52 protein-coding genes and 1 riboswitch (2 of these 53 cut by a window edge) are annotated in these 57671 nt (G+C 37.1%); of the genes, 40 read left to right on the forward strand and 12 right to left on the reverse strand.

The genetic code is table 11. The annotated features are described in order from the left end of the window. The 14 genes from U8D43_RS08870 to U8D43_RS08935 form a co-directional block, all read left to right on the forward strand. Positions 1-376, forward strand: the end of a protein-coding gene (locus U8D43_RS08870; protein WP_335870832.1) for an acyl-CoA dehydrogenase family protein. 770 nt of this gene lie to the left of the window's left edge; only the last 376 of its 1146 coding nucleotides appear in the window; its start codon lies beyond the left edge, outside the window; its stop codon occupies positions 374-376. A gap of 17 nt (positions 377-393) precedes the next feature. Beyond that, positions 394-831, forward strand: coding sequence for an FAS1-like dehydratase domain-containing protein (locus tag U8D43_RS08875; protein WP_335870833.1), 438 nt, complete (start codon positions 394-396; stop codon positions 829-831). Between the two features lie 11 nt (positions 832-842). Continuing rightward, entirely contained in the window at positions 843-1229 is a 387-nt protein-coding gene (locus U8D43_RS08880) for a MaoC/PaaZ C-terminal domain-containing protein (RefSeq protein ID WP_335870834.1), read from the forward strand. Further along, positions 1226-2029 (forward strand): SDR family NAD(P)-dependent oxidoreductase, encoded by an 804-nt coding sequence (locus tag U8D43_RS08885; protein ID WP_335870835.1) that lies wholly within the window; start codon positions 1226-1228, stop codon positions 2027-2029. The genes U8D43_RS08880 and U8D43_RS08885 overlap by 4 nt, the downstream gene beginning before the upstream one ends. Then, entirely contained in the window at positions 2029-3111 is a 1083-nt protein-coding gene (locus U8D43_RS08890) for a CaiB/BaiF CoA transferase family protein (RefSeq protein ID WP_335870890.1), read from the forward strand. The genes U8D43_RS08885 and U8D43_RS08890 overlap by 1 nt, the downstream gene beginning before the upstream one ends. After that, the gene (locus tag U8D43_RS08895) at positions 3108-4721 is read left to right on the forward strand and encodes a long-chain fatty acid--CoA ligase (protein WP_335870836.1); all 1614 of its coding nucleotides are present in this window, start codon (positions 3108-3110) and stop codon (positions 4719-4721) included. The genes U8D43_RS08890 and U8D43_RS08895 overlap by 4 nt, the downstream gene beginning before the upstream one ends. A 14-nt stretch (positions 4722-4735) precedes the next feature. Continuing rightward, on the forward strand, positions 4736-6298 hold the full coding sequence (locus tag U8D43_RS08900) for a fatty acid--CoA ligase (protein ID WP_335870837.1): 1563 nt from the start codon (positions 4736-4738) through the stop codon (positions 6296-6298). Between the two features lie 249 nt (positions 6299-6547). Beyond that, positions 6548-6734: riboswitch (cobalamin riboswitch) on the forward strand. 318 nt (positions 6735-7052) lie between these two features. Continuing rightward, complete coding sequence (locus tag U8D43_RS08905) at positions 7053-8015, forward strand: ABC transporter substrate-binding protein (protein ID WP_335870838.1); 963 nt, start codon at positions 7053-7055, stop codon at positions 8013-8015. Further along, a complete protein-coding gene (locus U8D43_RS08910) occupies positions 7978-9042 on the forward strand; it encodes a FecCD family ABC transporter permease (RefSeq protein WP_335870839.1) in 1065 nt (354 codons plus the stop codon). The genes U8D43_RS08905 and U8D43_RS08910 overlap by 38 nt, the downstream gene beginning before the upstream one ends. Beyond that, entirely contained in the window at positions 9039-10514 is a 1476-nt protein-coding gene (locus tag U8D43_RS08915) for an adenosylcobinamide amidohydrolase (RefSeq protein ID WP_335870840.1), read from the forward strand. Before U8D43_RS08910 ends, U8D43_RS08915 begins: the two co-directional genes overlap by 4 nt. Beyond that, a complete protein-coding gene (locus U8D43_RS08920) occupies positions 10511-11092 on the forward strand; it encodes a cob(I)yrinic acid a,c-diamide adenosyltransferase (RefSeq protein WP_335870841.1) in 582 nt (193 codons plus the stop codon). Before U8D43_RS08915 ends, U8D43_RS08920 begins: the two co-directional genes overlap by 4 nt. A gap of 980 nt (positions 11093-12072) precedes the next feature. Then, positions 12073-12945, forward strand: coding sequence for a CvfB family protein (locus U8D43_RS08925; protein ID WP_335870842.1), 873 nt, complete (start codon positions 12073-12075; stop codon positions 12943-12945). Positions 12946-13275: 330 nt separating this feature from the next. Next, a complete protein-coding gene (locus U8D43_RS08930; RefSeq protein WP_335870843.1) occupies positions 13276-13707 on the forward strand; it encodes a GNAT family N-acetyltransferase in 432 nt (143 codons plus the stop codon). Between the two features lie 15 nt (positions 13708-13722). After that, a complete protein-coding gene (locus U8D43_RS08935) occupies positions 13723-14022 on the forward strand; it encodes a MarC family protein (protein WP_335870844.1) in 300 nt (99 codons plus the stop codon). Positions 14023-14437: 415 nt separating this feature from the next. Here U8D43_RS08935 and U8D43_RS08940 read toward each other — a convergent pair whose 3' ends face one another. Genes U8D43_RS08940 through U8D43_RS08950 form a run of 3 tightly spaced genes read right to left on the reverse strand, consistent with a single transcriptional unit; the run spans position 14438 to position 16770 of the window. Next, positions 14438-14938, reverse strand: coding sequence for a BsuPI-related putative proteinase inhibitor (locus U8D43_RS08940; RefSeq protein WP_335870845.1), 501 nt, complete (start codon positions 14936-14938; stop codon positions 14438-14440). Between the two features lie 51 nt (positions 14939-14989). Further along, positions 14990-15484, reverse strand: a complete 495-nt coding sequence (locus U8D43_RS08945; protein ID WP_335870846.1) for a glycosyl-4,4'-diaponeurosporenoate acyltransferase CrtO family protein — start codon at positions 15482-15484, stop codon at positions 14990-14992. Next, a complete protein-coding gene (locus U8D43_RS08950; protein WP_335870847.1) occupies positions 15481-16770 on the reverse strand; it encodes a glycosyltransferase family 2 protein in 1290 nt (429 codons plus the stop codon). The genes U8D43_RS08945 and U8D43_RS08950 overlap by 4 nt, the downstream gene beginning before the upstream one ends. 742 nt (positions 16771-17512) lie before the next feature. Here U8D43_RS08950 and U8D43_RS08955 point away from each other — a divergent pair. Both U8D43_RS08955 and U8D43_RS08960 read left to right on the forward strand, forming a co-directional pair. After that, the gene (locus tag U8D43_RS08955) at positions 17513-19024 is read left to right on the forward strand and encodes a phytoene desaturase family protein (protein ID WP_335870848.1); all 1512 of its coding nucleotides are present in this window, start codon (positions 17513-17515) and stop codon (positions 19022-19024) included. A gap of 273 nt (positions 19025-19297) precedes the next feature. Further along, positions 19298-19933 carry a hypothetical protein gene (locus U8D43_RS08960; protein WP_335870849.1) on the forward strand — a complete coding sequence of 212 codons (636 nt, stop codon included), beginning with the start codon at positions 19298-19300 and terminating at the stop codon, positions 19931-19933. 280 nt (positions 19934-20213) lie between these two features. On the opposite strand, the gene msrA is transcribed toward U8D43_RS08960, so the two are convergent. Beyond that, positions 20214-20744 carry a peptide-methionine (S)-S-oxide reductase MsrA gene (gene msrA, locus U8D43_RS08965; protein ID WP_335870891.1) on the reverse strand — a complete coding sequence of 177 codons (531 nt, stop codon included), beginning with the start codon at positions 20742-20744 and terminating at the stop codon, positions 20214-20216. Positions 20745-21677: 933 nt separating this feature from the next. On the opposite strand from msrA, the gene U8D43_RS08970 reads away from it, so the two are divergent. Both U8D43_RS08970 and U8D43_RS08975 read left to right on the forward strand, forming a co-directional pair. Beyond that, entirely contained in the window at positions 21678-22547 is an 870-nt protein-coding gene (locus U8D43_RS08970) for a DUF1206 domain-containing protein (protein WP_335870850.1), read from the forward strand. A gap of 523 nt (positions 22548-23070) precedes the next feature. Continuing rightward, positions 23071-23355 (forward strand): Type 1 glutamine amidotransferase-like domain-containing protein, encoded by a 285-nt coding sequence (locus tag U8D43_RS08975; protein WP_335870851.1) that lies wholly within the window; start codon positions 23071-23073, stop codon positions 23353-23355. A 322-nt stretch (positions 23356-23677) separates the two neighbouring features. Here U8D43_RS08975 and U8D43_RS08980 read toward each other — a convergent pair whose 3' ends face one another. After that, positions 23678-23962, reverse strand: a complete 285-nt coding sequence (locus U8D43_RS08980) for a hypothetical protein (protein WP_335870852.1) — start codon at positions 23960-23962, stop codon at positions 23678-23680. Positions 23963-24074: 112 nt separating this feature from the next. On the opposite strand from U8D43_RS08980, the gene U8D43_RS08985 reads away from it, so the two are divergent. Next, positions 24075-24275, forward strand: coding sequence for a hypothetical protein (locus U8D43_RS08985; protein ID WP_335870853.1), 201 nt, complete (start codon positions 24075-24077; stop codon positions 24273-24275). Between the two features lie 405 nt (positions 24276-24680). Here U8D43_RS08985 and U8D43_RS08990 read toward each other — a convergent pair whose 3' ends face one another. Next, on the reverse strand, positions 24681-24812 hold the full coding sequence (locus U8D43_RS08990; RefSeq protein WP_335870854.1) for a hypothetical protein: 132 nt from the start codon (positions 24810-24812) through the stop codon (positions 24681-24683). A 598-nt stretch (positions 24813-25410) separates the two neighbouring features. Here U8D43_RS08990 and U8D43_RS08995 point away from each other — a divergent pair. Further along, a complete protein-coding gene (locus U8D43_RS08995; RefSeq protein WP_335870855.1) occupies positions 25411-27159 on the forward strand; it encodes an ABC transporter ATP-binding protein in 1749 nt (582 codons plus the stop codon). 133 nt (positions 27160-27292) lie between these two features. Here the strand turns inward: U8D43_RS08995 and U8D43_RS09000 are convergent, their stop codons facing one another. Continuing rightward, positions 27293-28087 carry an alpha/beta fold hydrolase gene (locus tag U8D43_RS09000; RefSeq protein WP_335870856.1) on the reverse strand — a complete coding sequence of 265 codons (795 nt, stop codon included), beginning with the start codon at positions 28085-28087 and terminating at the stop codon, positions 27293-27295. Between the two features lie 174 nt (positions 28088-28261). Here U8D43_RS09000 and U8D43_RS09005 point away from each other — a divergent pair, with 174 nt between their 5' ends. The 15 genes from U8D43_RS09005 (at position 28262) to U8D43_RS09075 (ending at position 48371) form a co-directional block, all read left to right on the forward strand. Next, positions 28262-28702: a DUF3939 domain-containing protein gene (locus U8D43_RS09005; RefSeq protein ID WP_335870857.1), complete on the forward strand. Its 441-nt coding sequence runs from the start codon at positions 28262-28264 to the stop codon at positions 28700-28702. 661 nt (positions 28703-29363) lie between these two features. Then, complete coding sequence (locus U8D43_RS09010; RefSeq protein WP_335870858.1) at positions 29364-30254, forward strand: nitrilase-related carbon-nitrogen hydrolase; 891 nt, start codon at positions 29364-29366, stop codon at positions 30252-30254. A 270-nt stretch (positions 30255-30524) separates the two neighbouring features. After that, positions 30525-31880: an NAD(P)-dependent oxidoreductase gene (locus tag U8D43_RS09015; protein ID WP_335870859.1), complete on the forward strand. Its 1356-nt coding sequence runs from the start codon at positions 30525-30527 to the stop codon at positions 31878-31880. Positions 31881-31905: 25 nt separating this feature from the next. After that, on the forward strand, positions 31906-33192 hold the full coding sequence (gene preA / locus U8D43_RS09020) for an NAD-dependent dihydropyrimidine dehydrogenase subunit PreA (RefSeq protein WP_335870860.1): 1287 nt from the start codon (positions 31906-31908) through the stop codon (positions 33190-33192). A gap of 48 nt (positions 33193-33240) precedes the next feature. Continuing rightward, entirely contained in the window at positions 33241-34656 is a 1416-nt protein-coding gene (gene hydA / locus U8D43_RS09025) for a dihydropyrimidinase (protein ID WP_335870861.1), read from the forward strand. A 399-nt stretch (positions 34657-35055) separates the two neighbouring features. Then, on the forward strand, positions 35056-36528 hold the full coding sequence (locus U8D43_RS09030) for an NCS1 family transporter (protein WP_335870862.1): 1473 nt from the start codon (positions 35056-35058) through the stop codon (positions 36526-36528). Positions 36529-36542: 14 nt separating this feature from the next. Then, positions 36543-36743, forward strand: a complete 201-nt coding sequence (locus U8D43_RS09035; RefSeq protein WP_335870863.1) for a hypothetical protein — start codon at positions 36543-36545, stop codon at positions 36741-36743. Between the two features lie 20 nt (positions 36744-36763). Continuing rightward, positions 36764-36940 (forward strand): hypothetical protein, encoded by a 177-nt coding sequence (locus tag U8D43_RS09040; RefSeq protein ID WP_335870864.1) that lies wholly within the window; start codon positions 36764-36766, stop codon positions 36938-36940. A 75-nt stretch (positions 36941-37015) separates the two neighbouring features. Next, entirely contained in the window at positions 37016-38629 is a 1614-nt protein-coding gene (locus U8D43_RS09045) for a PucR family transcriptional regulator (protein WP_335870865.1), read from the forward strand. A 618-nt stretch (positions 38630-39247) separates the two neighbouring features. Further along, positions 39248-40714, forward strand: coding sequence for a CoA-acylating methylmalonate-semialdehyde dehydrogenase (locus U8D43_RS09050; protein ID WP_335870866.1), 1467 nt, complete (start codon positions 39248-39250; stop codon positions 40712-40714). Between the two features lie 406 nt (positions 40715-41120). Further along, positions 41121-42476, forward strand: coding sequence for an aspartate aminotransferase family protein (locus U8D43_RS09055; protein WP_335870867.1), 1356 nt, complete (start codon positions 41121-41123; stop codon positions 42474-42476). A 988-nt stretch (positions 42477-43464) separates the two neighbouring features. Then, entirely contained in the window at positions 43465-44349 is an 885-nt protein-coding gene (locus U8D43_RS09060; RefSeq protein ID WP_335870868.1) for an alpha/beta fold hydrolase, read from the forward strand. Positions 44350-44404: 55 nt separating this feature from the next. Beyond that, on the forward strand, positions 44405-46126 hold the full coding sequence (locus tag U8D43_RS09065; RefSeq protein WP_335870869.1) for an ABC transporter ATP-binding protein: 1722 nt from the start codon (positions 44405-44407) through the stop codon (positions 46124-46126). After that, on the forward strand, positions 46119-47894 hold the full coding sequence (locus tag U8D43_RS09070; RefSeq protein ID WP_335870870.1) for an ABC transporter ATP-binding protein: 1776 nt from the start codon (positions 46119-46121) through the stop codon (positions 47892-47894). Before U8D43_RS09065 ends, U8D43_RS09070 begins: the two co-directional genes overlap by 8 nt. Before the next feature lie 12 nt (positions 47895-47906). After that, positions 47907-48371, forward strand: coding sequence for a GNAT family N-acetyltransferase (locus U8D43_RS09075; RefSeq protein ID WP_335870871.1), 465 nt, complete (start codon positions 47907-47909; stop codon positions 48369-48371). A gap of 313 nt (positions 48372-48684) precedes the next feature. Here the strand turns inward: U8D43_RS09075 and U8D43_RS09080 are convergent, their stop codons facing one another. From U8D43_RS09080 to U8D43_RS09100, 5 genes are all read right to left on the reverse strand, one after another. Beyond that, positions 48685-49218: a hypothetical protein gene (locus U8D43_RS09080; protein WP_335870872.1), complete on the reverse strand. Its 534-nt coding sequence runs from the start codon at positions 49216-49218 to the stop codon at positions 48685-48687. Between the two features lie 418 nt (positions 49219-49636). Continuing rightward, complete coding sequence (locus U8D43_RS09085) at positions 49637-49768, reverse strand: hypothetical protein (protein WP_335870873.1); 132 nt, start codon at positions 49766-49768, stop codon at positions 49637-49639. Positions 49769-50122: 354 nt separating this feature from the next. Beyond that, positions 50123-50476 carry a hypothetical protein gene (locus U8D43_RS09090; RefSeq protein WP_335870874.1) on the reverse strand — a complete coding sequence of 118 codons (354 nt, stop codon included), beginning with the start codon at positions 50474-50476 and terminating at the stop codon, positions 50123-50125. A 329-nt stretch (positions 50477-50805) separates the two neighbouring features. Continuing rightward, the gene (locus U8D43_RS09095; protein ID WP_335870875.1) at positions 50806-51138 is read right to left on the reverse strand and encodes a hypothetical protein; all 333 of its coding nucleotides are present in this window, start codon (positions 51136-51138) and stop codon (positions 50806-50808) included. 10 nt (positions 51139-51148) lie between these two features. Next, on the reverse strand, positions 51149-51400 hold the full coding sequence (locus U8D43_RS09100; protein WP_335870876.1) for a hypothetical protein: 252 nt from the start codon (positions 51398-51400) through the stop codon (positions 51149-51151). A gap of 399 nt (positions 51401-51799) precedes the next feature. Here U8D43_RS09100 and U8D43_RS09105 point away from each other — a divergent pair, with 399 nt between their 5' ends. The 5 genes from U8D43_RS09105 to U8D43_RS09125 form a co-directional block, all read left to right on the forward strand. Further along, positions 51800-52072, forward strand: coding sequence for a hypothetical protein (locus U8D43_RS09105; RefSeq protein ID WP_335870877.1), 273 nt, complete (start codon positions 51800-51802; stop codon positions 52070-52072). 1162 nt (positions 52073-53234) lie between these two features. Continuing rightward, the gene (locus tag U8D43_RS09110; protein ID WP_335870878.1) at positions 53235-54563 is read left to right on the forward strand and encodes a cytochrome P450; all 1329 of its coding nucleotides are present in this window, start codon (positions 53235-53237) and stop codon (positions 54561-54563) included. A 450-nt stretch (positions 54564-55013) separates the two neighbouring features. Beyond that, positions 55014-55628, forward strand: a complete 615-nt coding sequence (locus U8D43_RS09115) for a stage II sporulation protein M (RefSeq protein ID WP_335870879.1) — start codon at positions 55014-55016, stop codon at positions 55626-55628. Positions 55629-55873: 245 nt separating this feature from the next. Continuing rightward, positions 55874-56776: a DUF1002 domain-containing protein gene (locus U8D43_RS09120; protein WP_335870880.1), complete on the forward strand. Its 903-nt coding sequence runs from the start codon at positions 55874-55876 to the stop codon at positions 56774-56776. Between the two features lie 507 nt (positions 56777-57283). After that, on the forward strand, positions 57284-57671 hold the beginning of the coding sequence (locus U8D43_RS09125) for an MFS transporter (RefSeq protein ID WP_335870881.1). It continues 971 nt past the right edge of the window; only the first 388 of its 1359 coding nucleotides appear in the window; its start codon is at positions 57284-57286; its stop codon lies beyond the right edge, outside the window.

Genomic DNA, 57671 nt, shown 5'->3' on the forward strand with positions numbered 1-57671 from the left:
GGATATGTTCGAGATGACCATGAATTATATAAAAGAACGCGAAGCATTTGGGCAAAGTATTTCGAAATTTCAACACATCCAATTTGAAATGGTGGAAATGAAAACAGAAATTGAAATAGGACGGACCTTTTTAGATTCCCTTATTGCGGAGCATATTGCTGGGGAAGATATTGTGACGAAAGTCTCAATGGCCAAATACTGGCTCACGGATATGGCCAAAAAAGTGTCACAACGTTGCCTGCAGCTTCACGGAGGCTATGGGTATATGGAAGAATACAAGATTTCTAGACGATTCCGTGATATTCCTGTTTCGGCAATTTACGCAGGAACAAATGAAATTATGAAAACGATTATTGCCAAAAATATTGGGCTATAGACTGGAGGTGATATAAAGTGGCTACTGTGAAAAATAAAGTAGGAATCGTGACGAAGCCGTTTAGGTTTACTATTGAGCGGGGGAAAATTCTTGAATTTGTGCACGCAATAGGTGATCGGAATCCTCTCTATACAGATGTTGATCTTGCAAAAGAAAAAGGGTACCGTGACATCCCGGTACCTCCAACCTTTTCTACCGTAATTGATATGTGGGGTGGCTTAAGCTTTGAAGCACTGATTTCGCTCCTTGAAGTGAATCCCCTACGAGTATTGCACGGAGAACAAAGCTATGAATATCATTCGACCATTTGTGCGGGAGATTCAATAACTGCAGTTATGGAAGTGATTGACCAAAGAGCAAAGAGTGGTATGAAACTTTTTACTCTACAAACCAACTATTTCAACGACGAGGAAGAAATAGTACTAGTCGCCACATCGGTCGTAATTGAACGTTAGGAGGAAACAAAATGTCGGCATTAGCACCATTGAAAAAAAAAGCAGTGACCCATAGTCAAATTGTTCGCTACGCGGGAGCTTCAGGTGACTTCAATCCGATTCATACGGTGAATCCAGTGGCAAAGCAAGCAGGATTGCCCGATGTAATTGCACACGGAATGCTGGTGATGGGAATAGCAGGTGAGGCACTAACTTTTTGGTTTTCTCCTCAGCAACTCCGAAAATTTTCGGTTCGATTTCAAAAGATGACCTTTCCAGGTGAAGAATTAACTGTTGAGGGATACATTCAAGAAGAAACGGAATCAATCCGAATAGGGGAAGTCAATGTCTTAAATGAAAAAGATGAAATAAAATTGTCCGGTACGTTTCATGTATTAAAGGAGGAAATAAAAAGATGAATAATCAAGTTGCCATCATAACAGGTTCAGGCAGAGGAGTTGGCCGAGCCGTCGCATTAAAAATGGCCGAAGCAGGAGTGAAAATAGTGGTATCCGATAAGGATGAGGCACCGACCGAAGCCGTGGTGAAGGAAATTAAAGAATTGGGTGGTTCGGCGGTAGGGTTTGCCGGTGATGTAACAGAAGCTGGTTTTTCAGAGTCGATTATGGAAAAAGCCGCTACAGAGTATGGTGGGATTGATATTCTCGTTAATAATGCTGGCTATACATGGGATAGCTTGATTCATAAAATGTCCGATGAACAATTTCAAGCTATGCTTGACATCCATCTCATTGCTCCGTTTAAGTTAACTAGGGCTGTTGCTCCCTATATGAGAGAAGCGGCTAAAAAGGAGATTGCAAACGGTGAAGTCAACTACCGGAAAATTGTGAATGTATCATCGGTTGCTGGTGTGATGGGAAATGTAGGTCAAGCCAATTACTCAGCAGCCAAAGCAGGTCTGATTGGTTTAACGAAAACAGTGGCAAGAGAATGGGGTCCTTTTAATGTGAATTGCAATGCTGTTGCATTTGGATTGATCGATACTCGCTTAACACAATCGAAAGAAAAGGGAGAAACGGTGAATGGGGTCGCGGTTGGTATCCCAGAGAAAGTGAAAAAAATGTTTGAACAGTCTATCCCGCAACAACGAGCTGGAACAGCAGAGGAAGCCGCTGCTGGTATCTATTATTTGGCATCTCCTTTATCTAATTATACGAATGGACAAGTGTTACATATCAATGGGGGCTGGTATACGTGATGTTAGAAGGCATCCGGGTACTTGATTTTACCAACTATTTACCTGGCCCTTACGCGACTTTACGGCTTGCTGATTTAGGTGCAGAAATTATCAAAATTGAGCCACCAAACGGAGATCCAGCTCAACATCTCGCCGGAGGTCTTGTTTATCAAGCCAATAATCGGAATAAACAATCTATTAGGATGGATTTAAAAAAGTCGGCTAATATTCTCGCCCTTTATGAATTACTTTCCTCCGTAGATGTGATTATTGAAAGCTTTAGACCAGGAGTGATGAAACGACTACGCTTGGATTATGAAAATGTTAAGAAAATAAAAAGCGACATCATTTATTGTTCGTTATCTGGCTTTGGACAGAAAGGAAAATGGGCTGAATTAGGCAGCCATGATTTGAACTATCAAGCCTTATCTGGTCTCTTATCTCAACATAAAGACAGGGAAGGTAGACCTATACATCCAACGTTTACAACGGTTGATTTTGCAGGTGGGTTAGCAACAAGCGAAAAAGTGTTGGCCGCTCTACTTCAGCGAGAGCGAACAGGAAAAGGAAGCTATTTAGATGTGGCTTTAAACGACACTTTGATCACCATGCTCACAGCCCATGCATCCTATCAAACGATACAAAACAACGGTTATGGCCCACCCTATTTAGACGGGAGTGTTCTTTGCTATCACATATACCCAACGAAAGATCAACGGTTCGTGTCTCTTGCGGCCCTAGAACCTCATTTTTGGGCGAATTTTTGTGAGGCCGTCGGAAAACAAGATTGGAAGTCAATTGCCTTTGCCGAGGCGCAAAATGACAATGAACCCTACAAAGAAATCAAAGCCCATTTTTTAACAAAGACGATGGATGAATGGAGCGACATAGGCGAAAAGTATGATTGCTGTTTGTTTCCTGTATTAGAAATCGAAGAGGTATTGAAGAATCCGTACGGAAAATCTCGTGGTTTAGTCAAATACACTAATGATAAAGTAACCATCTTTACTTCAGGTACTACACCGAGAACATCTGCTCCTACTCCAGGTGAGCATACGGCTAGTCTAGTAGGAATAAAAAAAGTGGAGCGTGATGAAGAATGATGAATACTCCTTTAACATTAACGAGTTTATTGAATCGAGCAGAAAATTATTTTTCACATAAGGAAATGGTTTCAAGAACCCTCAGTGGTATCCACCGCTTTACGTATCGAGAATATGCAAAGCGTACAAGACGATTAGCAAGTGCACTGACAAAGCTTGGGATGAGAGAAGGCGACAAAGTAGCTACCTTTGCCTGGAATCATCATCGTCATTTGGAAGCGTATTTCGGTGTCCCGTGTACCGGAGCCGTTCTTCATATGGTGAATATTCGCTTATCACCTGAACATATTGCCTATGTGATTAATCACGCTGAAGATAAAATATTATTAATAGATGAGGATTTAGTTCCTCTTATCGAACAAGTTCAACATGAGTTGAAAACGGTTGAAAAGTATATCATTATGACGGACAATGACACCCTTCCTCAGACAACATTACCATCCGTCTACTCCTATGAAGAGTTATTAAAAGAAGCAGACGAAGATTTTCCACTTAGGGAAGATTTGGATGAGAACACACCCGCTGGTATGTGCTACACCTCGGCTACAACTGGTAATCCAAAGGGAGTCGTTTATACCCATAGAGGCATCGTTCTTCACGCTATGGCCACAGGCTTAGCAGATACGATTGCCTTGTCTGAGCGAGATGTATGTATGCCGATTGTACCCATGTTTCATGCAAATGCATGGGGGTTACCATTTGCTGCAGTCTGGTTTGGCACGAGTCTAGTGTTGCCAGGTCCAAATATGACTCCTGATGTGATAGCCTCTTTAATTCAAGATGCGGGAGTGACAATTACGGCTGGCGTGCCAACGATTTGGCTTGCTTTTGTGAATTTGTTAGAAAAAGAAAATTACGACATTAGTAGTTTACGAGCGGTCGTATGCGGTGGATCTGCCGCTCCGAAAAATATTATCAGGGCCTTTGAAGAAAAGTACCACATTCCGTTTATCCAAGGTTATGGCATGACTGAAACAAGTCCGATCGTCTCCCTTTCAACATTAACGAGTAATATGGATACCCTTTCTATGGAAGAACGTGTAAATACAAGAGCACTGCAGGGCATGGTGATACCTGGTCTAGATGTGAAAATTATTAATGAAAATGGTGAGGTTCCTTGGGACGGAAAAACGATGGGAGAACTTATCGTTCGTGGTCCATGGGTGGCACATGAATATTACCGGGATGAACGGAGCAAAGAAACTTTTAAAGACGGTTGGCTATATACCGGTGATATCGCGACGAGAAGCAAGGACGGTTATATCAAAATTACTGATCGAACGAAGGATTTGATCAAAAGTGGCGGAGAATGGATATCGTCGGTTGATTTGGAAAATGCCCTAATGACTCATGACGCCGTATTTGAAGCAGCGGTGATTGCTGTACCACATAAAAAATGGCAAGAGCGACCACTGGCATGTGTTGTGCTGCAAGAGGGGTACGAAGAGTCGATCAAAGACGAACTCTTATCCTACCTCTCTACTCAATTTGCAAAATGGTGGTTACCCGATGATATTATTTTTCTAAATGAGATTCCGAAAACCTCAGTTGGGAAGTTTTTGAAGCGTGCTCTACGAGACCAATTAAGCCAAGAACTTATTTCAGAATAAAAGGAGGAGATTGAATGTACGCAACAACCGGCTCTATATTTGATCAGACAGTTAGTAAATTCCGAAATAAAGAGGCAATCATAGAAGAAAAAACAGGTACACGGTGGACGTATGGACAATGGCAACAGGAAGTTCACCGAGCAGCCAACGCGCTAAAGGCTGCAGGAGTGAAAAAGGGGGACCGGGTTTCCACTTTTCTATTTAATACGTTAGAACTTGCAACGATTTTCTTTGCTTGTGGCAAAGTAGGAGCGGTCTTAAATCCCATAAATTTCCGCTTGAAAGCACAGGAAGTTAAGTACATTCTTCAAGATTGCCAGCCGAAGGTAGTTTTATTTGAAGAAGCTCTTTCTGGTCCTATTGAAAGCCTTGCTGATGATTTCTCTTCTATTATTTTTTGGTATACAGGCGATAAAAAGCCTGAGTTCGCTAAAAATTATGATACAACAGTTAATGCCTGTACAGCTGAGTGGGATGAATGTGAGGTCAACGAAAATGATCCCTATGCCATTATGTATACGAGTGGAACAACGGGGCGACCGAAAGGAGTCTTCCATCGCCACCGAGATATGGCTGAACAAAGTTTAATCTGTAATGCGGTCTTAGGTATTTCCTCAAATGATATCGGTTTGGTCACTGCGCCAATGTTTCATTGTGCGGAACTACATTGTTGCTTCTTACCGCGTGTTCAAGCAGGGGCGAAAAACGTCATTCTGCATCAATTCCATCCAGAACGTGTGCTGGGTGTGATTAATTCAGAACAAATTACTACCTTCTTTGCCGCTCCGACGATGTGGAATATGCTACTTCAATATGATTTAGATCAATTCAATACCTCATCATTAAGAATCGGTCTTTACGGAGCAGCACCAATGCCTCCAGTACTTGTGAAAGCCATTGATGAAAAGTTAGGCATAGGGTTAATCCAAGCATATGGTCAAACGGAAATGGGACCCGCGGTTACTTTCTTGCTTCAAGATGAACAACTTACGAAAACAGGTTCTGCCGGACGGGCGGCGTATAATCATGAAATTCGCGTCGTGAAACCGAATGAGGGTGGGCCGTCTGAGCCTGATGATCTCTGTGCACCAGGAGAAGTGGGCGAAATCATTATTCGTGGTTCTTGCACCATGATGGGTTATTTCAATCGGGATGATGCTACTGAAAAAGCGTTATATAAAGGGTGGTATCATTCGAGTGATTTAGGCTACATGGATGAAGAAGGGTTTTTATATGTTGCCGATCGAGTGGACGATATGATCATCTCAGGGGGAGAGAATGTTTATCCGCGAGAAGTAGAAGATGCGCTTCATGCCCATGAAGAGGTGTTAGATGTTGCTGTACTCGGGAAACCACATGAGAAGTGGGGAGAACAAGTCACAGCCATCATCGTAGCTAAGAACGAAGCACTTACAAACGCTGATCTTGATGCATACTTGAAAAATGGTGATCTGTTAGCAGATTATAAACGCCCAAGAGAGTATGTATTTGTCGATGAATTGCCTCGAAATGCGAGTGGGAAAATTCAAAAATTCTTGATTCGAGAAACGTTCATTGAAAAAGAGCAACAGGTTTAATCGGAATGTAGCCGAAGTGGACTATATTTCCTGAATGTAGTGCAGCCATAAAGATTGTATGTATTCTCACACTCTGCATGGTTATTAAATTAATATGAAGGATTCGGAGTAACTAATAACAGTAAGTGAAACAGGTACCTTTTTAAGGTGCCTGTTTTATTTGATTACTTTAAAGTGAGAATAATTCAAAATATTTAGTCCCAATCTGAGAAAAAACTAGTGTATAATGACTAATGGCGGAAACAAAAACTAAATACGTTGGGATTAGGTGATAATACGGTTATTATCATAATAGGGAAGTTGGTGAAAAGCCAACGCGGTCCCGCCACTGTAAATGGGAGTGAGTTGTAATATCCACTGTGTAGATTCTTGCACGGGAAGGTACAGCAAACGATGACCATGAAGCCAGGAGACCTGCCTAATTCTCTGCACCCAAAAAACCTACGAGGATAGGATGGTGTATTAAGGCCGTGTTGTCAAAAAAAATGATAGCGTTTGCCTTTTTACACACACCGCATCTTCTATTGGGAAGATGTTTTTTTGGCTCTTTTCGTAAAGTTTGTTGCTCCTATCACAAAGAAAGAACAGGTAGTAAGGTTTTTTCGAGTTATTTCTTCCCAGTAATGTAGAAATCTAAAATTTCTCGCTAGGAAAGGAGCATGAAGTCATACATTTCAAGGGGTTTATCCCTATTCGAAAAGCCACACTCTTTGCGGAAATAGCCTTTTTATTTTAGACAATAGGGGGAGTAAAAATGAAAAGAATTTATATGATAAGTTTATTTTTAATTTTATCACTAGGGTTAAGTGGATGTGGCGATGCTGAAACCAAGCCGAAAGAGACTACATCCGAAACAAAATTAGTAACTACAACTTTTCCAGTTACCTTAACTGATAGTGCTGGACAAGAAGTAACCATTGAGGAGAGACCAACGAAAATTGTGTCCTTAATTCCGAGTAATACAGAAATATTATTTGAACTCGGATTATCTGAGGAAGTGATTGCGGTGACGGATTTTGATAACTACCCTGAAGAAGTGTTTGAGCTTGAAAAAATCGGGGGAATGGAATTTAATGTCGAGAAAATCATCTCTTTAAATCCAGATCTTGTTTTAGCACATGAATCAAGCTATTCGATGGCACAAGCAGGACTCAAGCAAATTCAAGATGCAGGGGTAGCAGTTGTTGTTGTTGATCAGGCTGATAGTTTTGAAGATCTGTATGCTTCGGTTAAGCTTATCGGTCAAGCTACTGGTCAAGTTGAGGAAGCAAATCAAGAAGTTGAAGAGATGAAATCAGCGCTTTTGACGATTAAAGAAAAAGCGGATTCTATATCAGAAGATAAGAAAAAGACGGTCTTTTTTGAAATATCTCCTGCACCAGAAATTTATACTGCTGGACAAAATACCTTTCTTCATGAAATATTAGAGTTGATTTCAGCTAAGAATGCAGTTGGAGAGCAAGAAGGCTGGCCACAAATGACAGAGGAAGCCATCGTTGCATTAAATCCAGATGTCATTATTACCACTTATGGCTATTATTCAGAGGATCCAATTGGTCAAGTATTAGCCAGAGAAGGATGGATTGGGGTAACTGCAGTGGAGAAAGAAGAGATTTTTGATATCCATTCAGATCTAGTTACACGTCCAGGTCCTAGATTAATACAAGGAGTAGAGGGAGTTGCCAAAGCGGTTTATCCAGAGGTATTTACGAACTAATTCATTCTTAACGTATAGTTTTGCGGTTGTATTTTTAATTGTTTCTATCCTATTAGGTGTTTCTATTGGTACTGTTTCGGTTCCGTTCACAGTCATACTTCAATTAGTTTTGATGAAAGTAGCACCGTTCCTTTCTTTTCAAATAGAGGAACAGTTTTTGTATATTGTGTCTGCTATACGCTTACCTCGTGTAGTATTAGCTGGACTTGTAGGGGCGTCTCTTGCTATTGCAGGAGCCGCTTTTCAAGGGCTATTACGAAATCCCTTGGCGGACCCCTATACATTAGGGGTTTCTTCGGGTGCCTCGGTAGGTGCGGTTGTGACGCTCTTTTTTCATCTATCACTGCCAATTTTGGGACTATTCACCTTACCATTTATGAGTATTTTTGCATCCTCACTGACGATTTTTTTCGTGTTATTTTTTACTAAGAAAATTGACATTAGTATGAAAGTAGAGACGATTATTTTAACAGGAATCATCGTGAGTTCCTTTTTAGGTGCTTTACTTTCCTTGATGATTGCGCTGACAAATGATGAACTTCGACAAATTATTGGCTGGTTATTAGGAAGCGTGGCAATGAGAGGGTGGCAATATGTGTGGATTCTACTTCCCTTCTTTTTATTCGGAAGTATCCTTCTTTGGATTCAAGCAAATGAGCTGGACGTTCTAAGTTTTGGGGAAGAAAAAGCTCAATATTTAGGAGTGAATGTTCACCGAAAGAAATTAATGATTTTACTTGGTGGTTCTATTTTAACTGGAGCCGCAGTTTCCGTATCAGGCACAATCGGCTTTGTTGGATTGGTTATTCCTCATTTTGTTCGTCAGATTTGGGGTCCAAGACATCGTCAATTGCTCATTTTGTCGATGCTATTCGGTGGAGGATTTCTTATTTTGGCAGATGTCGTGTCAAGAACCATTATTTCTCCAACGGAACTACCAATTGGAGTGATTACGGCCATCATTGGTGCACCGGTGTTTGGTCTTGTTTTAATGAAACAAAAACATGAAAGTAGTGGTTCATCATGATAGAAGTGCGTAATGTTAGTGGTGGATATGCTTCGGAAAATGTGATAAAAAAAGTCTCGTTTTCGGTTAATAAGGGAGAGTTATATGGAATATTAGGACCAAATGGAAGTGGGAAGACGACACTATTAAAAATGATAACCGGCTTACTCCCCATCCAATCGGGTTCTATTCTTATTTCAGGAAAAGATCTTCAGGACTATTCAGCAAAAGAACTAGCAAAAACGACAGCGGTTTTGCCTCAAATGACAACGGTCTCTTTATCCTATAGTGTCAAAGAGACGGTCTCTTTAGGGAGGTATGCGCATCAACGTGGTTTGTTTACGTCTTGGAGTGATAGAGACGAGAGGATCGTTCAAACAGTGTTGGGTTTGACGGGAATTAAACACTATGAAAAAGCGCGTTTGGAAGAGCTTTCTGGTGGTGAAAAGCAACGCGTTTTTTTAGCACAAGCACTAGCTCAAGAACCGGAAATTTTGTTATTGGATGAACCAACGAATCATTTGGATTTATCTTTTCAAAAAGACCTTCTAGATACCTTAAGGGCATGGACTGTTGAACGAGATTTAACCATCGTATCAATTTTTCACGATTTGAATTTAGCTAGTTTATACTGCGATCAACTCCTTCTACTTGATAAAGGAGAAATTCGGCAAGTTGACTCTCCTAATAATGTCATAACGGAGAGAACGATTTTTGATGTATACAAAACTAATATTGAAAAGACGATACATCCTCATGTAGCGAAACCACAAGTGTTGATTTCACCAAGTGTGCGTCAGCAAGAAAGTGTGGTTGTCCTTCACTCTGAAATGATTTCGGTGCAGAACAAGTATATCCTTTTGCAAAGCCCCATACCGCTAAAGGTTCTCTCTTCTGCTGTCATAGGAGCCGGGATGGGTTGGTATAAAACGTTTATGAATCGAAAGGTCTCTCTCGATTATGAGCATGATGAACCAATTGACGAGATGAAACAGTATATAATGAAAGAAGGATTTATCGTTGAAGAAACGGTAGGGATGATGACTGCGGTGGAAATGAGTTCGGTTTCGATAAAAGAGTATGTTGAGCATGGTTTTTCACTCCTTATTGTTGTGACAGCGGGAATTGGCCATGCTCGAGATGCGTCTAATTCCGATGTAATTGATTCCGCTGCACCTGGGACGATAAATACGATGATTTTCATTAATGGCTCTTTATCGCAAGAAGCGTTTTTGCAGAGTATTATGACCGCAACCGAGGCAAAGTCGAAAGCATTTTTTGATTTAAGCATTAAAGACAAGCGGACATCTACTCTTGCGACAGGTACACCGACAGATAGCATTTTAGTAGCTGCCACACAACAAGGAAAATTTTCAGCTTATGCTGGAAGTGCTACTGAATTAGGAAGTATGATTGGAAGAAAGGTTTATGAATGCACTATTGAAGCGATTCAAAAAAATACTGCTTTTAATACCAAAGGAGGAGACAAATGAAACTCTATACAAAAGGTGGAGACAAAGGGAAAACAAGTGTCATCGGCGGACGTGTTTACAAGGATGATTTACGAGTGGAAGCCTATGGAACCGTGGATGAAATCAATTCTTTTGTCGGACAAGCACGTGCACAACTTAAAGAAAAGGCAGTTCGTGATATACAAAAAGATCTAGAAAAGATTCAACATGAATTATTTGACCTTGGCGGAGAATTGGCTACACTTAACACCAATCGCCCAACCGTATTCAGCGAAAATCAACTGAACTACCTAGAATCTAGAATTGATGAGTACACCGATGAATGCCCGCCACTCCAACGATTTGTCCTTCCCGGTGGAAATGAAGCGTCAGCAAGCTTACATATCGCTCGGACTGTGACTCGTCGAGGAGAAAGACTTGTCGTTCAATTGTCTAAATTGGATGCATCCACCTCACCGCTTGCATTGCAGTATTTAAATCGTTTATCGGATTTTTTCTTTGCCGCAGCAAGAGTAGTTAATTTTCGTACAGGTGTTAAGGATGTGGAGTATATCCGAAGTAAAGATGTATTTAACTCGACAGATTCTGATAGCGAGTGATAGCTGAATTATAATCATTAAAGGCTTTTTGTATACATTGTGGCTATTTCATCGTATTTTTGATTAAATCTTCCATTTCACTGTTGAATTCCATTAAAAACAGACGTGTCTAGCTGCAGTGGCTAGGGACTCGGGCATTTGTCAGCCCACTGCGTGAAGCAGGCTTTACTTCGTGTTCTGCCAGATGCCTGCCGTCCCTGGGCAGCCACTTTCGCTTTTCGTAAATAAGCCCGAAACAAAGCTTTATCATAGGTGATCAACTGATTCGAAAAGCCACAAACTTTGCGAAAACAGCTTGATTAAAAGTGAATGAAGATCAAATGAGAACATTTAACAATATGTAATTAAAGAGGGTTTAGAAAATTCTAATTCTGGATATATTAATGTTCATAAAGTTGAAGTCGGATGAGTACGATTAAAAATCTAGTGAAGATTTCACTAGATTTTTTTTTGAAAAGACTGTTTTGTAAGGTTTGGAGCATTTCGTATACTTAGTTGCTCTTGGCACAAAGAATTATAGGCAGTATGGCTTTTTTATTGAATTCCTACTTCTCATCTAGAAATAAAGAATTTTTCATTAGGAAAGGTGCACGATTTCATACAAGCCAATGGTATTTTTAATATTCGAAAAGCCAAAATCATTGCGAAAAGAGCCATACGAATGAGCATTTGACCAAGTAAGAAAGTAGGAAATTAAAGAATTTTTTCTTGTCTAGATTAAAGTGAATTGCACTTATTATAGAAGGAATGCACCTATACAAACTGCGTAAAACATGATATGTTAAAATGCGGTGAAAATGAATGAATGTATTCAATTAGGACTAACTCATATTCCTTGATTAATCGTGAAGGTGCAATTGTGATCGAATGACGAGGGAGATGAAGCTAGTCGGAAGATGAATGGTTCAAGAGATTGTTAACGGGTGAAGATGAACCCTAGACTGATGGAAATTTCACTATTTTGAGAGGACGTGTTACATATGTACGATTTTCAAGCAGGAACGGTAGAGATGTTTGTGGTTGATCGTGAAGCTCCGTTTGGCTTTTTCTTAACCGATACAGATTATGATGGAGACGGAATTCTGCTACATCACAGAGAGGTTGTAGGAGATGTTCATATTGGAGATGATGTGGAAGTCTTTTTATATCAAGATAAACAAGGTAGACTAACTGCCACTATGAAAATCCCTGAGATTGTACAAGGGACTTACGGATGGGTGGAGGTTGTCGACGTGCACCCTGAGTTAGGTGTGTTTGTATCACTTGGGTTGCCAAAAGATGTACTCATTTCAGCAGATGATCTGCCGAGGTTCGTGGAAATATGGCCTGCAAAAGGTGATCGATTATATATTACGTTAGAAACAGATGGGAATGGTCGCTTGTACGGAAAATTAGCGACTGAAAATATTATTGAAGAAATCGCGACAAAAGCAGAAGGAAAACTATACAATAAGCAACTGAAGGGCAGAGTCTATCGATTGTTAAGAGTTGGTACGTATGTTCTGTCAGAAGAGGGTTATCGCTGTTTTGTTCACGAATCCCAACGTATCACTGAACCACGATTAGGAGAATTGGTGGAAGGACGCGTAGTGGATGTAAAAGAAAATGGAACGATTAATCTTTCTTTCTTGCCATTCAAACAAGACCAGATGAGCGCGGACGCGGAGAAAATTTATGAGTATATGGAAACAAGAGGCGGCGCTATGCCATATTGGGATAAAACTCAGCCTGATATCATCCTAGAGAAGTTTAACATGAGTAAAGGGGCCTTTAAACGGGGATTAAGCAACCTCATGAAAGATGGACGTGTCTATCAAGAAGATGGATGGACGTATTATTCAGAACGGAAATAAGTCTTATCCCATCTTACTTAGGTGGTTTGATACGGAATAATTAACAAAGAGAGCTATTCTTAACCAAGAATAGCTCTTTTTGTCTAAGGCTTTTATCGCAACCTTTGTGATATAGAAAAAAATGGATGACAATCTTGTGTTTTATCTTTAATTGATTTGAAAAAGAATGTTACGAAATATACAGTCAATTCTCCTACCTGTCGACTTACTCCCTTTTGCGAAATGTGATAATTTTCGCGAAAAATAGCCAAACCTAAAAATATTCACACTATTAATAAAGAATTTCTTGTAGAATATTTGGAGCATGAAAATGGAAAGAGAGGTAATTAAATGCAAACAAATCACGTTTTAAAACTGAATAAGGTAGAAGAAATGCTTCCATTTCTCCCACTTCTTCAAGAGTTACGACCGGCCATTAATGAAAATCGTTTCTATACAATGACAAAAGAATTAATTGATCAAGGATATTGTATGATGGTGCTATTGGCTAATCAAGAACCCGTCGCCCTAGCAGGAGTCGTGATCTTAACTAATTATTATGACGGGAAACATGTATATGTGTATGATTTGGTGACTTCTTTATATTATCGATCGAAAGGATACGGTGAAGAGCTATTATGTTCCGTTGAAAGTTGGGGGAAGCAGCGCGGCTGTGAAAATATTGTATTATCTACAGGGATTCAACGAAGAGATGCCCACCGATTTTACCAAGAGAAAGGAAAATACATGAAAGCAAGCTACGTGTTTCGAAAACCACTTTAAGGATAGGGAAAAACTATGAGTATATCTTTTGAACTTATGCTTTTCTATTTTACGTCGTTTTTTACCAACGCCATTGTTCTAATGGAAGAAACTTCTTCATTTAGTCAACAAGTCGTTTTGATTGGGGCGATCGGGCTGGTAAGTTTACTTGTGTATCTTATTTTGAGAAATTCAAGCAAACTGTATCGGTTTTTAGGCGAAACTGGAAATAACGTTTTGATGAGGTTAATGGGGTTAATTGTTATGGTTATTGCCATCGAATTTATGGTGAACGGGATTAAGCCAATTATTCGTGATATATTGATGCTTAACTGATAAGAGTGAAGAATCACAAGGATGGTGAGAGATATTAGATAGTAAGACTCAATAGAAGTCTCCTTGTAGTTTATATTTAACTGGCTGTTTTCGCAAAGGTTGTGGCTTTTCGTATCAATTTATTATCTATGATATAGCTTTATTTCGGGCATCATTTACGAAAAGCGGAAGTGGCTGCCCTGCGGCGTCAGGCAAATGAAGAACTCGGAAGTGATGCCTGCATCGCTGGAGGGTTTTTCATTTGACCCCGAGCCGCAAGCCACTGAAGCTGGATCCATCTATTTTTAATGAAAATCAACAGTGAAATGGAGGATTTAGTCAAAAATCAGATGAAATAGTCACAATGTATACGAAAAGAGCCATAGAAAAAGAACAACCATCATGCCACAATATCTGCGTGATGGATGTTCGGTGATTATTTAACTGTAAAAGAAACTTTTTGTTTATAATTATTCTCTTTTGCTTTCATCCAAAAAGTAAAAGTATAAGAACCTGATTTTAACTTAAAGGAGAGAGGGATGGTCCATTCTTCTCCAGGTTCAAGAGTCACTTCTTCAAGAGCTTGTGTAAACATTTTTCCTTCTGAGTATTTCAGCAGGATTTCCCCTTGTTCATTTCGAAGTTCGTAATCATATAGTTGTCCACTACTAAAGTGAAGAACTACCTTTTTTTCAGTCTGGTTTTTAAGCATGAATTGAAAGGTAGTAGTGCCATTTTCTGATGTTTCCGTAAGTGTAGGGACTACCTCACCTGCGATAATGCCAGCAGGCTCTTTGCTTGATTCGGGCGTTTTTTCATTCATTTCTTCCTCTCCTTGTGGTTTTTGGTTATTGGAATTATTTTCACTTGTAGAATCAACAGACCCACATGCTGCAAGAATCAGGCTCAATGATAAGCATACTAATATTTTTTTCATAGAGAGCACCTCCATCTATATAGACGAAAAAAGAGAAAATAGGTTACATCTTTAACGAAGTTGATTTGAGGTTGACAGTGATTTAGCAAACTGAATTGCCGGTCTACGCACTAAAGATGTTAACCTAACTCGATTATATCGTTGAATCAGAATAAAAGGAAAATTAAATACACAAGCATAAACAACCATCAAAAATCCGAGTCTCCAGTCTCCGAACAAAAAGAAGAATGGGGAAGGTAGAATTTGTAGCCAATGAGCTAACTCGCTGCGTTTCGTTTCTAGAATGAGCTGTTCGAATAATACCTGATTTCTATGGAATTTTTTTCCTGAAATATGTGTGAAAAAAAGATTTCTGGCATCCGGCAATCTTTTTTGCCATCGATTGATTTTCCATTTTCGATAGAAGGCATCATTTTTCTCCCACGAAAGAGGTTCAAAAATTATCGAGAAAGTCTCAATTGCCTTTTTAGAAAATTTGGATGAAAGCCAGGAAGCTAGAAGGTGGATAAACAGCCAACTTCCTGCGATTAGGAGACTAATCTTCATTTCATTTTTTCTCCTTTATCCGAAATCACAACATTTCTTCCTTTCCACATTGATCGCTTTAATAAATAAGTAGTAACTAGTGAATAGAAAAATGTAACCAGGAAGAATCCTAGGTTGACTGGAAATAAAAAAGTAGATAGAAGGGAGAAATGACCGATTTTTCTTAATGTCCTAAATAAAACAAGCGTGATCCATGCATAGAGAAGCCAAACTGATTCGGTTATTGGGTCTGAAAGTAAATTCGATACAAATGTATAGAGACTTCCAATCCAAATCAGTATTATGATAAGAAGTATAGGTTGTATGTTTTTGGCTCCTGTAGCGAAGCTTTTTGCCCATCCAAAAAATACACTTGGGAGGGATGCAGAATACATTCTCATATTCAGTACATCTTTTCCGCTATACGCCTCGATGATTTTCCCCTGCTGCTTAAATGCGTTTAGCAAGGCTAGATTTTCAACTATTTCTCCAGATATCGATTTATGTCCACCTAACTGAAAATAAGAATCTTTTTCACATAATAAGCACTGCCCAAACCCCCCAAAAGCTTGGGTATTAGAAAATGGATGGGTGTGTCCGGTAGCAGCAAAAATAACTAAATGAAAGAATGACGACAACCTTTCAATAGAGGATTTCATCATGTGAAAGGGGTGAATTGAAAATACGACACTTTTCTTGGAACTGAATAAAGAAGCAATCTTGCATAAGCCGTTCTTTTCAAACGTCGTATCAGCATCTAAAAACAGCAACCATTCTCCTTTAGTTTTTTGTGCTCCAATCCAACATGCCCAAGATTTCCCCATCCAATTCGGAGGCAATGGAGGGGCATCAATGACTGTCGCTCCAAGTGCTAAGGCGACTTCTTTCGTTCGATCCGTTGAATCATCATTAACAACGATGATCTCTTTTGGTCGAAAAGCTTGCTTCTTAAGAGAAGTAAGTAGCGATTTGAGATTGTCTTCTTCATTTCTAGCAGGAATGATTATAGATATCTTTTTTGTTTGGTTTTGAGTCCCTTCTTTTGCGGATAAGTCAAAGGTAGGAATTCGCCAAAATAATAGTTTATGAATCACTATAAAAAGTATTCCACTAAGCATGCATTTCACTTCTTTCTTTTGATAGGGCTGTTTTCGATTCTTTTTATTGTTTCTTTGTGCTCGTTTATAACCATTGATTAAGGATGGTTTCTGTAGACTATTTCTAATTATTGGACGAAATCTATATCGAATAGGAGCAATAATAATATTATTACAATCAGTAGTAACACTACTTACGATAACCTTCATGACGGCAACTCCACGGTCACCATCTTCCATGAAAAAAGCTATTTCTACCTTTGGTATAAGACGGATGGATTTGAATAAGGCAAATATTTATCGAGGGCTAAAAATTCCTATTTTCAAACAATGAGCCTTTGCTACAGCTCCATCTTACCCATTAACCAATAATTCGATACTCGATTAATGCGAAGTGGTGATGCCTCTCAATTTAAGTAAAAAGCGTGGGTCATGTCCTCTTACAAGGGGAAGATCTTTAAATCCGAGCTGATATTAAAAGGTTGTTTTCGCAAAGTATGTAGCTAGATCCGTCTGATTTTGATGGAAATCAACGGTGAAATGGGAGATGTAGTCCAAAATGAGATGAAGTAGCCACAACTTATACGATAAAAGCCAATTAAAAAGGACTTCCAATTTAAGATAAGGTGAATGAGCTACTCTCCTAATAGTGTGTTAATTAGAATGCCTAGTCGTAAAAAATCAATAGAGAGTTGGAAAATAGAAACTTTTTGTCGGATCTATTCGTTTACATTAAAGCTATTCATTCTATTTCAGATGGACTCCGCTTATTGTTAAACCCATAATAATTAGACAAAAAGCTGCACTGAAGCAAAGTTCTATAATATCTTTTATTATCTGTTTACAAAGTAACATGCTTTGCAAAAACAGCCTTTTGTTATAAGTAAGCAAGAAAAAGGAAATAATGGTGACCGGAAGAATAAACGTCAAAGGAATGGAGGATAAGCTAGTTATGAGTAAAAAAGTGATTATTATCGGTGGCGGACTTGGGGGGATGTCCGCAGCGATCCGATTAGCAGGAAGTGGATATAAGGTCACCCTGGTCGAAAAAGGAGAGCGATTAGGCGGGAAATTAAATATTCGAAAAGGAGAGGGATATACTTTCGACACGGGTCCTTCTATATTAACGATGCCATGGGTATTAGAGAAACTTTTCGCTTCTGTCGATAAGAATTTGCATGATTACCTGAATCTCCAGCGAGTTGAACCGGGTTGGAGAACCTTTTTTGAAGATGGGACGACAATTGATTTAACAGCTGATTTACCAAGAATGCTTGAAGAACTAAAAAAAGTGTCAGATGAGGATGCGAATGAATTCTTTCAGTACCTACAGTATTCTAATAAGATGTATGAACTCAGCATGAAGAGTTTTTATAAAAAAAGCATCAGTGGATTAACAGATTTACGCTCTATGCACGGGATGAAAGAACTGCTACAAATGGACCCTATGAAAACGATGGATGCTGCGACGAAAAAACATTTTAAAAATAAGCATTTGCAACAGCTGTTTAACTTTTTAATTATGTATATTGGATCCTCTCCGTATCATGCACCTGCGATTCTTACTCAACTCGCTCATGTTCAATTAGGAATTGGGGTCTATTATGTACAGGGGGGCATGTATCAGATTGCTGTAGCGATGGAGTCGTTATTGAACGAGCTTGGAGTAGAAGTACGATTGAATACAAAAGTGGTGGAAGTATTATCAAATGGATCAAAAGCTCAAGGTGTAAAACTGGAAAATGGGGTTTCATTGCTTGGTGATATCGTGATTTCAAATTTAGAAGCCATCCCTTTTTATAGCAATTTAATGAATCAGAATGCAGAAGTCGAAAAAGCGCAAAAAGAGTTAAGCAAATATGAGCCTACTGTGTCTGGCCTCGTTTTACTGCTTGGAATCAATCGTACATATGAAAAATTAGCGCATCACAATTTCTTCTTTTCAAAAGATGCAAAAGAAGAATTTCACCAAATCTTTAATGAAAAGAGGATGGCTGATGATCCAACAGTTTATGTTGGGGTTTCAGCAAAATCAGATGATTCACAAGCCCCAAATGGGAAAGAAAATCTCTTTGTTTTAACTCATGTTCCTCCTTTACAAAAAAATGAGAATTGGGAGGACTACAAGGAGGCATATCGTGACAAGATTCTTACGAAATTAGAGAGAATGGGTTTGAAAAATATTCGAAAACACGTCGAGTTTGAATATCAGTTCACACCGAATGACCTTCAATCCTTGTACGGATCCAATGGGGGCTCAATTTACGGAGTGGTCACGGACCGAAAGCTAAATGGTGGATTTAAAATTCCAAATAAAAGTAATGTATTAGAAAATGTGTACTTTGTTGGAGGATCCACACATCCTGGCGGAGGAGTACCAATGGTGACGCTCTCAGGACAATTGACAGCGGATTTAATTGAAGAAGAACAAAGGTATTTTTTAAAGAAAAGGGATATTGGTTAAGATTGTTTTTGCATAGTTTGTTGCTTTTCGAACTAATCTATAAGCGAAGAGATAGCTTTGTTTCGGGGCATTTTTTCTTTTGTTTTTGAGGGAAACCAACAGTGAAATGGATGGTCAATCAAAAATGAGGTGAAATAGCCAAAATGCATACGGGAAAAGCCTTGGTTAAAGATAATTCAGCAAAAAAACAGCTGTTTTTTTGCTGAATTAATTAATATTGTTCACCTTTGTTTTGTTATAATAGGATTTATACTGAACTTTAAGGAGAACCTAATGAGTATTTCAAAATTCATCACAAGTCTAATTCTTGCCTTTTGTTTGACAATAGTGTTCCGGTTCTTAGCCATTCCTGAGCCAGTGTCATTCTTTCTCATTTTTTGTATAGTGTTGCTTTATCTTTATTTACCATTTATTTATAGTATTTATTACTCTAAAAATATAAATAGAATTGACCGGTTTTTAGAAAAAAACGATAAGCAACCGATGATGAAACTGTATTATGCACTTGGAAACGGGAAGGAAGAAGAGATTCAACAGTCCCTGTTATTATTAAAACAAAAGTATAGAAATAGTCGACATATGTCCCTATTCACGGTCATAGCGTCTCTTCATCAAAATGACCTAAAAAACCTGAAAACGGACATCGACAACATTCCACAGAGAGAGTATCGCTTATACTATGACACATTGTTTAGTATCATGATTAGAGAATCCGAAAAAGTAATTAATGAAAAATTAACACAGATAAAAAAAGAGTGGATGAAAGATGCGCTTAAAGCTGAATTGGCTAAACGAAAGGGCAATAGAAATGAAGCCCTTCGTTTAAGTAATAGCGCGGCTGAAAAAGCAAGAGGGATACAATATTACCTTTTAGTGAAAGAACTGGATAAAATGAATAATATAGCCTAAAAAGAGCCGGATGGGGCTTTTTTTTGGGAAGAGTGTAGTTAAAAGGCTATTTTAAAAGGAATTTTTTCTTTTTAATCTAATTTTTTAAGGACTCCCCCCCTCAAGTATGTGGTTCGTAGGGGGAAATAGAAAAGATGCCCCGCAAACTCTAATTTAACAGGAATCTATACTTTTCCGAAAGACAACATTCTTTGAGATATTATCCATTTAGTAAGTAAATACACTGGTTAAAATAGTTAATGCCTATTGGTTGAGCTAGAGTTATTCTGAGATTTTCTAGTTACACCACATCCTGTTTGGGCCAATGTTCATCTATAAATTCATCTCGACCTGATTTTTGACGATCTTGCTTATAAGCGGTTGGTTCTTTTTTATAATAGTGTTGGTGAATTTCTTCTGCTGGATAAAAAGTAGCTGCAGGTAAAATTTCAGTAACAATAGACTTTTGAAACCGATTGGACTCTTCAAGTAACTTCTTGGAGTACTCAGCAGCTGTTCTTTGCTTTTTATTATGAAAGAAGATGGCCGTTCGATATTGATTCCCTCGATCGTGAAATTGTCCCTCATCATCTGTTGGATCAATTTGTGGCCAATACAAATCTAATAATTGTTGATAAGAAAAGTGAGTAAGATCAAAAGTGATTTGTACAACTTCATAATGCCCCGTTTTTCCTGTTTTCACTTCGTCATAAGTTGGATTTGAGAGTTGCCCACCCATATAGCCAGATTCTATTTTTAAGATGCCTGGTAACGAATCGAAGGGCTGAACCATACACCAAAAACAGCCTCCGCCAAAAGTTGCTAATTGAATCTTTTTTTCATGGATATTTCCCCCGTATATTTCTGAAAATGATATGAATAGATTTTACATAATTTAATTCGCTAAAGCAATAAAAAAATCCCTTAAGATAATTGTGATTCATTTCACAAATTAGCCACAAATCCCCTGTGTACTCTTACGAATTCGTGGTAAACTATAAGTGTAAAGAAAATACAAAACAACAAACAAACTTCTCACCTTAGGAGGCTCAACCATATCATGTTCGTTCCATAGGATGAGCGAAATACAAATTGTTTCTTTACAAGAGAATGTAAGCGCTTACCGAGGGTTTTCTATTTACTTTTTGAAGAAGTTCCTTTCTATTCACCTTACTTTCGATGTTTACCTGAGAGATAGAAGTTGACCGTTCAGACTCTACGGTTTATCAGAATCGAATATCTTATATGTTCTCACAGTTTTCTATATTTTACTCTAATTCATGGGATAACGGAACATCCGGAATAGGGTTCAACTTTAATTCTTAAAGCCCATCTTAACTAGCTTTATAGATAAAAGATCTCCCTATACCAAAATATCAACGGACAAGATGGTAGGTTCCACATAAGAGAAAGACAATCATGAGAGGGTAGAAACAGAAATTGTAAGGCATGACAGAAAAGGTTGAATATTTAGGCGATGAGTATTCAAAAACTAAGCTAATCCTGAACTGGTAAATGCAAAAAGTACGAAATAGCAAATTTATGTTAGATATGGAACTAACGTAAATCAGTCACTGTTCGATTTGAAGTTAGTATGACCTTACTAGGTGATATACTGACTGATAAAATGGTTGGGTCCCCTAAGGTGTTAAGTCTAGTCCTTATCTAAGTGATAGGGGCTTTTTTTTGTTAAAAAATGTTTCTTCATTATAAGAAAAGGGAAGGAGGTTAGAAAGAATTTGATGGGAGAGAGGGTAAGTAGATCATGACGGGAATAAATAGTGCAGCTCGTGCAAAACAACAAGCGAAACATGCAACCAATGATGTAAAACCGTGGGTGAAAATAGCAGCAAGAACAGGTTATATGGCCAAAGGATTGGTTTATATTCTTATTGGAATCTTAGCTTTGATGGCGGCAGTAGGGGTTGGAGGTAAAACTACGAATTCAACTGGTGCACTTTCGTCTATTGCCAATGAACCTTATGGAGAAATCCTGTTGTGGATTATTGGAATCGGTTTTGTAGGTTTAATCATGTGGAGAATCATTCAAGTAGCAATGGATCCCGATCATGAAGGGATTGACACTAAATCAATTTTTAGAAGAGTGTTTTTTGCATTTAATGGAATAGTGTACGGTATCTTGGCTTACAAAGCCTTCTCACTTGCGTTAAATGCAGGTGAATCTAGTGGTGATTCGAATTCAAAGCAAACACTCTCAGCAAAACTACTCTCAGAACCGTTTGGTCAATGGATTATTGGGATGATAGGTCTAATAATGATAGGTTACGCAATTTATGAAATGTATAAAGCGTATCAAGAGAAGTACTTAAAGAAGTTTAAGCAGAATGAAATGGATGAGAAAGAATATGAGTTTAGTAGAAAATCTGGAAAGATTGGTTTTTTCGCAAGGGGCATCGTTTTGCTGATCATGGGGTATTTCATAATGGTAACCGCCGTTACTGCTAACTCTGAAAATACAAAAGGCCTAGACGGAGCGCTCTCAAAAATTGCTCAGCAGCCATACGGACAGTGGATGCTCGGGGTTGTTGCGCTTGGTTTAACTCTATACGGAGTGTTTCAAATTTTAAAAGGAAAAAATCGACATATGCGTTTAACTAGTACCTATTGGCTTTAGTATCTGGCAAAGAGGTATTATATGAAAAAAAATGGGGGTATATAGGTCAAAAAGGTGGTTAACATCCGATTTGGTAGGTGAAATTCAGTGTGTGAAAAAGAATTACCAAATTGATTGATACTTCTATTACTTTCAGGTGAATTATCATACCAATTCACAATCAAGTTCACATATTGACGACAACTATTGTCAGCGTGTTAATTATTATGTTAATTGAATTGCTATTTGATATGTTGAAAATGAATATAAGTTAAGGAGATTTGTGATTTTATGTAAAAATGAATGAAATTATAAATAGAGATAGTTTTATTAGGAGGTGAAATTGCGCAAAAGAGGTGTTTAAATTGGGGGAAATATTCTTTTATAGTGACCAAATAATTGAGCCTTTAGGCAATCAAAGGTTGGATAATATTCTTTTAGATGGTATGGATATTAAAAATGTCAAAATAGGTTATATTCCTTCTGCGGAGGATAAAGAAAGGACGAATTTCAATAATATCGAAATTATGGAATTTAAGACTTTATGTTTTTTGACCTTCATAGTGAATGTAAATCATCGAAGGTTGAAGAATTACTAAAACGTGATATTATTCACCTTTCTGCAGGAAACCCGATTAAGTTTAGGAATGCTCTCAAACAGCGCAATATGGAAAAAGTACTATGTGATAGTTCTAATCAAGACGGGATTATTGTAGGGGTAAGTGGTGGAGCTGTTCAACTTGGAAAATCTACGAAGTTATTTCAGATGTTTATGGGAGATTCTGATGAAGAAGTAGAAGCCTTACAACTTGTTAATTTTAACTTTTGACCTCATTTCGATCGTTGGAACGAAGATTATAATAAAGATGTTAATAATTATGCTAAAACAACAGGAACAACAATATATGCGGGTAATGATGGAGATGGAATTATTGTTGAAGATAACAAAATCCAGATGATAGGTGATATTGTTGTGATTATCGGTCATAAAAACAGAACGCTGGATTTTAGTATCCAAGCGTTTTTTTGATATTTATGATGCTAAACATATTGTGCTGTAGTATGTTTTGCATTTATTTTTTTTGCATTTTCTCCACATTATCTGAACTACTTAATGAGGTTTTTGGAAGCTATTTTTATGAGTATTTGAATCATGCTTCAAAGTTTCTGATTGATTTAACTCTCAATATCAGAACAATCGTTACAGCTACCATGAAGGTTGGCAATAAATTTGTAGTCAATAAGGCAAAATGGCGTTCAGTTGAAGGAAAGAGATACACCATCAATATAAACGCTATAATGCCAACAAAAGAAGGGAGTACCGCGACGAAGTTTTGCATTTTTTCACTCTTGGGAAGGTCGTTAAATATTTTCATACTAGAGTAAAACGTAGCAAAAACGACTAGAAATAACACTAGGGTTTCTACGAGTAGCATTTGAATTCACCTCCTACCTTTAAATTATCATACACTGAAATTTTTTACAATAAAATACAAATATGGAAGTGTAGTATTATAATAAATATCCTATTTAGGAGGGGGATATCGTATGACTAAAAAGTTTTTTATATCTTCGTTGCTAATTGTTCCCTCTTTAGTCCCTGTGATGTTAAGCTTTGCTTCGTCGTCTGGTGCCAGTTTTATTTCCGGAAAATCGTCTAGTGGTTTTATTTTAAGTGATTTCAAAGAGAAGTACCAAGAGAACGAAAGGCCTTTTCAAGATAAGAAGGTCAAGATGAAACCCGATTAGCATATGATGTTTTAACTTATGTCGTTGATCAGTCAATCTCTCAAACGATTGCAAAAGAAGTGAAAAATGTTGACGGTGGCGTTATTACCGTGGGAATCGACTAAGTGAATGACTACTTATCCGATTACGGAGTATCTCGCCTTTTACTAGCAGCCGTTGCAGCGAAATGCGGTTTTGTTTGTATTGTGACAATCGGGACAAGTTGTCAAGCTAGTTAGGGTAAGTAATTGGCGATTGATCGAAGCATTATTGCAGCATGTTTTACAAGCCTCTAAAACGCTTAGACTTTCCATCTACGAATCTCTCCCATATTGATATAACCCATTTGTTTGCATTGTGATTATAAGCATTGAATTAAAATTTTTGAAGGTTGTCAGACAGCCGAAATTTCCATATATTTTATTTTTAAGAATTTTGAGGAATGTCGTTTTGTTCGATTTTGATAAAGAGGCTAAGTGGCTGTTTGGTAGACATTATCCACATTTTATAAATTGTCATCATTTTAGGCTCTTCACCAATGGCTCTTTTCGTATACATTGTGGCTATTTCACCTGATTTTTGATTACATCGCCCATTTCACTGTTGATTTCCATTAAAAATAGATGGATCCAGCTTCAGTGGCTTGCGGCTCGGGGTCAAATGAAAAACCCTTCAGCGATCAGGCATCACTTCCGAGTTATTCATTTGCCTGACGCCGGAGGACAGCCACTTCCGCTTTTCGTAAATGATGCCCGAAACAAAGCTATATTAACGTTTATAGACTGAGACGAAAAGCAACGAACTTTGCGAAAACAGCCATATAATATTAAAAACCTACTTTTAACACCGTTCGAAAAATCGAACGGTGTTATGTGTGTTTGAAGGATAAAAATCAAACAACTCTATTGTAAGTGAACAGTAATTATTGAATAGATTTTTTATTCTGCTATTGGCTTAAATCAAGAAGGCTTATTTCCGATCCAATCATTGTGACTCGTTCATCCTAGTGTTTTGGTTATATTTTAATGAGAAAAATAGTCGGTATGATTCTCTGACACCTTCCAATATTCAATTCCACTATAATAAGAGTGAATATTTCTCTTTTCCCGGTTTTTCTTTTACAATAATAAAAGCTTAAAAGAAATGAGGAGAAAAGATGTCCCGAATTCGAACCGAAAAATGGAGAGATTTTAAAGATCTAATTATTCATACTCAGTTTTCTAAAACTAGGTTTGGAATCGCTGTAAGCTTAAGCTTAATTTCGACACTTGTAGGACTTGCGATACCGCTAATCACCAAAAATGTAATTGATGATGTTGATGTTGCCAATCTAGGATGGAACATCATTGTCATGCTTCTGTTCGCTTTTATATTGCAAGCTTTAGCAAGTGGGGTGTCCATCTACCTATTGAATTATGTAGGTCAGCATGTTGTAGCTGGGTTACGTACCCGTTTATGGACAAAACAACTCCATTTACCTGTGTCTTTTTATGATGAGCAAAAAACTGGAGAACTTATTAGTCGGATGACAAATGATACAAGCGTGGTGAAAGGCTTAATTACAGATCACTCAACCGGATTTTTTTCAGGGATTTTATCTATTATAGGATCGATTGCCATACTACTGTATCTTGACTGGAAAATGACTATGATTATGATAGTTGCGATTCCATTAACTGCAATTATATTAATTCCATTAGGACGAAAAATGTATACAGTGTCAAAAGAGCTTCAAAAAGAAACTGCAAATTTTACGGCTTTGTTAACAGGTGTGTTGGCAGAAATTAGATTGGTTAAATCATCTAATGCTGAAGAAAAGGAAGAAAAAAATGGAGAGAATTCCATAAGGGATCTGTTTCATATCGGATTAAAAGAAGCGAAAATCCAAGCGATAATAGCTCCTCTAATGACATTAGTATTAATGGCACTGCTCGTGCTAGTAATGGGGTACGGAGGATACAGGGTCACTCAAGGAGAATTAAGCCCTGGTGATTTGGTCGCTTTCATTCTTTATTTGTTTCAAATTGTTATTCCAATATCGGCTTTTACAACCTTTTTTACACAGTTGCAAAAATCAATGGGTGCAACGGAACGAATGCTGGAACTAATGGATCATCCCCATGAAGATTTAGTGGCAGGTAAAGAAGTAGTTGATTTAAACCAAAGTCTTAAATTTGTAGATGTCTCTTTTCATTATCAAAATAACGAAGATGTTTTAAAAAAGCTATCCTTTACAATTCCCCCTGGAAAGGTTACCGCTATCATTGGACCTAGCGGAAGTGGAAAGACAACCTTGTTTTCTATTTTGGAACGCTTTTATTCTCCAACGACAGGTAATATTAAACTTGGTGATCGTTCAATTGATGACTTTTCATTAGCAAGCTGGAGACAAGAAATGGGATATGTATCACAAGAAAGTCCGATTCTTGCAGGTACTGTTAAAGACAATATTATTTATGGATGCCAACGACAAGTTTCTAATGAGGAGATTTTAGCGGCAACAAAAATGGCATATGCGGATCAATTTATTGAAGAATTACCTCAAGGGTATGAGACGCAAGTAGGGGAGAGAGGAATCAAACTTTCCGGAGGTCAACGTCAACGAATCGGAATTGCCCGAGCATTAATTAGAAATCCTAAACTACTTTTACTAGATGAAGCTACTTCAAGTTTGGATAGTAAGTCGGAAATTGTCGTGCAAAAAGCTTTAGAAAATTTGATGATCGGTCGTACGACTGTGGTGATCGCCCATCGGCTTTCAACCGTGATTCACGCTGATCAACTCGTTTTTATTGATCGGGGAAAAATTACGGGTGTTGGAAAGCATGAAGAATTATATGAAAAACATGTCCTTTATAAACAATTTGCCGATCAACAATTACATCGTGTGAAGGTTCATGAATAAATTTTGAATCCTTCGATAACGCCAGTATAATCGGCCCATTTCTACTATCAATTAAACCCTTAATGAACATTTCCTCCTGTTCTGATTTAGGGTGGATAAAGATCGATAGCATCAAAAAACACTTCATGGCTAATTAAGCATGAAGTGTTTTTTTTGATGAAATTGTATTTTGAATGTATTCAATTGAAATCTTGTTGAAAATCTCAGGCTGATCAATATTACAAACGTGACCACAATTTTCGATGCTAGTAAGATCCAAGCCTTGTTGTTGAGCGACCAATTCCTTGACGGGCGTAAGGAATAGATAGTCTTCTTCTCCCATAATAAACAAAGTTGGAATCCCGTTTACGACTTTTTGCAGGTTTCGCAAATAAGGGTTGACGGATTTTGTTAAGGTGAACCAACGAATAAATTCATTTTGGCACATTTTTTTCGCTTGTCGGATAAAAGCATACCTTGATTCTGAATGAGACTTTCTCGGCATAATTATCCAAGCGAATAATCGATAAAGCCACATATAAGGAAAGATATGTTTACAAAGATGACCAACAGTTAGAAGAAATTTAGTCCGAACATTTAATTGTATAATGGCTCCAGCCAAAATTAAGGACTGGACACGTTCAGGGTACATTCTAGCAAAGGTTTGGACCACAATAGTACCGAGTGAAATACCAATCATATGCGTTTTTGTTAATCCTAAATGGTCAATCACTTCTTTCACATCTTGAGCGATATGATCGAAATGGTCGCCTTTATTCCAAGTAACTTTAGACTGACCATGTCCACGTAAATCAATGCAAAGGACGTTAAAATGTTTTTTATACTCTTTAATTTGTTTATACCATATAGAGGAACTCCCACCAGCACCGTGAACAAAAGTTACCCAAGGTGCAAGTGTATGAGCTTGATAGGTTCTGTAATGTAACACGTCTCTGTCAAACCTCACTTCTTAATTATTCTATGTTTAAAAATATAATCGTTAAAGCTTTGTCAAAGAAATAATAGAATCTCTTCCTTTCTCTATTTTAAACTAAATGAATTAGAAAATATATGATATAGTAATAGTAAGAATATATAAACTATTTCAGGGGAGGTGGATTTAATGTTTAGGAAATTGTTTAATAAAGAAAGTAGTCAATCTGTGCCAAAGCATTCGATCGATCAAGCTATATCTGAATGGGGAAAAAATAAGCATGATACAATCGACTACAGTGTCCTCTTAAAAAACGACCAATCTATTGATTATACGTTCTTAAAACCCTACCTTAAAACGCTCCCTTCGAATAATATCTATATGAGTCGTCATACGTTTAAATTATATGAAGAAAGTGAAAAGCATCGAATGTATTTATTAGATACAGCTCAAGATGCATTGTTCTTATATTTAAACAAAATGGATACAACGAAAATTCCCACGTTGAAAGGATCCAAGAAACTAAACCAACATTCGTTAATTTTAGCAAAAGTGATTGAGGAACCTTTTCCAGTTGATCTTTATATTCAAGATGCAGTCTTTATAACGGATGAAGAACAAGTTATATAACATCACGAACCTTCTCAGAAAAATGGGAAGGTTTTTCTATATGGATCTTTTCATATATATTGTGCATATTTCATTACCTTTTTTGATTGAATCCTTCACTTCATTGTTGTTTCAAACAAAAATAGACTTAAAAATGTCTTGATACAAAAAAATCATAAGTTAAAGACTGGTACGAATAGCAACAAACTTGCCGAAAACAGCTTTCTTTATTCTTGTAATTTTCTTAACCAGCTCTGATTATTTCCGCTGAAGGATACAATAGAGAACCTGTTCAAAGAAAAGCATAACAACAATGTAATCTCTATATTTTTTCTTCCAACAAAACTAGTGATTAAAAAATTGTATTTTTTGAAATCCATGCTAATTCGACAAAAAAAGTGCGACTCTAGTGAAAATAATGTTTGATTACTCCTAGTATTCAACAAAAATCGGAGAAAACCTATGGTAAATTAATAGAATATTCTAACTTTATAGAGGTGATCTATGCTACCAATTGTCTATCATCTTAGGTGGTCCATTTTACAAAATGTCTCGTGAATTATCTTTCACAAGTATTTACAATTAGATAAAGAACTAAATATTCTGTCATTTGATAGTGGAATAGTGCTGTTGGCGACTATTCAAAAAATGAAAGCGTTATCAAAAAAGGGAGGTTATTTAAATGTCAGATAGTGTAAAAATTGGACTCATTCAAGCTAAACATGAGGTAGAAGGCTGTGAGCCGGTAAATGTACATAAAGAAAAAGCAATTGAAAAACATATTGATTTAGTACGAGATGCAGCTAAAAAAGGTGCACAAATCATTTGCTTGCAAGAAATATTTTATGGACCCTATTTTTGCGCAGAACAGAACCCAAAATGGTATGACTCTGCTGAAGAAATACCGAATGGACCTACCACACAACGATTTCAAGCTCTAGCAAAAGAATTAGAAGTTGTAATCGTTCTTCCAATCTATGAAAGAGAAGGAATAGCAACTTATTATAACACGGCAGCAGTAATAGATGCCGACGGATCATATCTTGGAAAATATCGAAAACAGCATATTCCACATGTTGGTGTCGGAGAAGATGGCTGTGGTTTTTGGGAGAAATACTATTTTAAACCTGGTAATTTAGGTTATCCAGTGTTCGAAACAGCATTTGCCAAAGTTGGTGTTTATATTTGCTACGATCGACATTTTCCCGAAGGTGCTCGTTTACTAGGTTTAAAGGGAGCAGAAGTAGTCTTTAATCCTTCTGCAACAGTTGCAGGATTATCGGAATATTTATGGAAACTTGAACAACCTGCTCATGCAGTGGCGAATGGGTACTATGTGGGTGCAATAAACCGCGTGGGGTATGAGGGACCTTGGAATATGGGAGAATTCTATGGTCAGTCCTATTTAGTAGACCCTAGGGGGAATTTTGTAGCCACAGGTAGTCGTGATCAAGAGGAAGTGATCATTGGTGAAATGAATAAGAAATTAATTCGTGAAGTAAGAGATACATGGCAATTTTATCGAGATAGACGCCCTGAAACGTATGGAGATATGACTGCTTTATTACCGTAAACGTCATGACTTTACATAATTATTGTTATGTAAAGTCATATTTCTATTCAGAAGGTAATGTAGGAAACATTTGCTGTGTAAAAACTAACTTAATGGCAAGTAAAATCTAATGGAACTTACAAAAACAGGGTTAATTTGAATTCTGTATTTGTAAAGTTGAATTGTTAAAATTTGAAGATTTAAAACGAAAATAGTATGAACCAGAAACCCATGTTCAAATGTGTTAAAACTAAATTTACGATTTTGTAAACAGTATAGGGGGGTTGTTTTATGAAAGAGAATAGTTCTTTGCTTGATATTCAACGAAATTTTCAAGAAGTAGAACCAGGGTTGACTAACCAAGAAGCAGTGGAAGAATCGAATCGTTGTTTATACTGTTATGATGCCCCGTGCATAACAGCTTGTCCGACCGGAATTGATATTCCGACGTTTATAAAAAAAATAGCATCAGGAAATCTAAAGGGGTCAGCAAAAACCATTATGACAGCCAATCCGATGGGGGCAAGCTGTGCTCGTGTATGCCCCACTGAGGAATTGTGTGAAGGGGCCTGCGTATTAAATCATTCCACAAAACCCATTATGATTGGTGATCTGCAGAGATACGCAACCGACTGGGCTAGACATAATGACGCAGTCTTATTCGAGAGAAATGAAGATAATGGAAAATCAGTGGCTATTATCGGCGGTGGTCCAGCTGGACTTTCTACAGCTAGAGAATTAGCCCTTCTTGGATATAAAGTCACGATTTATGAAGCCGAGAAACATGCTGGTGGATTGAATACATTTGGGATTGTGTCGTTTCGTTTACCACAAAAAATATCATTTTGGGAAGTTGAACAAGTTCGAAAACTCAATGTAACCATTTTAACTAATACTAAGGTCGGCAAAGATGTGTCAGCAGAGACACTACTAGAAAACTACGATGCGGTCGTATTAGCTGTGGGCATGTCAAGTGTTCCGAACCTTAATATTCCTGGAGAGAAATTAGACGGCGTATATGATGCCATCGAATTTGTAAAAGCAACCAAAGGGGTAGAGCTAACAAATGATTTTATTGGAAAACAGATTGTGGTCATCGGCGCAGGTAATACGGCAATTGATGGAGCCACATGTTCGGTTCGATTAGGCGCAGAAAACGTTAAAATTATCTATCGACGAACCGAAGATGAAATGAGTGCTTATGACTTTGAATATGAATTTGCCAAACAAGATGGTGTGGAATTCCGCTGGTTAACGGCTCCAAAAAGAATTCTAGGCAATGAAGCTGGAGAAGTAGTGGGGATTGAATGCGTGAAAATGAAACTAGGGGAACCAGAGAAGGACGGCCGTCGTCGACCAGTTGCCATCGAAAATTCGGAATTCGTCTTAAAAGTTGATGCGGTGATTAAGGCAATTGGTCAACAGAGGCACTTGAATATTATTGATGAGTTCGGTCTAGAACATTCACATGGAGTCGTGAAAGTCGATTCGCAAACATTTGTAACGTCTAATGAGAAAGTCTTTGCCTGCGGTGACGTTGTTTTTGGAAAAGGAAAAGGCGAGGCGATGGTAGTAACTGCTGCACAACAGGGTAAACAAACGGCTTATCATATACACGCCTCATTAAGGAGCGAAGTGTCTATTTAAGAAGATCGTAGGGAGGAATGGTTTTATGGCAGATTTACGAATGAACTTTGCAGGAATTAATTCACCGAATCCATTTTGGTTGGCATCGGCTCCGCCAACTAATTCAGGGTACCAGGTACAGCGAGCCTTTGAAGCGGGCTGGGGTGGAGCAGTTTGGAAAACATTAGGTGACCCAATCATTAATGTGTCTTCACGATTTGCAGCCGTCAATTTTAACGGACAAAAAGTCGCAGGATTCAACAATATCGAACTGATCACAGATCGTCCGTTAGAAGTAAATTTACAAGAAATCTATGAAACTAAGAAGAAATTTCCTGATCACGTCATTATTGCGTCATTAATGGTCGAGCCAAAACAAGAGAAGTGGCATGAAATCGTTAAAAAAGTTGAGGCGGTTGGAGTGGATGGCCTTGAGTTGAATTTCGGCTGTCCTCATGGAATGGCAGAAAGAGGGATGGGGTCAGCTTCGGGTCAAGTTCCTGAACTTGTAGAGAAGCAAACTCATTGGGCAAAAGAAGTTGCCACTACTCCTGTCATAGTTAAGCTGACTCCCAACATTACTGACATTACCGTTACGGCAGAGGCAGCAGTTCGCGGCGGTGCAGATGCCGTTAGTATGATCAACACCATTAATAGTTTAGCAGGCGTTGACCTCGATTCATGGAATACGGTGCCGCATGTTGCTGGGAAAGGAGCTCATGGAGGGTATTGCGGTCCTGCTGTTAAACCGATTGCCCTTAATATGGTAGGTGAATGCGCACGAAACCCACGAATCAATGTACCGATCTCTGGTATGGGTGGAGTTTCTGATTGGCAATCCGCGGTAGAATTTATGTTGATGGGTGCTACCGGTGTACAAGTATGTACGGCTGCTATGCATCATGGCTTTCGAATTGTAGAAGACATGATTGACGGTTTAAACAATTACTTAGACGAAAAGAAAATTGCCTCTGTACAAGAGATTATTGGAAAGTCGGTACCAAAATATTCGGACTGGGGAAACTTGGATTTAAATTATCAAGTAGTGGCTCGAATTAATAATGATGTATGCATTAACTGCAATAAATGTCATATTGCATGCGAGGATACTTCTCATCAATGCATAGACATGCTAAAAGCAGCAAATGGCGAAAGTATTTTAAAGGTAAGAGAAGAGGATTGTGTAGGATGTAACTTATGTTCGATTGTTTGTCCAGTAGATGGAGCAATCGATATGATTGAAATCCCAAATGTTCATGCGCCGTTGACATGGAATGAAAGACAGGCTGCTTTAGGTGTTACTCCAAATTGTAAAGTAGATGTATTGAAATGATTGAGCTTGGATGATTGTGAAAATGTGATATTGAAAGGAGATGGTAAAATGAAGAAAATTATCAAAAATGGAGTTATTGTGACGGCTACTGACCAATATGAGGCAGACATATTAATAGAGGAAGGGAAAATTGTCAATATAGGACATAATCATACCTCAGAAAATGCAGAAATTGTGGATGCAAAAGGCGCGTATGTTTTTCCAGGGGGCATTGATCCTCATACACATTTAGAGATGCCTTTTGGCGGTACGGTTTCAAAAGATGATTTTGAGACCGGGACTATAGCAGCTGCTTTTGGTGGGACGACGACGGTCATTGATTTTTGCTTAACGAACAAAGGGGAGCCGCTACAAAATGCGATTTCGACTTGGCATAAGAAATCGGAGAATAAAGCGGTCGTTGATTATGGTTTCCATCTGATGATTGGAGAGATGAATGATAAAGTTCTTTCAGAATTAACAGAGGTCATAGAGAAAGAAGGAATCACTTCATTTAAAGTGTTTATGGCATATAAAAATGTATTTCAGGCAGACGATGAAACACTTTTTCAGACTTTAATACAGGCTAAGGAGTTAGGGGCTCTGGTTATGGTTCATGCCGAAAACGGCGATGTTATTGATTATTTAACAAAAAAGGCACTTGCTAATGAACAAACCGATCCGATTTACCATGCCTTGACTCGCCCTCCTGAAGTAGAAGGAGAAGCGACAGGTAGGGCCGCTACATTAACGGGTCTAGCCGACTCTCAGCTCTATGTTGTCCATGTTTCATGTGCCGATGCTGTGGAAAAAATCACACAAGCGAGAGAAAAAGGTTTTGATGTTTGGGGAGAAACCTGTCCTCAATATTTACTGCTGGATGAAAGTTATTTAGAACGACCTAACTTCGAAGGCGCTAAATATGTATGGTCGCCACCTTTACGCCAAAAATGGCATCAAGACGTCCTTTGGAATGCACTGAAATCAGGGCAATTACAAACCCTTGGTTCCGATCAATGTTCTTTTGATTTTAAGGGACAAAAAGATTTAGGGAAGGGCGATTTTACCAAAATTCCAAATGGAGGTCCATTTATCGAGGACCGTGTTTCCGTACTGTATTCAGAAGGGGTTGAAAAAGGAAGAATTACAATAAATCAATTCGTCGACATAATGTCAACGAGAGTCGCGAAGCTATTTGGGTTATTTCCACAAAAAGGGACTATCGCAGTAGGGTCAGACGCCGATCTAGTCATTTTTGACCCTTCTGTTGAACGAACGATTTCAGCAGAAACCCACCATATGGCAGTAGATTATAATGCGTTTGAAGGAATGAAAATAAAAGGTGAACCGGTTTCTGTCTTCTCTAGAGGTGAATACGTGATTAAAGAAAAGAAGTTTGTTGGTCAGGCAGGTCGAGGTCAATATGTAAAACGAGCAAAATACGGAGAGTTAACGAAAGCCAATACTAAGATAGAATCATTATAATCTGCCAAATCATAAGTACATGTTGAATAAATCTATACCAAATGAGCGATTTCAGCTCATTTGGTATATCTAGTAAAGCAGGTTAATCATCTGTTTAGTTATAAAATGAAATTATCTGTCATCATAGCTCTTCTCGAATATACTGTTGCAATACAATCTAAATCTCTAAATAATACTTAATTCTGATAGTTTTCTTCTGAAAGCAGAGAAAAGATCTCCCGAAACCGATCATTTTAACGAAATTGACTTGATGTGAAACGCAATATTCTTTGAGAATTCAGTCTTAAATTATTTTGAAAATACCTACAAACAGTAACTTGCTTCGTTATCTCTAAGATTGAATATGAGAGTGGTTTATATGGAGATTTTTTGCCAAACCGAAATAGGGAGCGTGACCAAATGAAAAAGAGTTACTTAAAATCCCCTGATTTATTGCCGATAGGTAGAGCTGGGAAGAAAATTTCAATTCTAGGATATTCGTTCATGTGGGTAGGGATGGTCGTCGTGTTGGCAACGTTCGCAATCGGAGGAGCTGGTGTATTATCTTTACCCCTGCCACTTGTAATAGCTGCTACTTTAATAGGTTCCATTGCCATTGGGTTATTCATTACTTTAACGGGTGATATTGGAATTGAACATGGATTGTCGTTTCCAGTTTATATGAGGGCACCTTTTGGTACGATTGGAACTCATATCCCCTCAATTGTTCGTGGTCTAGCAGCCTCGATGTGGTTTGGTATTAATACGTTTTTTGGAGCTACAGCTATGAATGGAATTCTTAATATTCTGTTCAATTTCGATAACTGGTTTTTATGTTTTGTTCTCTTTGCAATCGTTCAGCTTATAAATACAGCTCTTGGAATTAAAGCTGTCGAGAGGTTTGCTGATTTAGCTGCACCTATCATTATTTTGATTTCAGTTTGGATGTACAGCACTTTATCAGACTCTGCTGCAGCACAAGGAAGAGAAATTTGGAGTTGGGTTGAAAGCCCCGTTACAGGAGGAGCAGCCTTTACCGCCTTTTTAGTCGTGCTCTTTAGTAATATGGGATTTTGGGCGACGTTGTCGGCTGATATACCTTCTATTTCACGCTTCATGAAAGCGCCCATAAATGAGCGGAACTGGTTTAAACGAAATAAAAGCTCGATTATCGGTAACTTAGTCGCTTTGCCTTTAGCACAAGCCTTCATGGTCTTAATCGGAGGAATCTCCTATATAGCTGTACTTGATGCAAACCCAATCGTAGCACTTCAAGAGGCAGCAAGCGGCTTCATCTTAGGTGTTTTATTACTTATGATTGTTTTAGCACAATGGTCTACTAATATTGCAGCAAATATTGTACCTGCGGCAACGATTTTCTCAAACGTTGGAGGTCCGAGGTTTCCATTTTGGGCAGGAGTTATAGCCGCCGGAATTGCCGGAACAATTGTTCAGCCATGGAATTTATTTGATGTGATCATTCCGGTGCTTCTCTTTGTAGGAGGGATATTGTCTGCGATTGTTGGGATTTTAGTGGCAGATTACTATATTCTTCGAAAGCGTAGAGTCAATGTGCCTGATCTTTATGAAGAACATGGGCAATACAAATATTTGGGTGGTGTAAATTACGCTGGATTTATAGCTTGGATTCTAGGTGCAACCGCTTCATATTTTGTGCCGAATTACTCCTTCCTAGTTGGGTTTTCAATTGGAGCAATAAGTTATTACGTCCTTGCGAAATATTGGTGGTTTAAGAAATACGCTCAGGCAGAAATTGTTGATCCGAGTGATGAAAAATACTTAGGGATTACGGTTGGTCGAGATTGGGAAATTTCACTTGAGCAAGAAGAAGTCATTTTAGACGATGTATCTGGTGGTGCGAATTTCACCTAAGGGAGGGTTCAGTTATGTCAACATACCGAGAATTTATTGTAGAGCGTGAAAGGATTGACTATCTTATAGAGCAAGGATATCAAATCACCCATGTAACGGAAAATTTAAGTGGAGCGTACGTATCGTTTTCAAACGGTACGGAAGAAGAAACGCTCCATTTAAAAACTGCAGACGCTCGTAAATATTTTTCGAACTTCTTACGTAAACATTCTTAATTTAGAGAGGGGGAGAGTATGTGAATTCTAATCAACAAAACAATTTAAGCAGAAACGAAAGAATAGAGATTACAGATTCTGAGGAGTTAGTGGAGATGATCATTGATTTTTTAGATGACCAAATGTTTTCGGATGATGACCGTTTAAATTGGCTAATGAATGAATTTGAACTCTCTGTTCCCCCTGAAAAGAAATAAAAGGTCAAAAGGATTGGTGAAATACACCAATCCTTTTGACCTTTTTAAATTTACAGCAAAAAGGGGTGTGAATGAATGAGAAAGAAATTTCAACTTACGCTGGAGCATGTCCTCTCACGAAAGAATTTTCAATTTGCGACAGTATTGGCTGGAAAACAAGGACTTCAACATTCTGTGAAATGGGTTCATGTCGTTGAAGCTACCAATATTCATAAACTACTAACCGGACATGAATTAATCCTTTCGACTGGTTTAGCTTGGACGAGAGAAGAGACATTTCTTTCAATTATTGATCAACTAATTGAGAATGATGCGGCTGGATTATGTATTGAACTTGGTACGACACTGAATGAGATACCACTTTCCGTTCTAACTAAAGCGGAAAAACATTCCTTTCCATTGATCGTATTTGAAAAGGAAGTTTCCTTTGTGAAGATTACTCAGGATATTCATACGACAATCATAAACCAGCAATATTCAATGATCAGTGATTTGGAAAATTATGCTCAGCTCCTTAATAAAAAACTTTTAACGATTAGTAACTATAAAGAAATTCTCCAATTTTTATATGATTATATAGAGACGCCTATTTTATTTCGATACAAAGAGTTAGACTTCGAGTGCTATCCAGCTGTGCCGAAAGAAAAACAAAATCAATTGATCGCTTCTTTAACGCAGTCTGAAGATTGTTCTTCAAAGGTAAATTTATTTGAAGAGGAATTTGCGGAAATTTTTTTACTTAGAACAACTCCATCACTAAGTGACTTTGAGCATTTACTGCTAGATCGTACAGCAACAGCGTTAGCACAATTTTTTCTAAGAGAACTATTTTTTGAAGAGAAAAAAAGGATGAATGAGGCAAAATGGGTCGAAGGTTGGTTAAGCGGAAATCATAATTCTCGAAGAGTACAAGATTATCTAAAAGACCTTAATATCCATTCACCCATAAATGGAGGAGTCGTTTGCCTGTGTAGTTATGACACTTATGTTGAAAAAGAAAAAATGGATTTAACCTATTTTCAGCTTTTCACACGTTCAGTCTTTGAACAACAAGGTTTTGTAACCATTACGGAAAATTTACAGCATCAGCAGTTGTTTATTCTTCTTGATACGAGAGACCCCGCTACGTGGAAAGAACGAATGAAGAAAGCATTGAACCGTATGAATGAATCACAATTTGTGATGAAAAATTCATCGTCTTCTTTATATTTTTCTGTTGGTAAATATACCAATCATCTATCTAGTATTCATAAAAGCTATGAATCAACACTTCAAACCATCAAACTGAAGCCAATGCTTCCGAGAAATCTAAATTATTCATTTTTTGACGAATTACATCTATATCGAATTATCTCAGAATTGGATAAAAATATGGATTTATCAGAGTTGATACAAGATTATTTAGCACCAATTCTCGAGTATGATAAAACCAATAATGGGAAGTTGCTAGAAACGCTAAAAATCTATCTTAACAGTCATGGATGTAAAAAGGAAACGGCCAAGCAGTTATTTATCGTTCGCCAAACCTTATATCATCGTTTAAACAAAATTGAGAATTTATTGGGAAACGATTTTATGAGACCAAATATACGCTTAACACTGGAACTGATTCTATTAGCATATGATTTTATTAATCAAGAAGAAGATTTTGCGACTCCTACTCAAAGTAATTTTGTTTTATGGGATTGATAAAGGGAATTTGTATAAAAAAGGAATATTTAGGCATCGTTAAATTAATTAGGCTGTTTTCGCAAAGATTCTGGTTTTTCGAATAAGAAGGAATCCTTTGACTTGTATGACTTCGTGCTCTTTTCCTATTGAAAGATTCTTCATTTCTAGATAACAAGGAAGAAATCAATCGAAAAAACCCTACTGCCTGTTTTTTCTTTGTGTCAAGAGCAACAAAGTATAAGAAAAGAGCCTAATTCAAAAATGAACCAATTAATACAGACAAAATAATAAGGGGAGTAGGGTTGCGAAAAAATTGAAACCCTATTTTCATCTCGGAGTGTCTGGGATAAATTATTTGGGTTTTGTCTATTTCGTTTCTAGTGAATTGGTAAATTGGAGAAACATCGAGTTCTACAGAGGTTTTCTTCAACTAAATACGAAGAGATCATCTGAAATCAAGGAATATCAAAGTTGATAGATAGGTAAGTAAAACCCTAAAATTGAAGAGAAAACCTTTACGAAAACTGTTTTGGTAAAAGTAGGAGCGATAGCTTTTTACATTTTGTCTAATGAAAGCGCTTAATAATGTCTTCATAATGGAGATATGGATCTACATAACCAAAAGGAGGAAAAAGAATGACAGTCATTAAAAGCGAAACAAAAGCGTTAAAAAATTATATTAATGGTGTTTGGGTTGAAGCCAAATCGACAGAAACGATGGAAGTAATAAATCCTGCAACAAACGAAGTATTAGCTTCTGTACCTATTTCCTCAAAGGAAGACGTAGATCAAGCAGTTCAGGCAGCTAGACAAGCTTTCAATACATGGAAAAAAATCCCTGTACCAAAACGAGCACGAATCTTATTTGCTTATCATTCATTGCTCATGAAAAATCATGAAGAATTGGCAAAGCTAGTCGTACAAGAAAACGGAAAAGCATATAAAGAGGCTTACGGAGAGGTACAAAGAGGGATTGAATGTGTAGAATTTGCATCAGGAGCTCCAACATTAATGATGGGAGAAAGTCTGTCTGGAATTGCTGAAGACATTGATTCAGAAATGTTCCGCTATCCTCTTGGAGTTGTAGGAGGTATTACTCCATTTAACTTTCCAATGATGGTTCCATTATGGATGTTTCCATTAGCCATTGCGTGCGGAAATACTTTTGTTTTAAAGCCGTCAGAAAAAACGCCAATCCTAGCCAACCGTTTGGTCGAACTTTTTACTGAGGCCGGCGCACCTCATGGGGTGCTGAATATAGTTCATGGTGCACATGATGTGGTGAACGGATTATTAGAGCACAAAGAAATTGCAGCGATTTCTTTTGTTGGTTCTCAGCCAGTAGCAAAATATGTATATCAAACTGCAGCTAAATATGGTAAGCGAGTGCAAGCGTTATCTGGTGCGAAAAACCACCACATCGTTATGCCTGATGCGGACATGGACAAAGCAGCTTCTCATATTATTAGTTCAGCATATGGTAGTGCGGGTCAACGGTGTATGGCATGTAGTGCGGTGGTTGTTGTAGGTGAAAATGATACCTTCGTAGAGAAATTAAAGAAAAAAGCAGATGAACTTAGTATCGGAAATGGGATGGATGAAGAAGTTCTTTTAACCCCTGTGATTAGAAAAGAGCATCGTGATAAAGTATTAGGTTACATTAAAACAGGACTAAAGGAAGGAGCTAATCTCATTCGCGATGGTCGAAAAGAAATGGATGAAATGAAGGAAGGAAACTTTATAGGTCCAACAATTTTTGATTTTGTCACTCCAGAAATGACGATAGCGAAGGATGAATTATTCGCCCCTGTTTTAAGCTTGCTTCGGGCACGTAATCTAGATGAATCGCTCGAATATCTGCGCCAATCAAGGTTTGGAAATGGTGCGACGATTTATACGAAGGATGCCAAGGCTATTAGACAATTCCGCGAAGAAGCCGATGCAGGTATGCTTGGTATTAATGTTGGTGTGCCGGCTACAATGGCTTTCTTTCCTTTCTCGGGATGGAAGGATTCCTTTTATGGCGATATGCATGTTAATGGGAAGGATGGAGTCAATTTTTATACACGTAAAAAAATGATTACTTCTCGATTTGACTATTAAAGCTATTTTGGACATTAAGACGGCTATTTGAATCAGAGATAGAACTAGTAAATAAGCAATTTTTATGTTCTTTACACCTATCCAAATTATGCATTCTTCTGATTTTCCCCTCATGTGATCAGGGAAAAATTGTAGGCTGTATTCGCAAAGATTGTTGCTTTTCGAACCAGTCTATAAATGGTGATAACGCTTTGTTTCGGGCATCATTTCGTCTATTTTTGATGGGAATCAACAGTGAAATGGGCGATTTAATCAAAAATCAGATGAAATAGCCACAATGTATACGAAAAGAGCCAAATTTTAAAAAAGATGTATTTTCATTTAATGAATCAACCTTTTAAGAAAAGAGCCTTATTAATTCATAAAACTGCATATAGTTTACAGATGATGAACAAGGAGGGAGAACATGGTTCAAGCAAAACAAACAAAGAATTCATCTTTGAAAAAGGATGAGCAATATATTTGGCATTCTATGAAGCCTTATAATCCAGAAGCAACCATGCAGGCTAAAGAATCAAAGGGTGCATGGGTAACTATGCAAGATGGCAAACGCTATTTAGATGCAATGGCGGGGTTGTGGTGTGTAAATATTGGGTATGGACGTGACGAGCTAGCAGAAGCTGCTTATGAGCAGTTAAAGAAAATGGCCTACTTTCCTTTAACTCAAAGCCATGAACCAGCAGTCCAATTAGCCGAAAAATTAAATGAATGGTTAGATGGGGACTATGTCTTTTTCTTCTCTAATAGTGGATCTGAAGCCAATGAAACTGCGTTTAAGATTGCTAGGCAATATCATCAACAAAACGGAGAACACAATCGTTATAAAATTGTATCGAGGTATCGTGCCTATCATGGAAATACGATGGCTTCATTAGCAGCGACAGGGCAAGCACAGCGGAAATATAAGTATGAGCCGCTTGCCCCTGGATTTATTCACGTATCTCCTCCAGATGCTTACCGCGACGAAGTTCAAGGGAAAACTCCTCATGAACTTTCCTCCGTACAAGAAATTGATAAAACGATGACTTGGGAATTAAGTGAAACAATAGCCGCCATGATTTTGGAACCGATTATTACGGGTGGAGGCATCCTTGTGCCCCCAACCGGTTACTTGAAAGCAACAAAAGATGTTTGTGAGAAGCATGGAGCGCTCTTAATTGTTGACGAAGTTATATGTGGATTTGGTCGCACTGGAAAGCCGTTTGGCTTTATGAATGAAGACATTCAGCCGGATATTATTACAATGGCAAAAGGAATTACAAGTGCCTATTTACCTCTATCTGCGACAGCTGTTAAACGGGAAATATATGAGAAATTTAACGGTCAAGAACAGTACGATTTCTTTCGACACATCAATACTTTCGGAGGAAATCCTGCCGCATGTGCGTTGGCTTTGAAAAACATTGAAATAATGGAAAATGAAAAAATGTTTGAACGATCTGCTGAATTAGGGGAAAAAACGTTAAATGAATTGCGAAATAGATTGCAAAATCACCCTTATGTTGGAGATATACGTGGAAGGGGACTTCTAATTGGCATTGAACTTGTTGCGGATAAAGCATCGAAAGCACCGTTAGAAGGAGAAAAAGTGAATCGGGTGATTTCTTACTGTAAAGATCACGGAATAATAATTGGGAAAAATGGAATGACTGTAGCCGGGTTTAATAATGTCTTAACCATTTCTCCACCACTTAGTATTGAAATACAAGACTTAAACTTAATTGTAAACAGCCTTGTTGATGGGTTAAGCACAATTAAATAACTAAAATAACAGCCCCCGATCAGTGAATTCGGGGGCTGTTATTTTAGTTAGACTGCTTTCACAAAAATTGTGGCTTTTCGAATCAGTTTATCATCTTTGATATGGCTTTGTTTCGGGCATCATTTACGAAAAGTGGAAGTGGCTGTCCAGGGACGGCAAGCATCTGGCAGAACACGAAGTAAAGCCTGCTTCACGTAGTGAGCTGACAAATGCCCGAGTCCCTAGCCACTGAAGCTGAATCCGTCATTTTTGATGGAACTCAGCTGTGAAATGGAGGATTTAATCAAAAATTTGATGAAATAACCACAATATTTACGAAAAGAGCCTTTTGTTAAGACTGTTTTTAAAACAGAATATATATCGTAGGAATTATCTGTCTCGCTGCTTTCCTTCATAGTTTATAAAGTCCCTTTTCGAATGCATTGTTGCTCAAGCAAATAAAAAGGGAAGCAAACAGACCATTTTTTCCTCATATCTACCTAAAAATAAGGCGAAAAAATACCCGGAGTCATTCTTCAACACGGTAGGAGGACTAATACGAAAAGCCAAAAAATTTGTGAAAACAGTCGTTATGAATGAAATCATCGAAAAAAATAGCTGAGAATAATAAAATAAATGGAAACAATACATTCGAAAAGAAGTTAAACGAACTAGCTTTATAAGAGAATTGCTCTTCATGAGTAATTTTTACTAATGTAACGAACTATTGTGGGAGTAAGAAGGTTTCGATAATTTGTTGAGATAGGAGATATAAATATGTGATAAAGTGTAATTCTATGACAGTAGAAAATTTGAGGGTTAATCTGGTACAATGTATTGTTAAACAATGATTATTTACGATTAGAAGACTATTCTATATACAGGAATAGCCCTCGTATTATTCTAATTGAGAAGCCTTCATCGGGGAATGTAAACAATATTGGCATTCAGGAAATCCTATTATCTTATTTCGAGGAATTAGGCATGAATAATCAATAGGAGGTATTCCATGAGCTTAGAGAATGAGTTCAGAGATTTTCCATTATTGATTTTTAACGGATTAGCTTATCGCCTGTTTGGTGATCGAAGCGGTTACCCGGTCATTTATTTTCATGGAACACCAGGCAGTAGTTTTGAAGGCTTGTATTTACAAACATCCGCTTTGCGTCAGAGGATCTTAATTATCGCCATCGACCGGGAGTATTTTGAGAAAAGTAGGCAAGAATTCTATCGCCATTTCGCGATGAAAATCAGAGATTTGATTCAATATCTTGGATTGTCTCATTATTCATTTCTGGCTTGGTCAGCCGGGAGTGTGGCATCACTTAAGATTGCATCTATTCTAAATAATGAAGTTGAAAGCATTCATATATGGGGAGGAGTTCCACCTTTAATATCAGATAATATTAGACCAAAATTACATAGTATTGATCGCTTCTTCCACAGCTTTATTCATTGGAATCCAGCCGCTTTTTGTTTTTTTCTAAAAGGAACAAAGCCGCTATTAAAAAAGAAACGACTCTCTCAGTGGATGGTTAAAATGTATGGAGGAATGGTTGAATGGAACTCCTTACAGAAACACTTCTATAGAAAATGGAGTTATGCGGAAATTCAAACAAGTATTATTTCAAATGTGTTTCGAATGAACGTAGATAATGTATACAAAGACTACTATCATTACCTAGCCGAAGAAAGATTCGATGAGACAGATTTGCCTATCAATCTGCATCTTTGGCATGGCCAAGAAGATCAAATAGTACCATTTAGAGTTGATGTGCTATTAATCAGCAAATTATCTTTTCGCATTTTCACCCTCTTGAAAGAACGGGTCATTTTATCTACCCTTATCATTTGGAGAAGCTATTTTCTTCCATTCTTCAAGCTAATCATCTAACATAATACATAATTATTGTGATAACCTGTCAACAGAATAGAAAAAGGAGAAATTGATGAGGAGAATTTTAAGTTATTTAACTTCATATAAAAAATCAGTTAGTATCGCACTTAGTTTAATGATGTTTGAATTAGTTGTAGAACTAACTCAACCATTTCTGATGGGCCTCATTATTGATCAAGGCATATTAAAAGGGGATATGAAAGCGGTTAGCTTTTGGGGGGGTATTTTATTAGTCTTATCTCTTCTAGCATTTGTTTCCGGAATCGTGAACACCTTCTATGCAGCCCAAGTAAGTCAAGGAGTCGGATTTGATTTACGTAAAGACTTATTTGCTAAAACACAAGAGTTTTCTTTAAACACATTTAAACATTTTCCCCCATCTACTTTGATTACGAGAATTACAAATGACGTAAATTCTATTCAAATACTCTTGTTTATGGGTTTAAGAATTATGCTACGCGCTCCACTGTTTATCATTGGAAGTTTGTTGATGGCCTTTTTTGTTTATCCGCGACTGGCTGTGTTATTACTTATTTCTGTCCCAATTTTACTGGGGATTTTTCTTTGGGTACTAAAAAGAGGTGTGCATCTTTTTCAACATGTTCAAGAAAGTATAGACGGTGTGAATACCACTATTCGAGAGAATCTCATGGCAATTAAATTAATAAAGTCCTACAACAGAGGAAAGTATGAAAAAGATAGATTTGAAACCGTAAATAGATCCCTGTTAATGAACAATACGAAAGCATTAAAGGTAATGGAACTTTCCATGCCCATGGTTATGGTAGGAATGAATTTAATTTTAGTTGGATTAATAGGATTCGGCTCTTTTGAGATTGAACAAGGAAACGGTGAAACAGGTGAAATGGTTGCCGTAATTAACTACGGCATGAGAATCCTCTTTTCCTTTTCTGTCTTTTCTTTTTTAATCATGAATTATTCAAGAGCGAAAGCATCCGGAAATCGAATCAATGAGATTTTGCAAGTAAATCCCGTTAAGTCCGTTCGAAAAAGTGAAACGATCGAAAGTATTGAGTCGCTTTCATTTAAGAATGTTTCCTATCGAGATGAGATAACCAATGTGAATGTTTTACAAAATCTTTCATTTGAGATTGCGGAGGGTGAGTTCATTGGGATCATGGGAGCGACGGGGGCTGGTAAGACTACCTTATTACAACTCATTCCGCGATTATATGCTCATAATGAGGGCGATATTTATGTTAATTCAAAACCAATTGCTGCGTATACTGATAAAGATTTGCGAGGAATTATTGCGGTGGTTCCACAAGAAGCCCATCTGTTTTCGGGTACCATACGTGAAAATCTATTATGGGGAAAATCAAATGCTACTTTCGCAGAAATGAAACAAGCTGCTGAAGATGCTCAAATTCATGATTTTATTCTCTCACTACCTAGGGGCTATGACAGTGTAGTTGGACAAAGGGGAGTGAATTTATCTGGCGGGCAAAAGCAACGACTATCGATAGCAAGAGCATTGATTAGAAGGCCGAGTCTTCTCATATTAGACGATAGCACAAGTGCTCTAGACGCTGAAACTGAAAATAATCTGTTATTAGCGTTGAAATCATATGCATGTACTCTTATTATGGTAGCGCAAAAGGTGAGTACAATCCAAAACTCTGATCAGATTTTGCTCCTACAAAATGGAGAAATTGTTGGAAAGGGCAAACATCAACAACTTCTCGAGTCGAATAAGTTATATATTTCAATCAATGATTCGCAACGTGAGAAAGAAAGGAGCCGATATGTCTAATAAACAAGCTACTCGATCAAAAAGAAGTATAAAAAATTGGAAAAAAACTCTTCTTAAAATATGGGAGTATATGAGATTCTATAGAAAATGGTTTGTGTTTACATTAGGATTGGTCATATTATCGGCTATTTTCTCGCTCGTTGCCCCTTACTTATTGGGAGTAGCGGTTGACGAATTAATTGTTTCAAAAAATACGGATAAATCAGTTGCATTACTCGGTGGTCTAATCCTAATTTACCTCAGTCAAGGTCTGACTCTAGTTCTGCAAAATTATTGGATGATTAACATCTCACAAAAAAGTGTATTTCATATGCGAAATGATTTGTTTTATCATTTTCAAAATCTCTCCCTTTCTTTCTTTCAAAAGCATCAACAAGGTGAGCTAATGAGTAGAATGACGAATGATATTGAGAATGTCAGCCGAACGTTAAATTCTGCCGTCATTCAAATTTCTACAAGTGTGATTACCTTGATAGGAACGATTGCAATGATGATTTGGTTAAGTCCATTGCTTACCTCATTTACCTTGATGATTGTACCTATCCTCTATTTTGGACTTAAATGGATAACGAAAAGAACAAGCTTCTATTTTAAAGAACAGCAAAAACAACTTGGAGATATGAATGGGTTTATAGAAGAGTCCTTGTCGGGTCAACATTTAATCAAAATGTACGGAAAAGAAGCCGAAATAATGCGCCAATTTGATGAGAAAAATAATAACATTAAGACTTCCGGTTATTGGGCGCAAACGTATACAGGTTTTATTCCAAAATTATTAAATATGTTAAACAATGTAAGTTTTGCGGTCATTGTCGGTTTGGGTGGAATCTTTGCTATTAAGGGCTATATTTCAATTGGAGTAATTGTGACGTTTACAGCTTATGCCAGACAATTTACTCGCCCCTTAAATGACTTATCTAACCAGTTGAATATGCTTTTATCTGCAATCGCGGGAGCAGAACGAGTCTTTACGATAATGAACGAACCCTTTGAAAATAAGGATGAAGCAGAGGCGATTTCACTAGACCGAATAAACGGTGAGGTTGAGTTTGATCATGTTTCGTTCTCATACAAAGAAAATAATAATACCTTAACAAATTTATCTTTCCATGCCAAAAAAGGACAAACCATTGCATTAGTCGGACCTACAGGATCTGGGAAAACGACTGTCTTAAACCTTTTATCTAGGTTCTATGAGCCGGATGGCGGACAAATAAGCATTGATGGCATTCTCCTCGAAAAAATAAAAAGAAGTAACCTTCGAGAAAACATGGCAATGGTCCTTCAAGACTCATATTTGTTTGAAACGAGTATATTGGAAAATATTCGATATGGAAAATTAAATGCGTCAGATGAAGATGTAATTATCGCCGCGAAGAAAGCAAATGCTCATGAATTTATTTCTAGATTACCAGAAGGATATGACACATCTATTTCCGCTCAAACCTCAATTAGCTTTGGCCAACGACAATTGATCGCTATAGCAAGAGCATTGTTAATTGAACCTACCTTACTTTTACTTGACGAAGCTACAAGTAGTATCGATACGATTACAGAGATCAAAATAAATGAAGCGTTACAACGCTTAATGAAAAATTCTACTACATTTGTGATCGCGCATAGGTTGAACACAATCTTAGGTGCAGACTGTATCTTGCTACTGAGAGAGGGGGAGATTGTCGAAAAAGGAACTCATAAAGAATTATTAGAAAAAGATGGTTCTTACGCTAAGTTGTATCGCCATCAGCAGCTCACTGAATTGGGTTAAAGGAGTCATTAAATGAGTATTTCATTTGAAAGAATAACCAAAGAAAATCTCTATATTGCAGAAGAAATGGTTGCATCAAATCAAGATTATAACATCATGGAAAACGGAAGTCCGATTCGAACGAAAGAAACCATTGAAAGAGAATTCATCAATAGTAAAACAAAATCCCTATTGATTAAATTAGACGAGAGCTATATTGGAGTTGCGAATTATTTACACCATAATGAAAAAGATGGGTTTCCGTGGATTGGTTTATTCATGATTCATGGTGATTATCAAAGCTATGGTATTGGTTCTAAAGCATATTTTAGACTAGAATCGTTACTAAAAGAAGAGGACTGTAAGCACGTTCGCTTAGCGGTGTTGCCTGAAAACAAGCAAGCTAAATTTTTTTGGGGGAAGTTGGGATATGTATTTTTTGAAAGGAAGCTCTCAGAAAATGGACAAGTGGTGGATTGCTTTCAAAAAATATTATAAAGAAATCTTCGTAAATTTTTGGTTTTCGTTTCAATTTATCATCAATAATATAGCTTTGTTTCGGGCATCATTTCGTCTGTTTTTGAGGGAAATCAACCTTGAAATAGAGAATTCATCAATAATCAGATGAAATAGCCCCAATATTTTCGAAAAGAGTGTTGTAAAAGAAGCTCATCATGGTTAACGGGTTCGGTTCAGAAGTACAAAATGATAAATAACAGCAAAAAAAGATAGCCCATTAATTGCAAATTAGTAACTTAATTAGCAACAAAAATAGCAGTAAAAAGAGCATATTCGTTATGCTCCTTTTTCATTATTGATTTAGTTCATCAATTGTCTTGAAAATTCTTGAATACATTTCTTTAATGTGTTCATCAGTCTTTTCATCATTGTACAAACCATATTCCCATTTCTTTAATGTGCCATCTTCTTGTGATGCGAGAAGGCCAACAGCATAACTAATACCAGCAGTCCAATTCGAAGTCTTGTCGTACACTAAATCTTTCTCAGTAAAAGGAACATAATTATCAGTTCCGATAAAGAAAAATGGAATTGTTGAATTTAAGTAAACATCTGCATATTGGCTTTCAGAAGCCTCTGAAAGATTATCCTCCCTAATAAAGACTGCATCATAAGACTTCAGTTCTTCACTTTTCATTTCGTCGAATGAAATCTCCGTAAATCTCACCTGTTCCACTTTTACTTTTGGCGATTCTCCGATCACTGCAATTCTTAAAGAATTTCCTTCATAAGCCTCGAAATCAGGGCTTGAAGTACAAGCCGTTAGAGCTACTGTTAGAATTAATAAGATAAAACATAAATATCTCTTTCTATTTAATCTTTTCATATGCAACCCCTTTTAACATATTTTAACATAGTATTCTAAACACCTTGTTAAATAAATTAATAAGTCTAGCAGATTACTCGACTTATTGCATATAGATTCTTTCTTTTATATCAAACTGCTTTTTTGAAATGCCTAATCGTTGAGCAGGTGTACCTACCATTCCCTTTTATTTGTAAGCTAAACAAAAATTGTAATAAGTCCGCAATATTGTGAGTGCCATTTGAGCGTATTTCGGATTGAAATTGGAATAGATATAACTTTTGCCATCACCACGAGCTGTCGTTAAAGGTCTTTCTAAGATAGATAGCCTCCTGCGAATTTGCTGGATGAAAATATTCGTGGCATTGTCGTTCACGTTCAAGATAAGATTTGCAATATCTTTCGGTTCGAGTGATGAAAGATTGGTTGAGCACTCCACTCATCGAAATCCTCTATCAATCGTTGCAAGTGGATGCTCAATCGGATTACCCGCATATTCATAATGACTGTATGCCCGTTCCAACCTCCTTATGAAATTGTTGGTATGAAACAGTTCCTCCATTTTCAACAACGCAAGCTTCCTTAAAGACTTAGTATCGTAAACAGAGTTAATTCCCCAGTTGGTTAAATCCACTCATGCCTGAACAAATTCCTCACGAGCCTGTTTCCGAGATTTGGTTTTATCCGTTTGACAAAGGAAATGGTGGGCATCTGATAGACGAATTTCTTTGGAGAATACCCGATAAATGGAAGTCATTAAGGAATTATCTTTGTCGGTCATAAAACGCCATTCCGAAGCCCTTACAAGCTGTTTGATGAGCCAGTAATGGGCAATGGTTGTATTGGTAGAATTAATATGAAATCCATCTATATACTTCGCTCTGCGTTCAATTTTATCTAATTCATCTCAATACTATATTTCCGTTTATGTATCGTTTTTCGAACGTGGCATCGGATAATGAGAATACTTCGGAAACCGAGCGTGTTTCTTGGCAAATTCATTTAGATGGTCTTCTTTTAAAAGAACAGTGTCTTGGGCAATGTCCCCCAATGAAATATCCCAATCATATGCCACATCACTGCGGAACACATAGCGTGAAAGTACATCAGCAGTTATGACAACGTTGGTAGGGAACTGACTTTCTTCTAAATCGTCATACTGGCTGCCGCCCATCCCTTTCTTCCGAACATTGTTCAAAAAATAGGTCATTTTATCGGTGTTTAACCACATTTCATTGAAATCCATATTTTGAATGGGCTTGGCTTCGTGCCGTTCCAAAAACTCTAAACATCTTCGGTAAACAAATTCTAATTTATCGTAATAAGTTCCTCTCCCAATTTCCAAAAGTTCACAAGTTCTTGTAATCGGAACCCTACTTACCAATAACTTTGTAAACCAAAGAAGAATATCACTTCGTTTTTGATTTTATGTGATAGATTGCTTTCGGTTAGGTAGTACATTGGTAAACTTTTTACACGTCTTACATTGCCATCTTTGGGATTTACCAGTGCTTTTCCCACGCTTATAGAACTCCCTTGGTTCACTAAAAGGGGTAAACTCTTCCGCAATACAATCCTCTTTATGAAATTGATAATCAGGTTCGACATCTAGGACAGAATTGATTTGAAGCAATCACTCAATTTCCTGTGCGATACATCAAATTGATAGGGTTGTCTGTGACAATCTAATGTAGCACCTTTTGTTGCAAATTTCTCTTGGGGAAGACCGTACCATTTACAATACGGATCGGAACAATGATTGTATTGAATTTTATAGATATTTCCGTTCCAAATAAATGCAGTTGAATTGAACAATAAACCTTTGTATTTTGTTCCGAACTGCTTTGGCATTAACAATTCGTAATCTTTTGTTCTTTCTCCTATTTCAGCCGTCGAAATGGGGGTTTGCTCCTCAACATGATTATCTTCTTTGGTAGCCAATCTCTTTTACTTAGCAAACGTTATTGCTCTCCATTAAATGTTCGATTTCTAATTGTTTAATAATTCTTCGGTTATTTCGCTTACTTTCAATCCATTTTATAAAATCTTTGTCATCCAAAAGATTGAGCAGAAATACATCCACAACTTCATTTTCGCTGTACTCCGTAAATTCCGCATTGGTTTTTACAATCGCTCTTACTCGCTCAGAGATAAGCCAATCTACTCCATCAGCATTGTTATTTTTAGGCTTAATAAACTTCATATTATTTAGACCTCGTAATTAAAATCGTTCAACATTCAGTACGCCCAATTTGCACCTAGTTTAACACATAATTGGAATACTAACTGTTGGATAGAAGTCACTTGCTAATTATGGTGTTAATTCTGATGGTATTATGGAGGTTATTTTTAAAAAATAGTGATATATCAACAAATAAAGGGAGTCCAATTCATATGCGAATTGAACTCCCATTTGTATTACTTTATTACATTTTGTACTCAATAACCCGTTACATCATGGTGAGCTTTTTTAATTATGCATCCATTTATTATTAAATTGCCTGAAGAAAGAGTTTCCTCAATCTGTGTGTTTGTCTAACCAAATTCAACGCAACAAGCATAGTTTACTTATATCATAACTGGTTTTAAAGGTGGTGTAATAATGTCTGAAAAAATAATGGATAGCGGATCGGACGAACAGCAAGAAGATCATTTTTCAAAAATGATGTTCGGTTCAAATCGTCCAAATCGAACCGAACATCAAGCAGTAGAAGAAGAGGAAGTAATTGAGAGTGATGAAGAGTCTAATTCAGATCAATTGATGGATCAAATATTTAATATTTTTCAATCATTACAAGAAATAAAACCACTCTTGAGTGAATTTTCTCCAATGGTGGACTATATTAAAAAAAAACTAATAACCAAAAATGACTAAAATATGTATGAATAGTGAGGAGAGATTTTCTATAGGGAATCTTCCTCTAATCATTTCCCTGTCCCTTATCCTTGATAATGAAATTGAAAATAGGAATTGAAATGCCTGTATTTATTGGGGGAATTTAAATAATATTCACCTCAGGAGGAACTGTCCAGACGGGAAATATTTTTGTGAAATCAGATTATTCAGTATCGATTTCATCAAACGGGTCAGAGAAGATAATTCCGAACGCATAATCACTATGTGGAGGGAAATTCTAATCAAACTAGATCATAAATCAGGAATATGCACTTGAACGAAATTCTAGTTTATTTCATTAAGGTGAAAAATAAGAAATAAAAAAGACGCCTGAATATCCGTCAGACGTCTTTCAATACGTATTTGAGGCGATAGACAATGTGACCACATTCACACTTGTTGATAAATCAACGTGCCTTATTCGACTTACACAAATGAGCTCATCGCAAGTTAAATATAACATGATCTATTTGAGAAAGCAAGGTTTTTATTATGTTTATAATAAAGCCTAGAAGAAGTTCAGAAAAATTCAATCTAATTCTGATTTTGTATATTGTTCAGATAGAAATTAGGAGTAGTGAGTTTGGGAATGAGATATTATGTTACATATAGCTTATTTACAAAGTATTGTTCGTTATATAGAATGTATACAAGCATTATTTATAGAATATGAAGTTTCCTTCTCTATCCCTTTGCTTGATTATAAAAAGTGATGTTACCCAACCTGACTTGTTATAATTGTTTAGTTTCATTTTTAGCATAAATAATATAGCTTCGTTCTCTACTATTCGTTAGTCATATCTTTAACCCTTGGCCTATCGGTTTTGATTTTTGGACAAGCAAACGAACATGTATTTCGCATCAATCAATAATAGATACTTGTCGTACATGAAAAAGAACCATCTTTAACAGGAATGAACTTCATCATCCTAGTAGGATGATAAATAGAAAAAGAGATATAAATACTGAATACGTGAATAATGAAAAGATTGTAAGAACAAATGGGGATCAACATCACAAGTAGATGGTTGGAGCCGCTGGATGAGAATACAATCGATCTATTAAATTTCCACATATCGTTAATAAAGGTCTTTTTCACGTAATACAATAGTTCAAAATAAACTGTATGAGGTGAGAATGAATGGGTATGAAAGTAAGTGGTCCAAGGGGTAGTAGCATGATTTCTGGAAATTTGAAAGAGTTTCAAGATAATCCTTTAGGGTTTTTGGATAACATTCGCATAAACTATCAAGATGTTGCGAAGGTACGTTTTTTGCAATATCCTATTTATATATTGATGAAGCCCGATTATATAGAAGAAGTATTAGTTACGAAAGCGATGTCCTTTCACAAAAATGAGAGTTTCAATGAGCTTGATCCATTTACTGGGGAAGGACTATTAACGAGAGAAGGGGGTTTTCACTTAAAGCAGAGAAGAATGATGCATCCTTCTGTTACGAAAAAACATATTTCCCTTTTTGGTGAAAATACAGTCGAAGTAACTGAGAAGTATCTCGAGGAGTGGGATCAAAATCCGTTAAGAATTATTAATGAGGACCTAATGAATATCTCATTAGGAGTGATTTCCAAAACTCTTTTCAGTTTATCTACTTTTGAAAATAAGGAAATTTCAGGTAATGAAATGGACACGGTCCTGGGGTTAGCTACTAAACGGATACGTGCACTTTATCATGTACCATATTCAGCCCCTTTGAAAGGAAATCGAAATTTTCAAGTAGTGTGTTCTAAACTTGAAAAAGTAGTATATACCATCATGAATTATCGTCGTGAACATCCAAAACAAAAATATGTAGATTTGCTATCAATTATTGTAAATGCGTGTGACAATCATTCCGGCAACTATTTGACCAATAAACTACTTCGAGATGAATTGTTGAAAATTTTTTTTGATGAGCATGAAGCCACAGCTAGTACTCTTTCATGGGTACTGTATAACTTAAGCAAACACACAATTGCGAAAGAAAAGGTCTTTGAAGAACTAGAAAAAATTAAAGTGGAACAATTATCAATTGAACACATTGACCAACTATCCTATCTGAAAGCTGTGATTCTTGAGTCATTGAGGCTTTATCCACCGGTTTATTTGTTTGGCAGACGAGCCTTTCAAAACGTTGAAATCGGTCCTTTTTCTGTTAGGAAAGGGGAAGGGATCATAATCTCCCCGTATATAATTCATAAACTCTCGAGCAGCTTTGAAAAAGCCGAAATGTTTTGTCCTGAAAGGTTTTTAGGTGATCCAATAAATAGAATTCATCCACAGGCTTATTTCCCATTTGGGAATGGTTCAAGGAAATGTTTGGAAAACCCCTATGCTTTGTTTGAAGCTCTTCTTGTTTTAGGGACCATATTGAGAAAATTTGATGTTAATCTTGTTGAGGAAGTAGATATGGACCCTTCGATTACTCTAAGACCAAAGGGAAAGTTAAAAATGTTAGTCAAGCGGAGATAAATTTGGCGGAGGAACAGATAGGAAATTCACCTGTTTTTATCTGGTAGTTTGATAAGATTTAGAATGGTTGCTTTGACTAGCTCTAAGCCTTTTGTTTTCTTTTGCAGGAGATTTCTTGATCTTGGTGAACTATTAAAAAGGGGAGGCTTATCCAGGTATATTTTCCAAAGTTGATTTCGCAAAGATTGTAGCTTTTCAAACCAGTCTATAAATGGTGATATAGATTAGTTTCTGGTTATCTTTCCCTCTGTTTTTTGATCGAAATCAGCAGTGAAATGGAGGGTTCAATCGAAAATTAGTTGAAGTAGCTCTAAAGTATACAAAAAGAGCCTTTTATAAAGATCGTTGGCAATTAATAATTAATAATTATATATGAAGACTTTGTCATAAGTTGTTCTCATTTTTTTATGATAATCGTTTTTTAGGCTGAGAAAAGAAAGGAACTAGACAATGAAGAAAAGGTATCAAAGAGAGTGGAGGAATTTTAAGGATCATTACGCTGGTCATTTTATCACAAGTTATTTGTTATTATTAGGTTCAGCTTTGGCTTCCTTTTGGTTCATTCAATTTCTTCCAATAGACATCAATGAATTTTTTTCTCAAATTCAAGAAAAATTTCAGAAAATATCGAATCAAAACTCTGATTCAGCGATTACGTGGACGATTTTTTTGAATAATATGCGTGTTAGTGCCATGATAATGGTACTAGGGTTAATTCCAATCATCATCCTCCCTCATTTTCTGTTGTTGGTCAATGGAGTGATTATTGGCGTTGTGCTTCATTTTGTAAAAGCTAGTGGAGTCTCTTTATTTCCCGTTATCGTATTTGGACTTGCGCCTCATGGAATCACAGAATTAACAGGTTTTGTTTATGCAGCCTCGATTGGAGCGTTTGTTGGTGTGAATATATGGAGGATAGTATTCAAGCATAAAAAGGCCGTTTCATTTAAAGACTCGGTCCTTATGAGTATTAATTCATTTCTTTTTGTTGTATTTCCTCTTATCCTTGTTTCGGCATTAATTGAAGGGTATCTTACGAGCCTGCTTCTTGAGAGGTTTATGTAGTGTAGATTAATGGCGGAAATTGTAGAAATCTGGTCTGGTGTGTCGTTTTCTAGAAGTGAAAATATTGGATATGTAGTATTATAAGTTTGCTTGTAATATTTTGCGCTTTCCCGGAAAATATTTTTATTTTCTGACTATTGGCAAATGTAATTGTCCAGGTATAAAATACAGCTCCAGCAGGAAGTAGAAAAGAGAGAATTTCGTTATGATATAGATCTAGAAGGATAGAAAAAGGAGATTAGATGATGAGTAACCGCATAATGAAAATTATTATTGCTCTGTTAGTGATTTCGTTTTCTGTACAATCAATCACTCAAGCAGCAGACAATAAAACTAGCATTAATGAGAAATTTGGTTTGCCGATTGTGGTGTACGGGGGTTCACTTTCAGAAGCACAAAAAGTAGATGTTGAGAATCTATTAGAGGTAACAGATCGTAATTTAGTTGAAGAAGTTACCGTGACAGGTGACGATTTAGTAAAATATATCGAAGGAGAAAATCGAAATGCTCGTATGTTTTCTTCAGCAAAAATTACTCGTCAAGAGAAGGATGAGGGACTAATTGTCAAACTAGTTACCCCAAAGAATATTACACAAGTAACGGAAAGTATGTACGCAAATGCTCTAATTACAGCAGGAGTAGAAGGGGCAATCGTTGAAGTAGCTTCACCTATTGCAGTGAGTGGACACTCCGCTTTAACAGGAATATATAAAGCGTATGATGTAAGTGGGGAAGCGTTAAATAAAGAGCGAATGGAAGTTGCAAATGAAGAGCTGAACATTGCGACGGAAATTGCTGAGAACGCAGGTATTGATCCTGAAAAAGTGAGCGAATTGCTGACAGAAATAAAAAAAGAAATTTCCGAACAAAATCCTGTTTCTCGCCAAGAAGTTGAAAAAATCGTTGAAGAAAAATTAAAGTCTTTGAACATTAATTTAAGTGAGCAAGACCGTCAATTGTTAATAGACTTATTTGATAAAATTCGGTCACTCAATATTAATTTTGATACAGTCAAACAGCAATTGAATGATTTACAAGACACGATTTCTACAAAACTGGATGAAATCGTTGGCAATGAGGGTTTTTGGCAAAAGGTCAAAAACTTCTTCCAAAGTATTGTTGATTTTTTCAAAGGATTATTTAATTGAGATAGTGGTTCACTTCAGAGTAAACCTAATCAAGTCAAGTCTTGAAATGTATCAATACTGTCATCGATTTTTCAAGATAGTCTAACTAAAAAGCTGTAGAACTTAAACATATAAGAATATCAGATTTTATAAAATTCACCAGTGATGGAAACCCTTGCAAGTCTGAAATTATTCTATAGAAGAAAAGCCTGCAGGGTGTGAAAGAAAATAAAAAAAAGTTTGGAAAGCTAGTTGATTTTATTCTCAACTAGCTTTTTTCTATAGTGAACAGCCTGAAGTATTTAATGTTTTAGTGTCTAGCTTAACAGACACAAACAATTCGAGATCATACGTAAACAGTGTAGTGAGGTGATAAGTCAGTCCTTTTTTATGCTCATGTTCTATAACTGTAAGGATTACCCATTTTTTACTAAGCGAATATTTTGACGGCTGTGAATCTCCCCTGTATAGTACGAAGAGATATTATTTATTTAGTGATACGAAATTTAGACGAGCGGATGTGAGACTATGGGGCAACCAATAAAACAGCAAAATATTCTAGATCACGAAAATAAGATTGTTTTAATATGGAGTGTGGCCGTTTGGTTGGTCGTGATGAATACCACGATGTTCAATGTAGCTTTGCCAACCGTGCTACAGGAATTGTCGCTGGATTCATCAACGGCTTCTTGGATTGTCTCAGGATATTCAATCGTGTTTGCCATCTCAACGTTAACATATAGTCGTTTATCAGATTATATTCCGATTTCAAGGCTTCTTTTAACGGGGTTATTACTTTTGAGTTTCGCCTCCATTATCGGCTGGCAATCAAGTACGTTTGAAGTTTTGCTTTTTTCTCGTTTGTTACAAGCTGCAGGAGCTGGAGCTGTTCCAGGTTTAGCAATGGTTTTGGCTG

The organism is Bacillus sp. 2205SS5-2 (assembly GCF_037024155.1).
Lineage (GTDB): Bacteria > Bacillota > Bacilli > Bacillales > Bacillaceae_K > Bacillus_CI.

What these genes read in the sequence shown, in the direction of transcription:
- U8D43_RS08980 (WP_335870852.1), bottom strand. Translation starts at nt 23,962, where the DNA reads ATGCTACTCGTAGAAACCCTAGTGTTATTTCTAGTCGTTTTTGCTACG.
- U8D43_RS09100 (WP_335870876.1), bottom strand. Translation starts at nt 51,400, where the DNA reads ATGAAGTTTATTAAGCCTAAAAATAACAATGCTGATGGAGTAGATTGG.
- U8D43_RS08950 (WP_335870847.1), bottom strand. Translation starts at nt 16,770, where the DNA reads ATGAAGGTTATCGTAAGTAGTGTTACTACTGATTGTAATAATATTATT.
- U8D43_RS09070 (WP_335870870.1), top strand. Translation starts at nt 46,119, where the DNA reads ATGTCTAATAAACAAGCTACTCGATCAAAAAGAAGTATAAAAAATTGG.
- U8D43_RS08885 (WP_335870835.1), top strand. Translation starts at nt 1,226, where the DNA reads ATGAATAATCAAGTTGCCATCATAACAGGTTCAGGCAGAGGAGTTGGC.
- U8D43_RS09110 (WP_335870878.1), top strand. Translation starts at nt 53,235, where the DNA reads ATGGGTATGAAAGTAAGTGGTCCAAGGGGTAGTAGCATGATTTCTGGA.
- U8D43_RS08990 (WP_335870854.1), bottom strand. Translation starts at nt 24,812, where the DNA reads ATGTATACGAAAAGAGCCATTGGTGAAGAGCCTAAAATGATGACAATT.
- U8D43_RS09050 (WP_335870866.1), top strand. Translation starts at nt 39,248, where the DNA reads ATGACAGTCATTAAAAGCGAAACAAAAGCGTTAAAAAATTATATTAAT.
- U8D43_RS08945 (WP_335870846.1), bottom strand. Translation starts at nt 15,484, where the DNA reads ATGAAGATTAGTCTCCTAATCGCAGGAAGTTGGCTGTTTATCCACCTT.
- U8D43_RS08960 (WP_335870849.1), top strand. Translation starts at nt 19,298, where the DNA reads ATGAGTATTTCAAAATTCATCACAAGTCTAATTCTTGCCTTTTGTTTG.
- U8D43_RS08920 (WP_335870841.1), top strand. Translation starts at nt 10,511, where the DNA reads ATGAAACTCTATACAAAAGGTGGAGACAAAGGGAAAACAAGTGTCATC.
- U8D43_RS09105 (WP_335870877.1), top strand. Translation starts at nt 51,800, where the DNA reads ATGTCTGAAAAAATAATGGATAGCGGATCGGACGAACAGCAAGAAGAT.
- U8D43_RS08975 (WP_335870851.1), top strand. Translation starts at nt 23,071, where the DNA reads ATGTTTTTTGACCTTCATAGTGAATGTAAATCATCGAAGGTTGAAGAA.
- U8D43_RS09065 (WP_335870869.1), top strand. Translation starts at nt 44,405, where the DNA reads ATGAGGAGAATTTTAAGTTATTTAACTTCATATAAAAAATCAGTTAGT.
- U8D43_RS08895 (WP_335870836.1), top strand. Translation starts at nt 3,108, where the DNA reads ATGATGAATACTCCTTTAACATTAACGAGTTTATTGAATCGAGCAGAA.
- U8D43_RS09045 (WP_335870865.1), top strand. Translation starts at nt 37,016, where the DNA reads ATGAGAAAGAAATTTCAACTTACGCTGGAGCATGTCCTCTCACGAAAG.
- U8D43_RS08995 (WP_335870855.1), top strand. Translation starts at nt 25,411, where the DNA reads ATGTCCCGAATTCGAACCGAAAAATGGAGAGATTTTAAAGATCTAATT.
- U8D43_RS08905 (WP_335870838.1), top strand. Translation starts at nt 7,053, where the DNA reads ATGAAAAGAATTTATATGATAAGTTTATTTTTAATTTTATCACTAGGG.
- U8D43_RS09010 (WP_335870858.1), top strand. Translation starts at nt 29,364, where the DNA reads ATGTCAGATAGTGTAAAAATTGGACTCATTCAAGCTAAACATGAGGTA.
- U8D43_RS08935 (WP_335870844.1), top strand. Translation starts at nt 13,723, where the DNA reads ATGAGTATATCTTTTGAACTTATGCTTTTCTATTTTACGTCGTTTTTT.
- U8D43_RS09080 (WP_335870872.1), bottom strand. Translation starts at nt 49,218, where the DNA reads ATGAAAAGATTAAATAGAAAGAGATATTTATGTTTTATCTTATTAATT.
- U8D43_RS09035 (WP_335870863.1), top strand. Translation starts at nt 36,543, where the DNA reads ATGTCAACATACCGAGAATTTATTGTAGAGCGTGAAAGGATTGACTAT.
- U8D43_RS08880 (WP_335870834.1), top strand. Translation starts at nt 843, where the DNA reads ATGTCGGCATTAGCACCATTGAAAAAAAAAGCAGTGACCCATAGTCAA.
- U8D43_RS08955 (WP_335870848.1), top strand. Translation starts at nt 17,513, where the DNA reads ATGAGTAAAAAAGTGATTATTATCGGTGGCGGACTTGGGGGGATGTCC.
- U8D43_RS08985 (WP_335870853.1), top strand. Translation starts at nt 24,075, where the DNA reads ATGACTAAAAAGTTTTTTATATCTTCGTTGCTAATTGTTCCCTCTTTA.
- U8D43_RS09115 (WP_335870879.1), top strand. Translation starts at nt 55,014, where the DNA reads ATGAAGAAAAGGTATCAAAGAGAGTGGAGGAATTTTAAGGATCATTAC.
- U8D43_RS09060 (WP_335870868.1), top strand. Translation starts at nt 43,465, where the DNA reads ATGAGCTTAGAGAATGAGTTCAGAGATTTTCCATTATTGATTTTTAAC.
- U8D43_RS08900 (WP_335870837.1), top strand. Translation starts at nt 4,736, where the DNA reads ATGTACGCAACAACCGGCTCTATATTTGATCAGACAGTTAGTAAATTC.
- U8D43_RS09055 (WP_335870867.1), top strand. Translation starts at nt 41,121, where the DNA reads ATGGTTCAAGCAAAACAAACAAAGAATTCATCTTTGAAAAAGGATGAG.
- U8D43_RS08930 (WP_335870843.1), top strand. Translation starts at nt 13,276, where the DNA reads ATGCAAACAAATCACGTTTTAAAACTGAATAAGGTAGAAGAAATGCTT.
- hydA (WP_335870861.1), top strand. Translation starts at nt 33,241, where the DNA reads ATGAAGAAAATTATCAAAAATGGAGTTATTGTGACGGCTACTGACCAA.
- U8D43_RS09120 (WP_335870880.1), top strand. Translation starts at nt 55,874, where the DNA reads ATGAGTAACCGCATAATGAAAATTATTATTGCTCTGTTAGTGATTTCG.
- U8D43_RS09005 (WP_335870857.1), top strand. Translation starts at nt 28,262, where the DNA reads ATGTTTAGGAAATTGTTTAATAAAGAAAGTAGTCAATCTGTGCCAAAG.
- U8D43_RS08925 (WP_335870842.1), top strand. Translation starts at nt 12,073, where the DNA reads ATGTACGATTTTCAAGCAGGAACGGTAGAGATGTTTGTGGTTGATCGT.
- U8D43_RS08890 (WP_335870890.1), top strand. Translation starts at nt 2,029, where the DNA reads ATGTTAGAAGGCATCCGGGTACTTGATTTTACCAACTATTTACCTGGC.
- U8D43_RS09015 (WP_335870859.1), top strand. Translation starts at nt 30,525, where the DNA reads ATGAAAGAGAATAGTTCTTTGCTTGATATTCAACGAAATTTTCAAGAA.
- U8D43_RS08940 (WP_335870845.1), bottom strand. Translation starts at nt 14,938, where the DNA reads ATGAAAAAAATATTAGTATGCTTATCATTGAGCCTGATTCTTGCAGCA.
- U8D43_RS09075 (WP_335870871.1), top strand. Translation starts at nt 47,907, where the DNA reads ATGAGTATTTCATTTGAAAGAATAACCAAAGAAAATCTCTATATTGCA.
- preA (WP_335870860.1), top strand. Translation starts at nt 31,906, where the DNA reads ATGGCAGATTTACGAATGAACTTTGCAGGAATTAATTCACCGAATCCA.
- U8D43_RS08915 (WP_335870840.1), top strand. Translation starts at nt 9,039, where the DNA reads ATGATAGAAGTGCGTAATGTTAGTGGTGGATATGCTTCGGAAAATGTG.
- U8D43_RS09030 (WP_335870862.1), top strand. Translation starts at nt 35,056, where the DNA reads ATGAAAAAGAGTTACTTAAAATCCCCTGATTTATTGCCGATAGGTAGA.
- U8D43_RS08970 (WP_335870850.1), top strand. Translation starts at nt 21,678, where the DNA reads ATGACGGGAATAAATAGTGCAGCTCGTGCAAAACAACAAGCGAAACAT.